Annotated in this window: 45 protein-coding genes and 1 tRNA gene; 30 read left to right on the forward strand and 16 right to left on the reverse strand. The window is 36.9% G+C overall.

From position 1 onward, the window contains the following. Both IQ247_RS11620 and IQ247_RS11625 read left to right on the forward strand, forming a co-directional pair. Positions 1 to 579 (forward strand): hypothetical protein (locus IQ247_RS11620; protein ID WP_322745490.1); only part of this gene is annotated, 579 nt, incomplete at its 5' end. An 81-nt stretch (positions 580 to 660) separates the two neighbouring features. Beyond that, entirely contained in the window at positions 661 to 1,563 is a 903-nt protein-coding gene (locus IQ247_RS11625) for an ROK family protein (protein WP_228059665.1), read from the forward strand. A gap of 154 nt (positions 1,564 to 1,717) precedes the next feature. Here IQ247_RS11625 and IQ247_RS11630 read toward each other — a convergent pair whose 3' ends face one another. Together IQ247_RS11630 and pyrG are read right to left on the reverse strand one after the other, a co-directional pair. Further along, positions 1,718 to 2,146 (reverse strand): hypothetical protein, encoded by a 429-nt coding sequence (locus IQ247_RS11630; protein ID WP_193920078.1) that lies wholly within the window; start codon positions 2,144 to 2,146, stop codon positions 1,718 to 1,720. A gap of 114 nt (positions 2,147 to 2,260) precedes the next feature. Then, complete coding sequence (gene pyrG, locus IQ247_RS11635) at positions 2,261 to 3,898, reverse strand: CTP synthase (protein WP_193920080.1); 1,638 nt, start codon at positions 3,896 to 3,898, stop codon at positions 2,261 to 2,263. Positions 3,899 to 3,957: 59 nt separating this feature from the next. Between pyrG and IQ247_RS11640 the strand changes: the two genes are divergently transcribed. The 10 genes from IQ247_RS11640 to IQ247_RS11685 all read left to right on the forward strand — a co-directional run bounded on the left by IQ247_RS11640 (position 3,958) and on the right by IQ247_RS11685 (position 16,118). Beyond that, positions 3,958 to 5,760, forward strand: a complete 1,803-nt coding sequence (locus IQ247_RS11640) for an N-acetylmuramoyl-L-alanine amidase family protein (protein WP_375341223.1) — start codon at positions 3,958 to 3,960, stop codon at positions 5,758 to 5,760. Between the two features lie 800 nt (positions 5,761 to 6,560). After that, positions 6,561 to 7,376, forward strand: coding sequence for a WecB/TagA/CpsF family glycosyltransferase (locus IQ247_RS11645; protein ID WP_193920084.1), 816 nt, complete (start codon positions 6,561 to 6,563; stop codon positions 7,374 to 7,376). Positions 7,377 to 7,476: 100 nt separating this feature from the next. Further along, positions 7,477 to 9,666, forward strand: a complete 2,190-nt coding sequence (locus tag IQ247_RS11650; RefSeq protein WP_193920086.1) for a GumC family protein — start codon at positions 7,477 to 7,479, stop codon at positions 9,664 to 9,666. Between the two features lie 72 nt (positions 9,667 to 9,738). Then, positions 9,739 to 10,098, forward strand: a complete 360-nt coding sequence (locus IQ247_RS11655) for a hypothetical protein (protein WP_228059666.1) — start codon at positions 9,739 to 9,741, stop codon at positions 10,096 to 10,098. Between the two features lie 17 nt (positions 10,099 to 10,115). After that, positions 10,116 to 10,346 (forward strand): glycosyltransferase, encoded by a 231-nt coding sequence (locus tag IQ247_RS11660; protein WP_228059667.1) that lies wholly within the window; start codon positions 10,116 to 10,118, stop codon positions 10,344 to 10,346. Positions 10,347 to 10,383: 37 nt separating this feature from the next. Then, positions 10,384 to 11,601, forward strand: coding sequence for a glycosyltransferase family 2 protein (locus IQ247_RS11665; protein ID WP_193920090.1), 1,218 nt, complete (start codon positions 10,384 to 10,386; stop codon positions 11,599 to 11,601). Between the two features lie 32 nt (positions 11,602 to 11,633). Beyond that, on the forward strand, positions 11,634 to 12,947 hold the full coding sequence (locus tag IQ247_RS11670) for an O-antigen ligase family protein (RefSeq protein ID WP_193920092.1): 1,314 nt from the start codon (positions 11,634 to 11,636) through the stop codon (positions 12,945 to 12,947). Between the two features lie 60 nt (positions 12,948 to 13,007). Continuing rightward, complete coding sequence (locus IQ247_RS11675) at positions 13,008 to 13,658, forward strand: methyltransferase domain-containing protein (RefSeq protein WP_193920094.1); 651 nt, start codon at positions 13,008 to 13,010, stop codon at positions 13,656 to 13,658. A gap of 126 nt (positions 13,659 to 13,784) precedes the next feature. After that, on the forward strand, positions 13,785 to 14,783 hold the full coding sequence (locus IQ247_RS11680) for a glycosyltransferase family 2 protein (RefSeq protein WP_193920096.1): 999 nt from the start codon (positions 13,785 to 13,787) through the stop codon (positions 14,781 to 14,783). 90 nt (positions 14,784 to 14,873) lie between these two features. Further along, complete coding sequence (locus tag IQ247_RS11685) at positions 14,874 to 16,118, forward strand: Gfo/Idh/MocA family protein (protein ID WP_193920098.1); 1,245 nt, start codon at positions 14,874 to 14,876, stop codon at positions 16,116 to 16,118. A 49-nt stretch (positions 16,119 to 16,167) separates the two neighbouring features. Here IQ247_RS11685 and IQ247_RS11690 read toward each other — a convergent pair whose 3' ends face one another. From IQ247_RS11690 to IQ247_RS11700, 3 genes are all read right to left on the reverse strand, one after another. After that, positions 16,168 to 17,373, reverse strand: a complete 1,206-nt coding sequence (locus tag IQ247_RS11690; RefSeq protein ID WP_193920100.1) for a glycosyltransferase family 4 protein — start codon at positions 17,371 to 17,373, stop codon at positions 16,168 to 16,170. Positions 17,374 to 17,515: 142 nt separating this feature from the next. After that, positions 17,516 to 18,631, reverse strand: coding sequence for an acyltransferase family protein (locus tag IQ247_RS11695; RefSeq protein ID WP_193920102.1), 1,116 nt, complete (start codon positions 18,629 to 18,631; stop codon positions 17,516 to 17,518). 133 nt (positions 18,632 to 18,764) lie between these two features. Next, positions 18,765 to 19,802, reverse strand: coding sequence for an NAD-dependent epimerase/dehydratase family protein (locus IQ247_RS11700; protein ID WP_193920104.1), 1,038 nt, complete (start codon positions 19,800 to 19,802; stop codon positions 18,765 to 18,767). A gap of 1,060 nt (positions 19,803 to 20,862) precedes the next feature. On the opposite strand from IQ247_RS11700, the gene IQ247_RS11705 reads away from it, so the two are divergent. From IQ247_RS11705 to IQ247_RS11715, 3 genes are all read left to right on the forward strand, one after another. Continuing rightward, a complete protein-coding gene (locus IQ247_RS11705) occupies positions 20,863 to 22,203 on the forward strand; it encodes an oligosaccharide flippase family protein (RefSeq protein ID WP_193920106.1) in 1,341 nt (446 codons plus the stop codon). 344 nt (positions 22,204 to 22,547) lie between these two features. After that, entirely contained in the window at positions 22,548 to 23,888 is a 1,341-nt protein-coding gene (locus IQ247_RS11710) for a glycosyltransferase family 4 protein (RefSeq protein ID WP_228059668.1), read from the forward strand. 263 nt (positions 23,889 to 24,151) lie between these two features. Continuing rightward, entirely contained in the window at positions 24,152 to 25,204 is a 1,053-nt protein-coding gene (locus IQ247_RS11715; protein ID WP_193920108.1) for a glycosyltransferase, read from the forward strand. Between the two features lie 209 nt (positions 25,205 to 25,413). On the opposite strand, the gene IQ247_RS11720 is transcribed toward IQ247_RS11715, so the two are convergent. The 3 genes from IQ247_RS11720 to argZ form a co-directional block, all read right to left on the reverse strand. Beyond that, positions 25,414 to 26,748 carry a hemolysin family protein gene (locus IQ247_RS11720; RefSeq protein ID WP_193920110.1) on the reverse strand — a complete coding sequence of 445 codons (1,335 nt, stop codon included), beginning with the start codon at positions 26,746 to 26,748 and terminating at the stop codon, positions 25,414 to 25,416. Between the two features lie 303 nt (positions 26,749 to 27,051). Further along, positions 27,052 to 27,561, reverse strand: a complete 510-nt coding sequence (locus tag IQ247_RS11725; RefSeq protein WP_193920112.1) for a DUF2085 domain-containing protein — start codon at positions 27,559 to 27,561, stop codon at positions 27,052 to 27,054. A 199-nt stretch (positions 27,562 to 27,760) separates the two neighbouring features. Continuing rightward, entirely contained in the window at positions 27,761 to 29,872 is a 2,112-nt protein-coding gene (gene argZ / locus IQ247_RS11730; protein WP_193920153.1) for a bifunctional arginine dihydrolase/ornithine cyclodeaminase, read from the reverse strand. A 283-nt stretch (positions 29,873 to 30,155) separates the two neighbouring features. Here argZ and IQ247_RS11735 point away from each other — a divergent pair, with 283 nt between their 5' ends. From IQ247_RS11735 to IQ247_RS11770, 8 genes are all read left to right on the forward strand, one after another. Continuing rightward, the gene (locus IQ247_RS11735) at positions 30,156 to 30,671 is read left to right on the forward strand and encodes a GAF domain-containing protein (RefSeq protein ID WP_322745491.1); all 516 of its coding nucleotides are present in this window, start codon (positions 30,156 to 30,158) and stop codon (positions 30,669 to 30,671) included. A 310-nt stretch (positions 30,672 to 30,981) separates the two neighbouring features. After that, the gene (locus IQ247_RS11740) at positions 30,982 to 31,893 is read left to right on the forward strand and encodes a ribonuclease D (protein ID WP_193920114.1); all 912 of its coding nucleotides are present in this window, start codon (positions 30,982 to 30,984) and stop codon (positions 31,891 to 31,893) included. Between the two features lie 243 nt (positions 31,894 to 32,136). Continuing rightward, complete coding sequence (locus IQ247_RS11745; protein ID WP_193920116.1) at positions 32,137 to 32,973, forward strand: tetratricopeptide repeat protein; 837 nt, start codon at positions 32,137 to 32,139, stop codon at positions 32,971 to 32,973. A 317-nt stretch (positions 32,974 to 33,290) separates the two neighbouring features. Continuing rightward, complete coding sequence (locus tag IQ247_RS11750) at positions 33,291 to 33,482, forward strand: hypothetical protein (RefSeq protein WP_193920118.1); 192 nt, start codon at positions 33,291 to 33,293, stop codon at positions 33,480 to 33,482. A gap of 489 nt (positions 33,483 to 33,971) precedes the next feature. Further along, a complete protein-coding gene (locus tag IQ247_RS11755) occupies positions 33,972 to 34,451 on the forward strand; it encodes a YbjN domain-containing protein (RefSeq protein WP_193920120.1) in 480 nt (159 codons plus the stop codon). Positions 34,452 to 34,791: 340 nt separating this feature from the next. Next, positions 34,792 to 35,532 carry a lipoate--protein ligase family protein gene (locus IQ247_RS11760; RefSeq protein ID WP_445974524.1) on the forward strand — a complete coding sequence of 247 codons (741 nt, stop codon included), beginning with the start codon at positions 34,792 to 34,794 and terminating at the stop codon, positions 35,530 to 35,532. A 2-nt stretch (positions 35,533 to 35,534) separates the two neighbouring features. Further along, positions 35,535 to 36,746 (forward strand): alpha/beta hydrolase, encoded by a 1,212-nt coding sequence (locus IQ247_RS11765; RefSeq protein ID WP_193920122.1) that lies wholly within the window; start codon positions 35,535 to 35,537, stop codon positions 36,744 to 36,746. A 99-nt stretch (positions 36,747 to 36,845) separates the two neighbouring features. Further along, complete coding sequence (locus IQ247_RS11770; protein WP_193920124.1) at positions 36,846 to 37,568, forward strand: Type 1 glutamine amidotransferase-like domain-containing protein; 723 nt, start codon at positions 36,846 to 36,848, stop codon at positions 37,566 to 37,568. A 185-nt stretch (positions 37,569 to 37,753) separates the two neighbouring features. On the opposite strand, the gene IQ247_RS11775 is transcribed toward IQ247_RS11770, so the two are convergent. Together IQ247_RS11775 and IQ247_RS11780 are read right to left on the reverse strand one after the other, a co-directional pair. After that, entirely contained in the window at positions 37,754 to 38,344 is a 591-nt protein-coding gene (locus IQ247_RS11775; RefSeq protein WP_193920126.1) for an HD domain-containing protein, read from the reverse strand. A gap of 190 nt (positions 38,345 to 38,534) precedes the next feature. Then, a complete protein-coding gene (locus tag IQ247_RS11780; protein WP_193920128.1) occupies positions 38,535 to 39,452 on the reverse strand; it encodes a histone deacetylase family protein in 918 nt (305 codons plus the stop codon). Positions 39,453 to 39,567: 115 nt separating this feature from the next. Here IQ247_RS11780 and IQ247_RS11785 point away from each other — a divergent pair, with 115 nt between their 5' ends. Both IQ247_RS11785 and IQ247_RS11790 read left to right on the forward strand, forming a co-directional pair. Beyond that, positions 39,568 to 40,620 carry a mechanosensitive ion channel family protein gene (locus tag IQ247_RS11785; protein ID WP_228059670.1) on the forward strand — a complete coding sequence of 351 codons (1,053 nt, stop codon included), beginning with the start codon at positions 39,568 to 39,570 and terminating at the stop codon, positions 40,618 to 40,620. 210 nt (positions 40,621 to 40,830) lie between these two features. Then, a complete protein-coding gene (locus IQ247_RS11790; protein ID WP_193920130.1) occupies positions 40,831 to 44,067 on the forward strand; it encodes an SBBP repeat-containing protein in 3,237 nt (1,078 codons plus the stop codon). Between the two features lie 56 nt (positions 44,068 to 44,123). Here IQ247_RS11790 and IQ247_RS11795 read toward each other — a convergent pair whose 3' ends face one another. Continuing rightward, a complete protein-coding gene (locus IQ247_RS11795; RefSeq protein ID WP_193920132.1) occupies positions 44,124 to 44,768 on the reverse strand; it encodes a Uma2 family endonuclease in 645 nt (214 codons plus the stop codon). Positions 44,769 to 44,876: 108 nt separating this feature from the next. Between IQ247_RS11795 and IQ247_RS11800 the strand changes: the two genes are divergently transcribed. Further along, the gene (locus tag IQ247_RS11800; protein ID WP_193920134.1) at positions 44,877 to 45,761 is read left to right on the forward strand and encodes an alpha/beta fold hydrolase; all 885 of its coding nucleotides are present in this window, start codon (positions 44,877 to 44,879) and stop codon (positions 45,759 to 45,761) included. 335 nt (positions 45,762 to 46,096) lie between these two features. Continuing rightward, on the forward strand, positions 46,097 to 47,422 hold the full coding sequence (locus IQ247_RS11805) for a hypothetical protein (protein WP_228059671.1): 1,326 nt from the start codon (positions 46,097 to 46,099) through the stop codon (positions 47,420 to 47,422). Positions 47,423 to 47,484: 62 nt separating this feature from the next. On the opposite strand, the gene IQ247_RS11810 is transcribed toward IQ247_RS11805, so the two are convergent. After that, positions 47,485 to 47,706 carry a hypothetical protein gene (locus tag IQ247_RS11810; protein WP_193920138.1) on the reverse strand — a complete coding sequence of 74 codons (222 nt, stop codon included), beginning with the start codon at positions 47,704 to 47,706 and terminating at the stop codon, positions 47,485 to 47,487. A gap of 351 nt (positions 47,707 to 48,057) precedes the next feature. Beyond that, positions 48,058 to 50,217 carry a Tex family protein gene (locus tag IQ247_RS11815; RefSeq protein ID WP_193920140.1) on the reverse strand — a complete coding sequence of 720 codons (2,160 nt, stop codon included), beginning with the start codon at positions 50,215 to 50,217 and terminating at the stop codon, positions 48,058 to 48,060. 265 nt (positions 50,218 to 50,482) lie between these two features. Here IQ247_RS11815 and IQ247_RS11820 point away from each other — a divergent pair, with 265 nt between their 5' ends. Continuing rightward, positions 50,483 to 50,920, forward strand: a complete 438-nt coding sequence (locus IQ247_RS11820) for a DUF4278 domain-containing protein (RefSeq protein ID WP_193920142.1) — start codon at positions 50,483 to 50,485, stop codon at positions 50,918 to 50,920. A 151-nt stretch (positions 50,921 to 51,071) separates the two neighbouring features. On the opposite strand, the gene IQ247_RS11825 is transcribed toward IQ247_RS11820, so the two are convergent. From IQ247_RS11825 to IQ247_RS11835, 3 genes are all read right to left on the reverse strand, one after another. Beyond that, complete coding sequence (locus IQ247_RS11825; RefSeq protein WP_193920144.1) at positions 51,072 to 52,070, reverse strand: aspartate carbamoyltransferase catalytic subunit; 999 nt, start codon at positions 52,068 to 52,070, stop codon at positions 51,072 to 51,074. Between the two features lie 121 nt (positions 52,071 to 52,191). Further along, positions 52,192 to 52,512, reverse strand: a complete 321-nt coding sequence (gene trxA / locus IQ247_RS11830) for a thioredoxin (RefSeq protein WP_193920146.1) — start codon at positions 52,510 to 52,512, stop codon at positions 52,192 to 52,194. 231 nt (positions 52,513 to 52,743) lie between these two features. After that, a tRNA-Thr gene (locus tag IQ247_RS11835) sits at positions 52,744 to 52,815 on the reverse strand. A 590-nt stretch (positions 52,816 to 53,405) separates the two neighbouring features. Between IQ247_RS11835 and argF the strand changes: the two genes are divergently transcribed. Together argF and lexA are read left to right on the forward strand one after the other, a co-directional pair. Then, entirely contained in the window at positions 53,406 to 54,332 is a 927-nt protein-coding gene (argF, locus tag IQ247_RS11840) for an ornithine carbamoyltransferase (RefSeq protein ID WP_193920148.1), read from the forward strand. A 187-nt stretch (positions 54,333 to 54,519) separates the two neighbouring features. Next, complete coding sequence (gene lexA / locus IQ247_RS11845; RefSeq protein ID WP_193920150.1) at positions 54,520 to 55,128, forward strand: transcriptional repressor LexA; 609 nt, start codon at positions 54,520 to 54,522, stop codon at positions 55,126 to 55,128. The last annotated feature ends 159 nt before the right edge of the window (positions 55,129 to 55,287 follow it).

Here is a 55,287-nt window from a genome sequence, read left to right on the forward strand (position 1 = left end):
CCCCTTGTCTCCCCATCCTATATTGAGATTATGGTAAAAGATAAAATTTCGTTGATTGCTGCTGCTGCTGGTGGTTTTATGTTGTTTGTTGCGATATCTGGAATTTTACAGGGTACACCTGTAACAGCTTTACGGGCGCAACATAGTTTTGATTCGACTAAAATGGCTGATTTACCTTTACAAAAGATTCATTCCGATGAACCAATTAACGATACTTTACAGCAAAGGTTTTCTTTTGAGAATTCACTCGCACGAGTAAGCCAGATTGACAAAGCGCTAAATAGTTTCCGTGTTTTAACTGAGAAAAGTAAACCCGTTTTGGAGAGTAAAATTTTATCTGAAGTCGCAAATACTGATTGGGATACTCAAAATTTAGGATTTACCAATTGGGTTGGTTCTGTGGAAGGAACTTTGAGAAAGCAGGATTATCAAATTAAAAAACTGGAATATCAGTTAGCTCAAAAGCAATATGAAGATAAAGCTATTTCTCAAAATATATTGAATCAGAAACAAGCTGCACATAACAAAGCTAAAAAAGATTTTCAAGCTTTTATCAAATCTTTTTCAGTTGCTGATTGAATATGCATAACAGGTGTTGAATCTGTTTGCAAATTATTTTGATATTTATTGAATTATTTATCCCTAGCTGATAATTGATAATTGAAAAAAGTGGTAACTCAAGTAATTGGTATTGATTTGGGAGGAACGGCAATAAAATTAGGACGATTTACGTCCGAGGGTACTTGTTTAAAATCACTAACTGTGGATACTCCTCAGCCTGCAACTCCGGAAGCGGTGATAGAGGCTATTGTTGATGCAGTAGCCAAAATTGACCCAGAAGGACAGGCTGTGGCGATTGGTGTGGGAACTCCTGGTCCTGCGGATGCAACTGGACGTATTGCCAAAATTGCCATCAACCTTCCTCAATGGCGGAATGTTTTTTTAGCGGATATTTTGGAAGCGAAAATTGGTAAACCCACAATTATTGATAATGATGCAAATTGTGCGGGGTTAGGAGAAGCTTGGTTGGGTGGGGGTCGGTTTTATGAAAATTTTATTTTATTAACTTTAGGAACTGGTGTCGGTGGAGCGATTTTCCTTGATGGTAAGTTGTTTACGGGAAGTTTTGGAGCCGCTGGAGAGTTGGGTTTAATTGGTTTAATTCCCGATGGCCCGCAGTGTAAAAGCGGCAATCAAGGTTCTTTGGAACAGCATACCTCGATCATTGCCATTCGTCGCCGCACTGGTAAAGAACCAGCGGAATTAGGTGCTTTAGCTGAAAAGGGAGATGCTCAAGCATTGACATTTTGGCAAGAATATGGTAAGCATTTAGGAATTGGAGTTACAAGTTTGATCTATGTGCTAACCCCTGAAGCAGTGGTAATTGGAGGTGGAGTTAGTGCGAGTTTTGAGTTTTTCTTACCATCAATGAAAGCAGAGATTGAGCGGCGAGTAATGCCCACATCCCGCGTCAACTTGCAGATCATCAGAGCGGAATTGGGTAATGCTGCGGGGATGTTGGGTGCAGCGAAATTAGCTTTTGAGAAAATAGTTAAGGGATAGTTGACAGTTGACAGTTGACAGTGGATAAACAACTAATAACCATCAAGCAACAACTAATAATCATTAAGCAACAACTAATAACCATCAACTATCAACTATCAACTAACAACTGTCAACTATCAACTATCAACTATCAACTAACAACTGTCCACTGTCAACTTTTATTTAAAGAATATCCCGTTGTTTGATGAATGTAGTGTAAGACTTTTTCATAAGATTCGGGATTGCTTGCGGGGTTGATAATTACGGGTATGCTGCTGTCGGGTAGCCAAAAGGTTATCCTACCGTTTGGTTCGTGACAAAAGGATGAAATACATTTGAGGTTGATAACGTATTCGTTTCTTTCGTAAGAGATTTTTACCCAGTACGCACCTTCTGATTCCGATTTGTTGACACGTTCGATGTATTCCAGAATTTTTTGGTAATCTTCTTGGTTGTTGTGGGGGATAATCACGATCGGTATGGCACTATTTGGCAACCAAAATGTCACCCGACCGTTTGGTTCGCAGCAGAAAGCTGTAACGCGCTTAAAATCAACTACATATTCTTTTTTTTCGTAGTAGATTTTTACCCAATACGTCACAACTTCTCCTTAAATTTTCCTTTAATTTGGGCGAAACATGATTAATGCAACAGTTAATATTCAGAGTATAAAGCCTTTACCAGCTTCTCGTTGTGAGTAAATACTCTGGAAATTCTAAGACACTTGAACGGGTGCTGTTAATCCATCGAGTTCGCGAGAACGGTTAATAGCTGCTTGTACTAAACCTTTAAATAAGGGATGTGGTGTGTTAGGACGTGATAAAAATTCTGGATGAAATTGACAAGCAATAAAGAAGGGATGTTCGGGTAGTTCGACTATTTCTACTAATCTTCCATCGGGGGAAGTTCCACCAATTAAATAACCGGACTCCAAAAATAAGTTTCGGTAAGCGTTATTAAATTCGTAACGATGGCGGTGTCTTTCGAGGGTTTTTTCTTCGATGTATAATTTAAAGGCTAGGGTATTGGGGACGATATCACACGGATATACACCCAAGCGCATCGTACCGCCTAAATCAACTACATCCTGCTGTTCTGGTAGCAGGTTAATTACTGGATTCAAGCAATTTTCGTCGAATTCGGCGCTTTGAGCATCTTTAAGTTTTGCGACGTTTCTTGCCCATTCAATTACACAGCACTGCATTCCCAAACATAAACCTAAGAATGGTATTTGCCGTTCTCTAGCATATTTGATGGCGGCTATCTTACCATCAATACCGCGAGAACCAAAACCTCCGGGTACGACTATTGCATCTACTCCCTGCAAATGCATTTCTGGTGGCTCGGTTTCCAATTCTTCCGAATTTATCCAGCGTATATGTAATTCTCCACGAGTTGCGATCGCAGCGTGACGCAGTGCTTCGACTACTGAAATATAAGCATCGCTCAACTTGACGTATTTACCAACTATGGCGACTTCTACGCGATGCTGGGGATTGTACATCCGCTTGACTAAGGTCTGCCATTCCTGTAAATCTGGTGGCTGTTGCTTCATCTGAAGCAAGGAAAGGGTTTGGATTGCCAATCCTTCTTGTTCTAAAATTAATGGTACTTCATAAATACTTTTCGCGTCGATACAAGGAATGACGCATTCAACTGGTACATCACAAAATGCGGATAATTTTTCTTTTATTCCTTCTGGTAGTTGACGGTCGCACCGGCAAACTAGTATATCTGGTTGGATTCCAATAGACCTCAGTTCTTTAACCGAATGCTGAGTTGGTTTGGTTTTCATTTCCCCAGCAGAGGCAATCCACGGTATCAAAGTTACGTGCATATACAGCACATTTTGTCGTCCTACTTCCTTACGAAATTGACGAATTGCTTCTAAAAACGGTAGGGATTCAATATCGCCTACCGTGCCACCAATTTCCGTAATTACCACGTCAGGGTTGGTATTTTGGGCGACGCGAGTAATTCGTTCTTTGATTTCGTTGGTAATGTGGGGAATTACCTGTACGGTACCACCGTTATAGTCACCGCGCCGTTCTCGGTTGATTACAGATTGGTAAATAGAACCAGTGGTAACGCTGTTGAGACGGGACATAGAAGTGTCCGTAAAGCGTTCGTAATGTCCCAAATCCAAATCGGTTTCAGCCCCATCTTGAGTTACGAAAACTTCACCATGTTGAAACGGACTCATGGTTCCTGGATCAACATTAATATATGGGTCAAGTTTGAGTATCGATACTGAATAATCACGGGATTTTAGCAAACGGCCTAAACTTGCTGCTACAATTCCTTTACCGATACTGGAAACTACGCCACCAGTAACAAATACGAACTTCGTCATAGGATTTTTAAGTTTCAAGCAACTTCTAAAAATTACATCCCGTCATTGTGCCACAGTAGATGTTGAGAATTTTGTGTAATATCGACGTGAAACCACTGTTAGGATTAGTACTACTAGCTTCTATCGCGACTCCCGACTTAGCTTCGGCACAACAACAATCCCTGAAAGTGGTTTATCCCCGGACAAACCACAAAACAACTTCGGATAAAATCTTTTTCATTGGTACGGCTTCACCAACCGGACAAGTTTTGATAAATGGTAAACCAATTAATCGTTCTCAATCCGGTCATTTTGCACCTAGTTTCCCTTTACAAATAGGGGAGAACTTGTTTACAATTCGCCATTTATCCCAAGAAATTCAAATTAAAGTAACTAGGCTTAACGACCAACTTGAGTTACCTCAAGGATTAGCGTTTGCTATTGATTCTTTAATTCCACAGGTTGATATTGCTAGACTTCCAGGAGAACTTATATGTTTTAGCGCGATCGCACCTGCAAGCGCCACAGTATCTGTAAGATTGGGCGAAAATAAACAGGTTCCTCTTTTACTTCAACCACCACAGGCACAGTTACCCAGCAATTTAGCGGCTTTAACAGGAACCAATCAACCCCAAAAGGTTATAAAGAGCGAGTATTCTGGCTGCACCACAATCGAATCTGCCGCCTCATTTGCCTCACCAGCATATCAACTAACGTTAAACGGTCAAACAATAACTCAAGAAGCCCCTGGAAAGATAAGTATTCTACAAAAAGCAAATTTGCCGGTTGTAGAAGTAAATGCTGAGTTTGGTGTGGCTCGCACTGGTCCTTCTACTAATCATTCTAGACTAACACCATTACCAAAGGGTACCCGTTCGGCTGTAACTGGTAAAACTGGTGAATGGCTGCGTTTGGAGTATGGTGGTTGGATTAAGAGCGGGGAAACTGTTACTTTACCGAATGCGATTATCCCCAATACAATTATTCGCAGCGTTGCTTCTAGTCAATCTAAAACCGAAACTTTGGTAAGTTTTCCCTTGCAAACTCCTGTTCCTGTAAGTGTCAAGCAGGATTCGGACAAATTTACCTTAACGCTACATAATACTATTGCTCAAACCGACACCATTCCATTTAATGACAATCCATTTATATCACGTATAGATTGGCAGCAAATTCCTCCCTCTCCAGGAATAAATTCCGGTGCAGTGCAATATATTTTTAATCTCAAGAAAAATCAACAGTGGGGATACAAATTGGGATATGAAGGTACTACTTTAAAGTTAAAGTTACGTCATCCTCCCGAATTAGCTCGCAGTAGACGCAAACCTTTATCTGGAATCAAGATTTTATTAGATCCTGGACATGGTGGTGAAGAATCGGGAGCCGTTGGACCAACAGGCTTACCAGAAAAAGATGTAAACTTAACTGTATCTAACTTGTTGCGTGAAGAGTTGCTCAAACGAGGTGCAACGGTAGTAATGACGCGGGAAGATGATAAATTTGTATCATTAGATCAACGACAACTGATAATTGCCAAAGAAGAACCCACTTTGGCATTATCAGTTCATTACAATGCTCTCCCCGATTATGGTGATGCCGAAAAGACCAAGGGTGTAGGAATGTTTTGGTATCATCCCCAAGCTCATAGTTTGGCGATATATCTACATAATTATTTAGTTGATAAGTTAGACAGACCTTCTTATGGTGTATTTTGGAACAACTTAGCGTTAACTCGTCCGGAAGCAGCACCATCACTACTTTTGGAATTAGGCTTTATGAGTAATCCAGAAGAATTTGAATGGGTGACAAATTCCAAACAACAGAAAAAGTTAGCGCAAACTCTTGCTGATGGTATTACAAAGTGGTTCAGAAATAATCCTTAAAAGGTTGGTGTGAGAAGTCGGGTTTTTCAGATAAATAATATTTATCACAGAAGACAAGTTTTATAAAAACCCGACTTCTGTACTTGTCGTGAAATTCATCTTTTTTATCAGCATACAGTTGGTTATTCAAAAGTAAAACTCAGCAGCCAAACCAAAAGTATTTATTAAACAATCAATCAAACAAAAATATTAGTAGAAAGCATATATATTTTTTGCAAAGATTTTCTATATTTGATGCTTATTTAATTTAGCTATTAGCATACTGATGTGGATTTTACTTAAGCAAAAACTCAAATATGATAAAAAACTAGAAAAACAAGCTTTTTAAATTCATAAACATCGCCGTTATTTCCGGGTTTTTACGGTAACTTTACAATTTCTTTACTAAAAACAATTGCTTCTACACATTAACTTTACAGTAATTTGTTTAAATAATTCCAATTGAAGTTATATTAAAGTTTGTCCACAAAAAAATGAAGAATTCAATATAAACCATCGCAATTTGTATAAACTTTAACTGTTTAAATTACTTTCCGTCCATCAATTTTTTTGCTTAAAGCTAACTATTTAGAATATTTTAGCCTCTGCTGCGCTAGAGAAGAGTATCTATATCTAAGCTGTTCGTTGATTAATATTATACAAACAGTATTGTAAATACTCTGATTCCAACCTCGTGAGAGCCGCATTTGATTTGCGCTTCTTTCATAATGTTATTTGTGTTTCCCTGATTATTAGTAGACCTGGCTAGTCGTTAATAGGTATTTGATTTTAAACGTAGTATCATTATTTGGATACAGGTGATGGCACAGGTGCAGTTACTCAACGTAAACATTCATAACGTCGCGATGAGCGACCTATTAAATAATCTGCGAGATGGTGGTCTGGTAGTGACTCCTAACGTAGACCATCTGATGAAATTGCAAAGAGACCGCGATTTTTATGGAGTTTATCAAGAAGCAGAATACAGAGTTTGTGATAGTAGAATATTGATGTATGTATCTCATTTTTTGGGAACACCGATAAAAGAAAAAATTTCAGGTTCCGATTTGTTTCCAGCTTTTTATAGTTATTACAAAAATGATGAAAGTATAAAAATTTTTATACTTGGAGCCGAAGCCGGAATTGCTGAAATTGCTCGAAAAAATATTAATTCCAAAGTCGGTAGAGAAATTATCGTTGATACTTACTCACCTCCTTTCGGGTTTGAGAAAGATGAGAAAGAATGTCAAAACATTTTAGACATAATCAATTCTTCAAATGCAACAGTTTTAGCAATTGGAGTGGGCGCTCCTAAACAAGAAATGTGGATTGCAAAACATAGAAAGTATTTACATAAAATCAAGATATTTTTGGCAATTGGTGCAACGATTAACTTTGAAGCTGGAAATATCAAACGCTGTCCGAGATGGATGAGTGAAGTTGGTTTAGAGTGGCTGTATAGACTTTGCAGCGAACCTAAAAGGCTTTGGAAGAGGTATATTTTAGATGCAGTTCCATTCCTTTACTTGGTTTTCAAGCAACGCTTTCAACTGTATAAAAATCCGTGGTCGCCAATGAAGTCCAATCGAGTTAATAATAGTGTTACATCTATAGTTAGAAGTTTTAAGAGAATGTAGAAGTTGTTTGTACTTCTCTTAAAATTGAAATTAGTAAAAACTTGATATTTGCACTGTTTAGTGCGTTCATTGAATTAAACATCAGCTAATATTGCGAACTATGGAAAATCCCAACTATCCAGAAGAGATAGATGTACAGAAGTATTTGTTGGTCTTAAAACGTCGTTGGCTGATACTAACGGGGGTATTTGCAACATTTACAGGCTTAGCATTATTTACTGTATCAGTTCAAAAACCAGCTTACGAAGCTAGTGGCAGTCTGCTTTTTCAGTCTAACCGGACATCATCTCTAACGGGTGCTGGCGAAAAAATAGGCGATTTAGAAGCTTTGAAGCGCGAATTTAATCCTCTGGATACTCAAGCTTTACTTATACAATCCACTCCATTAAAACAGGAAGTGATTGATGCTCTCGAACTCAAACACGATGATGGCACTCCTTGGAAGCCAAATTCAGTTCGCGTGAGAGCAGAAGCTGTGTTAGGTACAGATGTACTGAAAGTGTCTTATGCTTCTGAAAATCCAGAGCAAGCGAAAGAAATCGTCAATCAGGTGATGAAATCTTTTATTAAAAACAATATAAGCGTTAACCGTTCCGAAGCAAACGCAGCGGGTACGTTTATTCAGAGCCAAATTCCCCAAGCGCGGAAAAACTTAGAAGAAGCGGCAGAAAATTTACGTAAATTTAAAGCAACGAATCAAGTTATTGATTTGACAAGGGAAACGGAAGGTACTGTATTAACGATTAATAATTTAAACAACCAATTAAGCCAAGCTCGCTCTGAATTTGCCGATTTACAGGCAAAAGAATCAGAACTACGCACTCAATTAAATTTACCTGGAAGCTTAGCTATAGATATTACTTCTTCTCAAGTACCGGGAGTGCAAGAGGTTTTAGAACAATTACAAACAGTTCAATCAGAGCTAGCAACATTAAAAACTCGTTTAACCGAATCCCATCCGAATATAGTCGAGCTGCAAGAAAAAGAAGTTGCCCTGAAAGCTTTATTAAATCAAAGGACTACAGACGTATTGGGATATCAACCGGGAATTGCACCGGGTAGGTTGCAGATGGGGAAAATTAAACAAGATTTAACTGCCGAATTGATAGAAATACAAGCTCAACGCTTGGGCTTATCCGAAAAAATAGAATCACTAGAAAAACAGAGAATTTTGTTTAGAGATCGAGCTAGTATTTTACCGAATTTGGAAAAACAGTTACAAGAGCGAGAACGTCAGTTAAATGTAGCACGTGCGAGCTTAGAAAATTTGCTGACTAGATTGCAGGAAATAACAGTTGCAGAAAATCAAACTGTAGGTAACGCTCGGATTATTGAATATGCCAACTCTTACCCCAGTCCCCAAGCGGCAAAAAAGAAAATGGGGATTACCGCAGGCGGTATATTTAGTGGTTTATTACTCGGTGTAGCATCTGCATTCTTTGTTGATTTAATCGATAGAAGACTGAAGACGGTTAAGGAAGCAGAAGCGCTGTTTGGATACACTGTTCTGGGTTTGATTCCCAAGTTTGAAGCTAACGATAGTACTGTAACTTCTGTCGAGTATACTGGTTCAGATGTTTCACAACGTGTAATAGTTGCAACATCTCCGCGCACAGTCATCCACGAAGCTTACCAGATGCTTCAGGCTAATTTGAAGTTTATTAGTTTGGATAAAAAAGTCCGCTCAATTGCGGTGACGAGTTCTGTTGCCCAAGAAGGAAAAACAGAAGTTGCTGCTAATTTGGCAGCCGTAATGGCTCAAGTTGGACGACGGGTATTACTAGTTGATGCAGATATGTACAACCCATCGCAGCATCACCTCTGGGGCTTGATTAACTCTATTGGCTTGAGTAACGTGATGGTTGGCGAAAACGATTTTGAGAATGCTGTACAGAAAATTACTAGAAATTTGTCAGTATTAACAGCTGGGGTCATGCCTCCCAATCCCTTAGCATTGATTGATTCAGAGCGGATGACTAAGTTGATTGAAATGCTCTCTGAAACCTACGACTGTATAATATTTGATGCTCCTAGCCTAGTAGGAACCGCAGAAGCTGCGGTATTGTCACAGATGGTGGACGGAGCATTGATTGTAGTTAGACCGGGTAAAGTCAATTCAGCGAGTGCTAGCGCTGCGAAGTCTTTACTAGAAAGGTCTGAAACAAACGTTTTGGGAATTGTTGCAAATGGCGTAAATGTCAAGCACGAGCCAAATAATTATTTTTACTATACCAGTCCCCACACTGAATCCAGCGTGGAAAAAGTTAGTCAAGAGACAGTACATTCCTAAACTCAAAAGTAGACAATTAGAAGTAATTCCCTTGCTTTTATTGTCTACTCCTTATCAAGTTGAAATTTAACTATGAGCGTCCAACTAAACAAAGAAATTAATTATAACCAAGTGCCAGTGGAAGATTTGAGCTTGTGGGAGCAGTCAATTATTCGTCAAGGTGTAACCTTGGAAAATCGATATTTAGACCGTCCTTATGATGCTCCGAAATTGGCTAAAAGAGTCAATGTCGCAGCGAGTGCCTTTTTGGCAATGTCTCGATCAAAGACGGAGCGAATATTGGTGCGAATGCTGTTGTTTTACAAGATGTCCCCCCAGGAGCAACCGCAGTGGCTATACCTGCCCAAATTATTAATTCTCCTCACATTAGTACCATACCTTAAGATTTGGATTCTGATGGAAAAAGACTCGGTTCATCAGCAGATTATTTAAACGAGAATTATGCCATTTTGATAGAACCAACTTCAGCAGAAGCTTTGGTAAATGGATTGATTAATGCAATGCACAAATTTGCTCAAGACGAGAAATTGCGATCGCAATTAGGTAATGCTGGTAGGGAACGGGTGCAAGAAAATTTTGACTGGGAACGCAAAATTGACCGCATTTTAGAAATTTATGATTTAGCAACTGCAATGGATATACCTGCAAAGATAGTCAATTCTGTCAAGCCTGATGAATAATAATTTCTAATTTGTAAAACAATTGAGGGTATGAATCATGATTATTGGATGTCTTAATGGTATTTTATTAGTTATTGCTAGTGGATTATTAATTATATGTAGCGTACTTTTTATTGAATCTATTGCTGCATTTTTACCAATTGACAAAGGTATCAATAAACAGCCCAAACAAGATAAAAATCAAGATAAAGATATAAAATTCAATGTTTTAATTCCCGCTCATAACGAAGAAGTTGTGATTCGTTCGACCCTAGAAAATTTAATCGCGAAGTTAGATAATTTGCAGAATATAGTAGTGGTTGCTGATAATTGTACCGATGCAACCGCAGAAATTGCCCGTTCCACTGAAGTTCAAGTTATCGAGCGTCACGAACCCAATCTTAGAGGAAAAGGATATGCTCTAGATTATGGGTTAAATTACCTCAAATCTCAACCACCGTCCGTAGTGGTTTTTGTCGATGCAGACTGTCAGGTATCTCAAGGTACGATAGAGCGAATCACCTATAAAGCAGCATTTAACGGAAGACCCGTACAAGCGACTTATTTAATGTCAAAATCCGATAATTCCAACCCTAAAGCATCGGTATCAGCATTTGCTTTCAAGGTAAAAAATTTGGTTCGTCCTTACGGATTAAGTAGACTAGGACAACCTTGTTTATTAACTGGTACGGGAATGGCTTTTCCTTGGAAGGTAATAAATTCTGTTGATATTGCTAGCAGTAATATTGTCGAAGATATGAAACTGGGTTTCGATTTGAGTTTAGCCGGTTATCCACCAATGTTTTGCCCACAGTCAAAAGTTATTGGATATTTACCGCTAGAAGTACAAACAGCTAAACAACAAAGAACCAGATGGGAACACGGACATTTACAAACTTTATTAACTTATGTTCCTCTGTTATTAAAAGCAGCAGTCAAGCAAAAAAGATTTGATTTATTTGTGAGTGCTATAGATTTGTGCATACCTCCATTGTCTTTACTTGTAATTGCTTGGTTGGGAATAACAAGTTTTACATTTGTCACGGGATTATTATTAGCAATCTGGACTCCAGCGATTATTTTAAGTTTTGCTGGAATATTACTTTTAGTGGCAATATTATCAGCTTGGGCTAAGTTTGGACGTTCCGATTTACCTATACAACAACTTCTAATGATACCTATTTATATTCTGTGGAAAATTCCACTTTACTTGCAATTTTTAGTAAAACGTCAAAAAACATGGATTCGTACAACTCGAGATTCTGTAAATCTATAAAAATATTTTCACTTTTAATCTAATCAATAAAGATGAATAAAAAATATTTAGAAATTGCTGAAAAATGCTTTGCGGTTTTAGCTTTAACTTTCTTTTCTGGAGGATTAATGGTAGGAGCGAATCTCAGTTCTTCTCCAATAACCCCAGGAATAATTCCGCCATATATTATTAGTTTAATTAGATATTTTATTTGGATCGGTTCAATTATTTTAATTGGATTACGTTGGAAACAATCTCTGATTGTTGCTAGTAGAGACTTGGTTCTTTGGATATTAGTAGTATGGATTCTGTTATCATACATTTGGTCGGATTTGCCAACATATACTTCTACAGTTGGGCGTGAAGTTTGGCAAATGAATACTTTCGCATTGTATTTTGCTTCCCGTTTTAATTTAAAAGAACAAGTAAGACTTGTTGCTTGGACTTTTGGTATAGGGTCTTTATTAACATTATTTTTCGCTTTGGGATTCCCTTCGATTGGTAAACACGGAGCAGATCATCCCGGTTCTTGGAAAGGAATTTACGATTACAAAAATACTCTTGGTAGCATGATGCTGATTGGTTCGCTATCATTTTTTCTTTTACCTGTAGACAATGCTAAACAAGCTGTTTATAAATGGTTGGGTATTTGTTTACCATTATCAGTAATCGTACTTTCTAATTCTAAAACAGCAATTGTTGTTTGTTTTTTGCTCGCAATCATGTTAGTTTTTTATCGTACTTTTCGCTGGCAAGGGAAAATATCGGTCATTTATTTAGACTTAACAGTATTAGTTGTAGGAATTGTTGGAACTTTTATTTTAACTAACTGGACAGAACTTTTAGGAAGTATTGGCAAAGACCCAACTTTGACGGGAAGAACGCCGATGTGGGGTATGATGATTAAATTCATTATGGAAAGACCTTGGTTGGGTTACGGTCGTGGAGCTTTCTGGGCCCCTGGTACTAAATATCCTGCAATTGTTGGTGGCACTCTTTCAAGTCAATTTATTGCACCTCACGGTCATAATGGCTACCTAGATTTTGCTTTAGATGTAGGGTTGATCGGTTTAGCATTGTTTTTATTTTGCTTTATCTTGGGTTTTTTCAGAGCCATGAAAAGAGCTTATGCGGCAAAAAGTAGTGAAGACATATGGCCACTCGCTTTCCTTTTATTTCTGGGAATGAATAATATTATGGAAAGTTATATTCTACGTTTAGCGAATGTCTATTGGGTTTTATTTGTGGCTGCTATTCTTTCTGCTCCACAGAGAAAACCTGCAAGTTTAGCTAATAAATCTAATATTAAAAATCTCGAACCTGCGACTTTAAAACGTAAATATCATCGTTACAGGTATTATCAATAATTACATAATATTATAGTCTTTAAATTAGTCTTTAAATTAATCACAAACGAGGTTGATAAAATGCACGTAGCTTATGCAAAAGCGTCAGAATGGGCAAAACACAATTCCTTTGGTAAAGCTTGGCGATTAGAGCGAATGAAGCAATTTCTGGCTTTAGTAAAACCACCTTCTCAGGCAAAAATTATTGACCTGGGAGGACATATACCTATGTGGCAATGGTTTGACCATGATTTTGAAGTGACATTAGTTAATCTACCTGGGTCTTATAAAAGTACTGGTAAGTTTGGCAAATATACTTTAGTTGAAGGAGATGCAACTAATTTATCTGATAGTTTCGCTGATAAATCCTTCGATATTGTATTTAGTAATTCGGTAATTGAACACGTAGGTGATGAATCAAAGCAAGCTGATTTTGCATCAGAAGTAAAGCGTCTAGCTAAAGGTTATTGGATACAAACACCAAGTAATTATTGGCCAATTGAACCCCATACTGGTGTTATTGGTTATTGGTTGCTACCAGAATTTGTCCGCCAAAATTTACAAAATTCTTGGGAGAAAAAATTACCAGTTTGGACGGAGATGGTCAGAGGTACTAGAGTACTTTCTCAACATCGGATGCGCCAACTATTTCCTGATAGCAAATTTTATGTAGAACGTAAGTTTTTATTAGAAAAATCTTATGCTGCTTACAAGCCTTTTGAAGTTGATTAAGTTAAGTGATGGACAATAAAAAACCACACAGGCTCCTACAAAGAGCAAAGAAATCAATGTCTAAAAGTTGAAATAGGCTTTTGATTTTCTATTTTGATTAGAGAAATAGATTGCGGGAGAGAATGAGTGAATTCAATTGGGGTAGTTGTAATTGGACGCAATGAAGGAAATCGACTCAAACAATGTTTGGTATCGATTATAGGCAAAGTGAAAACAGTTGTTTACGTTGATTCTGGTTCTACTGATGGGAGTGTTGAATTAGCTCGTAGTTTAGCTGTTAATGTTGTTGAATTAGATTTATCGATTCCGTTTACTGCTGCACGTGCGAGAAATGCCGGGTTTGAGTATCTGTTACAAATAGAACCCGCTATTGAGTTTGTCCAATTTGTGGATGGAGACTGTTTGATAGTAGATGGATGGTTGGAAAAAGCAATTAATGTATTGAATGAGAAACCTGAAATTGCCGTAGTTTGCGGTAGAGTAAGGGAGGAATTTCCCACAAATTCTGTTTATAATCGCTTGTGTGATATTGAATGGAATACTCCTGTGGGCGAAACTAAAGCCTGCGGTGGAATTGCGATGATGCGGGTATCCGCTTTTAAACAGGTTGGTGGGTTTAACCCGACTTTGATTGCTGGAGAAGAACCAGAATTATGCGTGCGGTTGCGTCAAGCTGGGGGCAAAATTTTGCGTATAGATGCCGAAATGACTTTACACGACGCTCGAATTATGCATTTTAGTCAATGGTGGAAGCGCTCGATTCGCAACGGACACGCTTATGCTGAAGGTGCTTGGTTACACGGAAAACCACCGGAAAAACATTGGGTAAAAGAAAGTCGCAGAATTTGCTTTTGGGGATTTATATTGCCATTTCTAGCAGTTGCTAGCGCATGGTTAACCAAAGGAATAAGTATAATTTTACTTTTGTTAGCTTATGGCATATTATTTTTTCGCGTTTATCGATATGCCAAAACAAAACAAACTCCTTCATCAGATGCATTGTTTTATGGACTGTTTTGTGTATTAGATAAATTCCCTGGATTTATAGGTCAAATTCAGTTTCATTTATCCCGTTTATTAAAAAGAAAACCCACTATTGTTGAATATAAGGGTGTGGTTAGTTGACAGTTGACAGTTGACAGTTATTATTTAACCTCTAACCTTAAACCTTTAACCTTTAACCTCTAACCTTTAACCTTTAACCTTGTTAAAAGTATGCTACTAAAAAATGTATTTCAGGTTTCTAATTTAGTTAAAAAGACGAATTTTTCTGTTTTTAAAGACTCCATATCTTCGGCTAATCAAAATAGTCAGAAAAATAATTTATCCTATAAATCTATTGCGATTATTGGTTGCGGTTATGTTGCTGATTATTATCTGAAAACTACGGGAATGCATCCCCAATTAAAGCTTGTGGGAGTAATGGATAAAATTGGCGATCGCGCTACTAAATTTGCTAATTACCATAATGTCGATCGCGTTTATGATTCTCTTGCCGATGTACTTGAGGATAATACGGTTGATATTGTCTTAAATTTAACAAATCCTCGGAGTCACTACAAAATTTCTCAAGCTTGTTTAGAAGCTGGAAAACACGTTTATTCAGAAAAGCCCTTAGCAATGGAAATGGCACAAGCTGAGGAATTGGTAAAAATAGCCGAAATAAAGGGTTTATATCTTTCCTCTGCACCATGTAGCTTGTTGAGCGAAACCGCACAAACACTGTGGAAAGCATTACGAGAAAATCAAGTGGGGAAGGTTCGCTTAGTCTATGCTGAAATGGATGATGGACTAGTTCATCAAATGCCTTATCAAAAATGGTTGAGCGAGTCTGGTACACCTTGGCCTTATAAAGATGAATTTGAAGTTGGTTGTACGTTAGAACACGCAGGCTATTATGTAAATTGGCTGACAGCTTTCTTTGGACCTGCGGAGACTGTTTCGGCATTTTCATCTTGTGTAATTCCAGATAAACAGACTGATATACCGTTAGATATCGATGCTCCAGATTTTTCTGTAGCTTGTATCAAATTTGCTTCTGGGGTAGTTGCTAGATTGACTTGTAGTATTGTCGCACCTCATGACCATTCTTTAAAAATTATTGGCGATGACGGTATACTTGGCATTGATGATTGCTGGTATTATGGAACACCTGTCTATATTCGGCGCAGTCTTACCATAGGACGAAAACGACTTGAAGGTGTATGGAAGAAGAATTATCCTTTAGTCAAAAAAGCGCCTAAATTTGCATATAGGGGCGCACAACAGATGGATTTTTGTCGGGGTGTTGCCGAAATGGCTGATGCAATCATCGAAAATCGTCCTTGTAGACTTTCATCTAGATTTTCCCTGCACAATAATGAAATAGTTTTGGCAATTCAAAACTCTTTAGAAACTGGTTCTCCTTACAAAATGACCACTTCTTTTGAGCCTGTAGAGCCGATGGATTGGGCAAGGTAGAGGATGGGGAGGTGGGGGGATGGGGTGAATAATTTTTAACTCCTAACTCCTAACTATCAACTGCTTTACTCATAATTTCATATAATTTTTCAGCTTCGAGATTTATATTAAATTCTGTTTCTACTTTATTTCTGCCTGCGGTGCCAAATTTTGCTCTTAATTCACCATCCTTAAGTAATTTATCTATGCAATTAGCAAGAGAAATTTTATCTCCAGCAGGTACAATATAGCCGCTAACGCCATTTTCTACTAATTCGCTGACTCCGGCGATTTGGGTGGCAACTACGGGTACTCCTGCTGCCATTGCTTCCATCAATACTACGGGTACTCCTTCGGCAAAACTAGATAAAACAAATACATCTGTTTCTTCAAAGTATTTACGTACTTCTGCTTGGGATTTGTACCCGACAAAATTTACATTGCTCCTCAAACCTAAATTAGTTGTTATTTGTTCTAAAGAAGTGCGATCGCTACCGTCACCAACTACGGTTAATATCACATCTGGATGCTGTTGTTTTAGAGAGACTAAACTTTGCAAAAGAATCGGTAAACCTTTAACAGCAGCAAGTCTACCGACATACAATAAGCGTTTTCCTTTTTTCTGATGAGATACTAATTTAAATAATGCGGGGTCGATACCGCAGTGAACGATATGCATTTGATTCCATTTGTCAATCGGTGCAAATATCATTCCCTGACTGCGACAATAGTTACTAATACAACTGACAAACAAGGCTCTGTTTATTTTCTCGTCGAGTCTCCAATAATACGGTTGAAAGAAAATATACGGACCGTGTAACGTAAAACTGTAACTAAAGCCTGCTAATTCTGCTGCTAACATGGCAACAGTACAGCTAGAATCCCCAAAATGGTTGTGTAGGTGAGGAATTTGTCTTTGTTTGATTTCTTGAGCGAGAATACCTGCTTCTAAAAAGTAGAACAATTGATAGAGATTGCCGCGCCATCCATGTAGTCTTGTTGACCAAGCTAATTTAAGTGCTGCTAAATATCTGTTTGGTGAACTTAGTAATAGATTTAAATGCGATCGCGCTAATTTAAAAGGGCGTGGAGGAAGAATATAAAAAGTTTGATTTCGTTCTTGTTTTTGTTCTTCTCCTACCATATGTTCTTCACCAGTAGGTCGAACAGAAAATGTATGTACTTCCACACCCTGGTGACGAAGAGCAGCAACTTCCCGTTGAATAAAAGTATCTGTAGCTCTGGGATATTCTCCGGTTAAATAAGCGATACGCATATAGTTGAAAATTTCAAAAACTAATTAAAATTAAAAGCTATAAGATTCAATATTGAAAATCAAAAAAATCAGTACACTTAACTGTTGATTGTTCCCTTTACATGGCTGCAAAAACCCTGACGAACAGAAAAAATCAAATTTTTCAAGCTTTTAAACTTTCTATTGCTTTTAATTTTTTACTCCAATTAATAGAAGGTTTTTCTACAAAATACCACATCAAAGTAGCAATGCTAATACAAGTCACGATTCCGACTATTAAACAAAGAAACTCACTCCAAACATAACGGTCAAATAATTTGTATCCTACATAATATATAGCACCAATAATAGAAATATGAGTTAAATATAAACTGTAAGAAATCTTACCTAAGAATTGTAACCATTGCCAATTTAAGAAATCTTGCATACGGTTAGCGCGTCCAACTTCTAATAAAAGAATAGCTGTAATTGAACTAGTAATAGTAAAACCTGAAGAATAAAAGATTGCCACAGATATTAATAATCCAGCGTAAAAGTAAAAAAACCAAAGCTTTAAATAATTACGCCATGTCCAATAAGCAAAAACACCAAGAATAAAACTGTACCATAAAGGTAAAAATATTGTTGGTCTGCCATAATCCTTAAATACTCCCATGGGAAACAAAGCCGCAAAAATAGCACTTGGAATAAACACTGTGAATTTACCCCAATTATTTTTCCAATAAGAATCAAGGGATTGCGTTAAACTTAAAAGAATACAAAATACTAAAGAAAACTGAACTTCCAAACATAATGTCCAGTAAACATCATCGATATGTTGTAGTTTGAGAATATCTTGTAAGTAAAATAAATGGGCTACAAATCTTGGCAAAGATAAAGGTTGTCCCATTGGTGCAAATCTTTCACCTTTAAAATAGGAAGCGATAAAAGCAATTGCTAAAGTCATCAAAATTGATAGGTAATAAGCAGGACTCAACCTAACAAAACGACGGAGAACAAAATTTTTGAAATAAGCAAAGTCAATTTTGATATTTTGTAGAGAATAAGCAATTACAAAACCGCTTAGTACAAAAAAGATTGCTACACCCAAACGCCCCCATCGAAACACTATATCCACTAACCATTGAGGTAATGTGTTGGTAAATTGAGAAATACGTCCATCTGGATCTGAATGACGTAAAACAACCCATAAAGCCCCGAAACCACGCAGTCCCTCAATAAATTGAAAATGAATTTTAGGCTTTTCAATAATAGTTTTTAATGCTATTTCGGATTTCATTGGTATATTACCATTCAAAAAATTTTAAGTTATAGATCAAAGGTTATTTAGAATAGGAAATGAAGATTTTTAATGATCTAATCTTTCTGTGTGACCTCTCTGACTTTTTTCTCCCTAATTTTCTTCTCATATCTTAAAAAGATAAAGAAGTTGCTTCTGTTAGCTCACCAAGTAAATCTACATCGCTACAACTACGTTTTAAAGCTTGATCTAAAGAATATTTAGGTTGCCAATTTAAAACCTGCTCAGCATTTTTATTGCTATAGCGAAACGGTTTAAAACGTGCTTCTAATCTTGCGGGAATCAATATACCGGGTAGCTTGATTTTTTCCAAAAATAGCACTTTGTTAAAAAACCAAGCACTATGAGACAATAAACGTATTAACCTCCAATCAATCCCAACAGTAGAAGGTTTATGAGATAGCAATTTGAGAATTTTATCCCTATAAACTTTTTGGGTTGGTAAATCATTATCGATAATATTTAAAGTCTTACCGATAGCTTCTTGATTTCCACAGACATTAACTATTGCTTGAGCGCAGTTTTCTACATAAGTAAGGGGTAATTGAGCGTTTCCACCAATATTAATCCACAAACGGTTTTTTAAATTTATCCCTAAATGGGCATTCCATAAATTGTTTCTTCCGTAAACTATCCCTGGACGCAGAATCGTCACTTCTCCCTGATTTTTCTGTTCAAAATCTCGAAACAGGCTTTCTTGAATTAGCTTGGTTTGAGCGTAAATGTCTCGACGAGTCGGCTGACTTTCAATCGCTGAATCTTCGTTGATGATTTCGTAAGCGGGAATATGTAAGTAATCGAAGACACTAAATGTACTGATGGCAACCAATCGCTTGATATTCATCCTTAACATTGCTTGGAGTAAATTTTCGGTAGCAATAACTGTATTTGCATATTGCGTATCGTAATTTCCCTGTTTTGCTGCGGCTAAATGTACTACAGTGTCTATACCTTTTAAAGCATCTTCAAGTTTTTCTAATTTAGTTAAATCGATAGGTATTAATTCGAGATTTGCACAATTACGCCAAGGTAAACGTTTTTCATCAGAAGTATGTCTAATTACCGCACGAACTTGAAATCCTTGTCCTAATGCTTCGGCAACGGTATACTTTCCTAAAAAACCAGATGCTCCAGTAACTAATAATTTCATGTTTGAATAGCTTCCCCACTTTAACAAGTTTGACTTTTTTGATGGATGGCTTTTGTGCTAATTCATAAACAATTGCAGCAAAGCCAACAATTACTCAGGAATAGCCGCGATCAACCGCACCAAGAAGGATGAATATCACAATACCCGGATGGTGCCGTACTCTCACTTTCATATGATTGGGTTAAGAATCACTCAGTGTACAAGCACCCTACAATCAGCCAGGGTTGCTAAGTCCTATTACTATTGTTACTACAACTAAACAGATTCACTTTTCATAATTTGAATCCCAACAATCAAACATTAATAAATACAGTATTCTAAGTTAGATATAAACCCTCGAAAATATCACCTAAAAACCAGCAAGACTGACAAGGGTAAGAAAAATACACTCGTTTAAGATTTAAGCACTTCTAAAGACAATTAGCTACTTTCCCAAGTTTTGTTGAGAGTAAATGCCCAAACATCCCAATATAGCTAGTTTTTAAGGGATAACTACCCCATTATGGTACTAATTGGAAAATAATCTTTACGATAACTTTAAAAATAATATTTTTTCTACATCGAAAATTTATATTTTCAAGAGAATGAGTGATTTTACTTTGAACAAATATTATGATATTGTTTCAATTGTTCAAAAGTTTTGTAAATGTCATTAAATAACTATATTTAATATTTGCATAACACCTGAAATCAGTTCTAATCAGAGTTTTTTACAACTTATTGCTATTCAAAACTAAACACGACTTACGTAAAACGAGTATGAAAGTAGCAGTAATTCATGAATTACCCTGGTAGTTTGGCGGGACAGAAACTGACACCACCATCTGGACTCACCGCTACGCAATAATCAATTTTTGACTAACATATTGCCTAAGTCCTACTAAACTAAAAGTTTAGTAACTGCCAATACAAGTAGTTGTGCAAAATTAATTAGACATTGCGAAACGTTGAGACAACCTTAACTGAATGGTTTTTATCTGTAAAATAAGAGTCTGAGACAGTCTCAGTTGGATAATTCAACCCCAAAGTGAACTTCCATAGATATAGATTTCTAACAGTTATGACATCTTTGAAAAAGCTTGCTTACCGGGGTGCAATCTGGACAATTCTGGGTTATGGAATGAGTCAAGTAGTTCGCTTCGGTGGTAATTTGGTTCTGACTCGCTTATTGGTTCCAGAATTTTTTGGCTTAATGGCTATTGTAAATACTTTAAGGATGGGTATAGAGTTATTCTCTGATATTGGTATTTCTCAAAGTATTGTTAGTAGCAAACGCGGAGATGAACCTGATTTTTTAGATACTGCTTGGACGTTACAGATAATTCGCGGTTGGATAATCTGGTTATTTTGTCTAGTTTTGGCATTCCCGGTTGCTTCATTTTATGAGGAAGACCGTTTACTTTGGTTAATACCAATTGTAGGTTTATCTTCAGTATTCGATGGGTTTAGTTCAAGCAGTATTTTAACCTTAATGCGTCGCATAGATTTGAAAAAATCTACTTTGTTTGAGTTGAGTGTCCAAGTCTTTACTTTAGTTTGTTTGATAGGATGGGCTTCGTTTAATCCGAGTATTTGGGCATTAACATTTGGGTTGCTGCTAGGTGCTATATATAAAATGGTCGGTAGCCATTTTTTAATCTCTGGATATCGAAATCGCTTTGTTTGGGATAAGGATGCAGTAAAGGAGATTCTGTCTTTTGGTAAATGGATGTTTATGTCATCAGCCTTAATGTTTGCATCCGAGCAAAGTGACCGTTTAATTTTAGGTAAACTGCTTTCTTTTGAGTTGCTCGGAGTTTATACAATTGCTTATACTTTAGCGAGTTTACCTCGTCAGGTAATCAAGCAACTCAGCTATAAAGTCATTTTTCCGGCGATTTCTAACCAAACACAATTACCTCGTTCAATCCTGCGAGAAAAAATTATCAGTCAGCGTAGAGTTTTACTGCTCGGTTGTGCTGTTTTATTAGCAGCTTTAGTCGCTGTAGGTGATTTACTTATCGCTACACTTTATGACGATAGATACGCACAAGCAATATGGATGATGCCGATTTTATGCGGTGGTATTTGGTTTTCGCTGTTATTTTATACAATTAGTCCTGCTTTGTTAGCGATTGGCAAACCTTTATATTTGGCTCAAAGTAACTTAGCTCGATTTATGATGATTGGATTAGGTTTGCCGTTAGTATATTATAGCTTTGGTTTAATCGGCGCAATGATTGTAATTGCCCTTGGTGATTTACCTTTATACTTTGTGAATTTATATGGACTTTGGCGGGAAAGACTTTCTTGTATTGCCCAGGATATTCAAATAACTATATTCTATATTGCAGTCTTGGCATTGTTTTTATATATAAGATATTTTTTAGGTTTCGGAATTCCGATTCAAACAATTCCTTAACTATTATTAATTAGTTATCAATTTTTAAGATAAGTTCAGTTTTATTGAGAATTTATGATGAAAATGTAAGATAAAGATAAATAATTTTTAATAACACGTAATATGAAGCTACTCTCAAATCTAAAACTAAGGTTTAATCTACCTTAACCACATTTCTCACAAACAAGAAGGAAGTTGGAAGTAGTAGTGAGTAGTGGGAAAATCAATCCGTCATTCAACGCTTACCACTTACTTGTGAGAAATCCAGGTTTAGTGTCTAAAAAATAAATTAGTTCATCTTCATAAATCATCAGTCTGAGAACAAAAAATTTCGAGTTTGTCAAGTTTTTTCGGAGTAATATATCATGATAATGGCAAAAATTGGCAGCCACAAAAAACCATTGCAAGTAGTATTAGTAGCAGAAAATGTATCTCGTAGGATGGGTGGTGAATCTGGCAAAAATTTGTATTATTTCCATCTATTTCAGGAACGTGGAATTGATTTACAGGTAGTTTGTCACGCAAGAGTTAGAGAGGAACTTCGTCAGGAATTTCCTCAAGATGAAGATTTTGATAAATTTCATTTTATTGAAGATAATTGGTTGCAAAAAACTATTTGGCGAATTGGTAAATTATTTTCCTATAGAATCGAAGATTTAATATTTTTACAAATGGTGCATTGGATTACTCAAATCCGCGCTCGAAAAGTGGTGAAAGAACTGATTAAAGAACAAGATATTGATATCGTATTTCAGCCTTCGCCAATTACGCCTAAAGGATTAAACTTCATGTACGATATGGGCGTACCAGTAGTACTCGGTCCTTTAGCTGGTGGTGTTGATTTTCCTCCGGCTTTTAGTTATTTGGATTCTAAATTTACTGTGGTGTCGGTAATTTTAGGAAGACTATTTTCTAATATTTTACATCAATTTGTACCGGGTAAATTAAAAGCAGAAACCTTAATTGTTGCCAATCCTCTCACTAAAGAATCATTACCAACTGGATGTAAAGGAAAGATTTATCAAGTGATTGAGTGTGGAGTTGATTTAGATATTTGGCAACCAAGAGAACAGCCAGAGATTAATCCTGAAAAACCAGTTCATTTTGTTTATTTAGGTCGTTTTGTTGATTGGAAAGGAATTACATTTTTGATTGATGCTTTTAAACAAGTCGCTGAAAAAACCAACGCCGTTTTAGAATTAGTTGGAGACGGAGAATTACGCCAAGAATTAGAAAAGCAAGTTGTCGAATTAGGTTTAGAAAATAACGTTAAATTTCGCGGTTGGATGAAACGGGAACAAGCATCAAAATTGCTTTGTGAATGTGATGTTTTTGTCATGCCTTCTTTACGAGAAGCCGGTGGTAATGCGGTTTTAGAAGCGATGGCATTAGGATTACCTGTAATTGCCACAAAATGGGCAGGTCCTGCAAATACGTTACATCCTGATTGTGGTATTTGGGTAGAACCGACTTCCATTGAAACTTTTGTTGATGGCTTTGCACAAGCGATGATTAAACTTGCTAATTCACCTCAATTACGTCGTCAAATGGGTGAAGCTGGTCCCAAACGAGTACGTACTAACTATTTTGATTGGGATTCAAAAGTAGATAGAATAATTGAAATTTTCTACGAAACTCTTTCGCAAAAACCTGAATCTCAAAAACCTTGGCAAACTCGCAAATTAACTACTGAAACTTATAGTTAAATATTCTCAGAAGTCGGGTTTTTATCAAATTTATTCGCCTGTTACAGATACTTATTCTAAAAACCCGACTTATATACCCAACCAGAATCGCTATATAAGCCAGGATTTTTGACAATAAAGTCCAACAATTCGTTAGTTATAAATGCTAGTAAGTATTCTTTTGATAGAGGAATTTATATTTTATTAAATTAAGCAACCAAAGAGCAAAAATGTTATTCAATTAAAAAACTATCTTATTCCAATAAATGAGTTGGAAATACAGAATGACATATCATTTAGCTCTCAGCAGTTGTTTTGATCTGGAAAATATCAAACAAGATGCTCAGACTGGTAAACGTCCCGCTCATGTAATATTCGATATTATTAGACTTTTAAATGCAAAAATTCATCAACCAACTCAAGATTTTTTATTACCAATAGATTTAGTATATGAAAAGATTATCGGGTCTAAACATCATTGGTCTTTAGCGCGTAAATTATCATCGAAATTAGCTAAAAGTGATATAATATTTTGCACTGACGAGTCCGTAGGATTACCGATTGCTACACTCTGCGGAGAAAGAGAATGCGGACCAAAAGTAGTTGTGTTTGTCCATAACCTCAACAGACTGCGAGGACGTTTTGCTTTGAACTTATTGGGGATAAAAAAACGCATTCATTTATTGATGACAGCCAGTCAAGAGCAAGCCGATTTTCTACGGGATTATTTAAAACCTGAAAATCGTGTTTGCTTGTTTCCCTGTCAATCTACAGATGCATCATTCTTTACTCCAAAACTTGCTACACCAAATAAATCTCGTCCGTTGATTGTTAGTGGAGGTTTGGAGCAACGGGATTATCGAACTTTAGCACGAGCAACGAAATCTCTTAATGTTGACGTGAAAATTAGCGCTACATCTTCAATTCATACTGTGAATGCGCGGACTTTTCCCAAAGTTATTCCTGCAAATATGTCCTATCGCGACTATGACTGGAATTCCTTAGTACAGCTTTACTGTGATGCCGACATTGTAGCAATTATACTTTACCCAAACAATTTTCAAGCTGGTTTATCCACTTTATTTGAAGCACTTGCTTGTCGGAAGCCAGTTATAATTACCCGTGCGTCAGGAATTATCCAAGAACTCATTGATGCAAAAGTGGTTTTAGGTGTTAATCCCGGTGATTATGAAGGCTTACATCAAGCAATTAACAGTCTATTATCAAATCATAAACAGGGTGAAGCAATGGCTCAAAGGGGTTATCTGCTAGTACATGAGCAACACAATCATCATGTTTATGTCAAAGCTTTGGTTGAGCAATTGAGGAATATTTAACACTCCCAGAAGCGCGATCGCAGAAGTCGGGTTTTGATTAAATTTGTTAGGGTGCTACAGATACTTCATTCAAGCAGAATCCCTATGCCGGGATTTTTACAATAAAATCCAACAATTTGTTAGTTAAAAATGCTGCCAAATATTTTTTTGATAGAGGAAATTATATTTTATTAAATGAAAGAACAAAAAGGCAAAAATGATCGTAATATTCAATAAATGGCTTCACTATTTTGGGATGCATTCTCCATTTGTATGGGGGTAATGAGAACTTTATCCACCCGTTTACCGTCCATATCCATTACTTCAAACCGAAATCCACCCCATTCAAAATATTCGCCTGCTTTTGGTATGCGTTTGAGAAAAGTAATTATAAATCCACCAAGAGTATAATAAATACCTGTTTCTTCTTGAGCTAGTGATTTTTTATCGAGCAAATCTTTGAGTTCGTCGGTTGAAAGCAAACCATCAACTAATAAAGAACCATCTTCACGGCGAACTATCATTGGTTCTTCTAAATCTTCTTTGGCAGTAATATCGCCAATTACTGCTTCGAGTATGTCATTAAGCGTTAACAAACCTTCGATATTTCCATATTCATCTGTAATCAGGGCCATATGTATGCCCGTTCGTTTAAATTCTTCTAAAATCTTCAAAGCTGACATATTTTCGGGAACAAATAGGGGTGGTTGAATCATCGTTTCGAGGTTGATTTCTTCTTTTGTAAGACGCTTCGAGAGAAAACGACTACCACGCAAGATTCCCAAACAGTTGTCTAAACTTTCTTTAGCCACAGGAAAACGGGAATGGTTACTTTCCCTAACCAAAATTTCTAATTCTTCTAATGGTGCATCAATATTAAGCCAGGTAATATCTAATTTCGGAGTCATTAGGGTTTTGATGCGGCGATCGCCTAAACGAAATACTCGTTCAACCATTTCCTGTTCGGATTCCTCAAAGGTTCCCGACTCTGTAGCTTGTTGAATTAGTACTTTGATTTCTTCTTCGCTCATTGCCTGTTCTTCAGAAGCATAAATGCCCAAAATATTCAACAATGTATCTGTGGAAAAAGTGAGAATACGTACCAATGGAGCTACGATCGCCGAGAGCAATCGCATGGGTTTTGCGATCGTGCAGACTATTTGTTCGGGACTATTTAATGCCACCCGTTTGGGCATCAGTTCCCCAATCACTAAAGAAAGATAAGTAATAATAGTCACTACAATAACGACACTAACACCTTCGCTATAAGGCTTGAGTGCAGGGATTGTATCGAATACAGACTTTAAGCGTTGAGCTAGGGTTGCTCCACCTACAGCGCCACTAAGAATACCAATTAATGTAATACCAATTTGCACTGTAGAAAAAAAATCATTAGGGGAGTTAGCTAGTCTCAATGCAGCTTTTGCTTTGGAGTTTCCTCGGTTTGCCATCTGTTCAAGTCGGACTTTCCGAGCAGAGATGACAGCAATTTCAGAACCTGAAAATATACCGTTAGCAATAATAAGTATAAATATAAGAAAAACTTCCGTGGCGATGGCTGACATTTTATAATACCTAATGTTCTTGCATAGCAGTTCTTAATTCAATTTGCAATTGATTTGCTAAGGTGAAGCTTAGCATGGTTCTGGAAGTATTTCGAGGGACGATAGCTACACTCCATAACTTTACGGAGGGACAAACCCCTTTGCGGTTTCTTCGGAGAGCAGATTGAAAAATACCTTCAATATTAAGCTTGAAGAATTATTTTTCTACTTTTTGAGTATATTTTTTCTTCAAGTATAATAGACACATTCTTTTTTAATGGATAAATCACGTTGATTAAATGTTAACATTCGCTTCAGGTATTTTTAAGAGGATGTTTTAAAATCACCATGTAAAATCGGCATAGTAAACAACCCCCAAGCTAAACCTGTAATCAATCCAAAGGGTACGACTACCAAATTGTCAAAACTCCACCAACCTAAAATTTGCGCCGCCATTTCCAGAGGATATGCCATCATCAATACAGTTGAAAACGCAGCACCATTCCAACCATATTGATGCAGCCAATAGGAAGCTTTTCCATTATCCGTAAGATATAATAATCGAGTAATAAATAAACCCATTACAGTTCCGTAACAGCGCATACATACAGCCATGATCAAGGGTGATGCTAATTCAATTCCCATCTGGGGTTGGGGACAGACATGATGACCCATAAAATAAATTATCTGGGCGATTTGAGGTAAAATTGGCAACCCAGACGCGGCAAGAAAAGGAGCTGCGATCGGTCCGATTACCATTCCTGTAAGTAGGAAGTCGGCGATAAAACTTACGGGGTTGATTTGGAGTTGTTTGTTGGAAATTGTTAGCTGCATTTGATATGAGTACCCGTGCAAAATTAATTTAACATTTCGTTTGGATAGGGAATAGGGAAAAGGGAACAGGGAACATTTATATAACTGAGCAGTAAAGATACAATTAATGAAAGCTTACCTACTTATAAATTAATTGGTTATAAAATTGCAAATTTTTTAGATTTTAGAGACGCTCATAGTATCGCGTCTCTACATTTCCTTAAACTATTTCAGCGGTATAGGGACTTGTCAATTTATCCAATTGCTGGACTAATAAACTCAGGAATAATCCCACATCTGTCACCACACCAACTGATTCTACTGAACCGCGATCGCTTAATTTTGTCACTACTGCTGGGTTGATATCGACACAAACCATTTTGACTCCCGCAGGTGTCATATTACCTACTCCGATGGAATGCAGCATTGTAGACAACATTAATACCATATCCGCACCTTTAAGTAATTTCGCGTACTCTTCTTGTGCTTTAATTAAATCCATTTGAGTATCGGGTAAAGGTCCGTCATCTCGAATCGAACCGGCAAGGGCGAAGGGTACGCTATTTCTCACACATTCGTACATCACACCTCTTTGAATCATTCCTGCTTGTACGGCTTTGGCAATGCTACCGTGACGGCGGACGCTGTTGATAGCTTTGAGGTGGTGCCGGTGTCCTCCCCGTACTGAAACACCCCGTTTCATGTCTACACCCAAGGATGTCCCCATCATTGATTGCTCGATGTCGTGAACTGCGATCGCGTTGCCACCCAATAACGCCTGTACATAACCTTCCCGTATTAATCGCGACAGATGTTCGGCACCACCAGTATGGATAACTACGGGACCTGCGGTGACAACAACTTTACCTCCAGAATCGCGGATTTTACGTAACTCCCAGGCGACTTGTTCTACAATTAATTCTACCCGGCGTTCGCTGGAAACACCAGCAGACATAAAGCTGAATTCCTCAGTATTGCGTTTTTCTCGCGATTCGGGGTTACGGATAGTACGGATACCTTGTACATCCACTATTACTTTTTCACCTATTTCTAAATCTCGCAATATTTTACATTGCGCTACCCTTCCTTGGTTCGTTTGAGTAATTGCGATCGCACCATCCATACGTTGATTCTGTACTTTCACCCATTCACCGTTAATCCGTACTTCGGTAGGATAAATAGTACTAACGTAGAAATCATCAGGTGCAACTCCGTTTTGAATTACAGGTTGAAGTTTGGCATCTTCCTCGTTTTCCGGTAAATTCATCGCCCCCAAGTCAATCAGATGGGATACAATGCTTTCCATAACTTCATGGGAAGGAGCGGAAACTTTCACCTCAGCTGCCGAAGTACTTTGACGCTGTTCCCCTAAGAGGAAATTCATCACCTTGAAGCTACCACCATTGTCTATAATTAAATCCAAGGCACGGTTAATTAAACCGGAATCGAGTAAATGTCCTTCCATGCGGACAACTTGACTTTCGACGTAAGTATTAGCGTGTAATTCTTCTCTTACAGGTTCATTAACCCGTAAAGTTAAACATTTAGCCGCACCCCCAGCTTTGAGAAATTCTGTAAGCGGTGTTTCAATGACTTCAAAACCAACTCTTTTTAAACGTTTTTTCAGTGCATCGGAAGCTTTGTTCATCACCACAATGCTTTCCACATTTACCGCATTACAAGCGAAATTCACCGCATCCGTTTCTTCTATAGCGATGCGCTTTTCGGCTGCCACTCGCATTTCAATCAAGCGGTTAGAATAGGAGTCAAAAGCACCGGGATAGTAAAGTAAATAGCCATTTGCCAAAGGACAAAAGCAAGTATCGAGGTGATAAAAGCGATCGTCAGTCAATCGTAAGGATAATACCTCAATATCCAACCATTTCGCCAGGAAGGGATGGGAATCCAATTCCGAACGAAAACCATAACCAGCCCATAACCAGCGCCCTTCGCGATCTAAAAGTGCATCACCTGCACCTTCAAAAGGTAAATCTTTAGGTAGTTCATAAACGGTAAAGCCATTCTCTTCAAACCATGCTTTGAAATAAGGCTCTTCCTTTTGACGCTCTTTATGGAGAAAGCGACTTAATACCACATTTTCACCTAATACCAAGCCAGCATTAGCGGTAAAAACCATATCAGGAACACCTTGATGAGGTTTTACCAAATCGACGATTGCGTGTTCCTTAAGTACGTGATGTAGCTTTTGCCATTGTTGCACCGCTCGCTCTTGGGATGACTTGTGAATATTTCCTTCCATCCAAGGATTAATCACATAGTCTACATCATAATATTCCGGAGCGCACATCAAAAAGCGAATTTGAGAAGTCATCATAGTAAGTATCTTCAGGAGTATAGATGCAATTAATTTGTCTATTCTATTACTCTAACTGAGTTAGGAGTGAGGAGTGAGGAGTGAGGAGGAAGGGAGTGAGGAGTGAGGAGTGAGGAGTGAGGAGTTAGAAGTTAATAAAACAACTGTCCACTGTCCACTGTCAACTGTCAACTGTTGACCTCTAACCTTTAAAAAAATATTACTTAAAAACGAATTCAATAAAGTACTTGGTAATATATCATCAGCGGATAAACTATTACTCAAGTGTGATATTAGAACGGTGACAGAAGATTATAACGCAAGTTTTGACCGTGGTCTACGCATAGTACTTAATCGCTTAACAACCACAATAGAACGAGATAATTTAATTGTCGAAACCACAAGTCGTCTACGAGATACTATGCGTGTAGATAGGGTTGTATTGTATTATTTCTATTCTCAGTGGAATGGACAAGTCACCTTTGAGTCTTTGAGTTCGGATAAATGGTCTATTCTTGGTTCTACTGGTCCAGAAGAATGTTTTAATAATGAGTATGCTGCTTTATATTTAAACGGAAGAGTACGGGCAATTCCAGATATTGAATCAGAATCTATTGCTGATTGTCACCGTGATTTTTTACGTAATTTAGAGGTTCGCGCTAATTTAGTAGTACCCATCTTAACTGAGAAAGGTTTATGGGGTTTGCTAGTAGCTCATCATTGCCAAGCACCGCGTTTATGGACTCCATCAGATATTAAAATCATGCAGGTTGAAGCAGAAAATTTATCGCAGGCTGATTCTATTCGTAATTCATAAGGGAATGGGGAATTGGTAATGGGTAATTGGTAATGGGTAATTGGTAATTGGTAATTGTTAACTCCTAACCTTTAACCTTAGAATTGGTAATTGTTAACTCCTAACCTTTGACCTTTAACCTTTAACCTTTAACCTTAGAATTGGTAATAGTAATTAAATCCGTGTAATCAGTGAAATCCCTTTGAATCCGTGGTCACAATTACTAGTAGCAAACAGATACAGCACTACAAATAAATTACAGACAAAATGTTACCTTGGGAAATTGGAACTTGGTTACTTTAATCCAATTTTTCTTAGGGAATATTACTCAATGCCTTATCTAAAATCGGCTTCGGAAATTCGTTCTCTTGTTGCTAAGTATACTAAAGTAAAAACTCTTTGGCTAGATACAGAAGTTGCTGATTATGATACTCGTAATCCCAAACTATCGCTGATTCAAGTTTTGCATGACTGTACGGATTTAACTGGAGAAAGTGTTTATATTTTGGATGTACTCGAACAGCCTTTTATTGTTGAAGAATTTATCGAAAAAATTATGATGAATTCTTCAATAGAAAAAGTATTTCATAATGCTAAGTATGATTTAAGATTTTTAGGTAAAAAGCAAGCCAAAAATGTCACTTGCACTTTGGAAATGGCAAAACAAATCCCATATTATATTTTACCTTTACCTAATTATCAATTGAAGACCTTAGCAATAGAAATTTGTCATTTTCAAGATATTGATAAACAGCAACAAAGCAGCGATTGGGGAATTAGACCTTTGAGTGAAGAACAAATTGAATATGCTTACTTCGACTGCATTATTCTAGCTCAAGTTCATTTGCGCTTGTTAGAATTAACTCAAAAGTTAAACTTTGATGCAGTATCAGAAGATTTAAGTTTACTTGGTGCAAAATATATTGAACTAGAACACCAATGGCAGCTTGTAAAATCGGAATTTGAACATCTGCAAGAACGAGTTAAACAAGCAATGGTAGCTCAACAATTATCTGAGACCCCAAATTTTAAACTTAATAGTTCCGAACGCACAACAATTAAAGTGCCATTTTCTGAACTGGTACGGTTAGTAGAAACTCAAAATGTAAATTTAGATTTTGATATTACCCTTACTAAAGATATTCAAAAAAACCTAGGGGATAATATCGAGCAACTTGCTGTAGACATATCAAAAACCACTAGTTTAAGATTAATTTCCAAGCAAGCCGAAAATGAAGAATAAACAATAAGTACATTAAAGTTAGATTATAACAGGCTGCTGGCTTGTTTTTTAATCTCAAATCCATTAAGCTTTCCTGCGGACATAATCTAAAATCGGTTTAGTAAAATGTAAACAAATTCGCCACAAAATCCATGCAAAAATAGTCAATATAGCTAATTAGAGTGATGATTATTCAATATTAAGAAAAATGTATTTTTTTCATATAAATGCCAAAATTCTGGGTGTCTTGATAAAAAGTGACTTATGAAACAGTGGTTGTTAGAGCAAAATTTGACAAGAGTTTCCAAAAGATTTGGTGTAGTCTTGTTGAGTGGATTTATCGCAACTGTAACTGTTTCTTGCAGCAACGATAAAGATGTATTAGTTACGGAAATAGGAGTTAGTCCCGCAACAAGTCCAGTGCCTAACCCATCAACTGCTAAGGAATTTTACGCACAGGGACAGTATAAGCATATTCAGGGTGATACTCAAGGCGCGATCGCGGCTTATACAAAAGCTATTAGTCTTGATTCCGACTATGTGGAAGCTTACAACGGTAGGGGTTTAGTACAGTTTGACACCGGAGATAGACAAGGTGCGATCGCCGATTATAATGAAGCGCTGCGCGTCAGCCCTGACAACGCTCAAGCTTATAATAATCGAGGGAATGCCCGTGCTGCTCAAGGTGATATCAACGGTGCAATTACCGATTACGACCAAGCTATTAATTTAGATGCCAATTATGCCCAAGCGTATAATAATCGGGGAAATGCTCGTGCTGCTCAAGGAAATAGAAACGAAGCTATAGCAGATTATACTGAGGCGATTCGTGTTAATCCTAACTATGCCGTTGCTTATAATAATCGAGGAAATGCTCGCGCTGCTCAAGGAGACAACGAAGGTGCAATTTCCGATTATGACGAAGCCATTCGTCTCAATCCCAACTTTGGTGCTGCTTATAATAACCGGGGAAATGCTCGCGCCGAAAAAGATAAAGATGCTGCTTTAGCCGACTTACAGCGAGCCGCAGAGATTTTTCAAGAACAAAATAACCAGCAGCTATACAAACAAGTTATGGAAAATGTCAAGGAAATTCAATAATCAGTTATCAGTTATCAGTTATCAATGAACAATTGATAGAAAACTCAATTCTCATAAGTCGGGTTTTTGTCAAATTTATAAATCTGTTACAGATATTGTTTTTCAAAACCTGACTTATATACTTCACCGAGCAATTCTCAGAAGTCGGGTTTTTGTCAGGTTTATAAGAACCAGTTTTTTTACTATTTAAAATTCATTTTATAAATCAAATTTCATTGATAATTGTTGATTGTTACTTGATACAAAGTATAGAATAAACTTGATAATTATTGAGTATGAAGTATATAACAGGTTTGTAATTGTGTAAATGCAATACCATGACTCAAACAACCGTTCATTTAGTTGTTGGCATTGAAAATCTAACATTACTGGTTTTTTACACTGAAGTAATGGAATGGCAATTTAGAATAATAAGTTCTGGTGGGGAAGTGTTTGGTGAGAGAAAATTATACTATACCCCTGAAGCTGCGGAAAAAGCAGCGCGTGAGTGGCTTTCCTGGGGAGATTAACTACCTATAGTTCTTAATTACAAAATTTAATTATAAAATTTAATTATTAATTTATTGGTAACAGCAGTTCTGCTTTCAAGGAAAAAAATAAAATATTTTTTCTGCTTTAACAATTCTCTTTATTCATGAAGAAATAATTCTCATAAAACTGACGTAATATGTGAGTAAAAAAGTAATTATTACGTAGTGGTAATTCATGAATTACCCCGAAGCAGGAATCGGTTTTTCAGCCACATCTTGCGTAAATCCTAAGATACTCATATTAAAACCTCGACTTATGTAGTTTACGGCTACGAAATACTACACCTAGGGAAGGAATATCAAGACTTTCAGCAGCTTGCAAAATAGATCACATCTACCCCCAACCTCTTAATCCTACTTACAAGCTCAAAGATAGATAATTCTTAACTCCTTAATTCTCACTCCTAACTTCATTTGATTAGGTATAAAGTAGGTGTGGAATATTTATCATCTTGAGGGACAATTTGTATGACATCTTACCAAACCGATTCTGACAGTAACGAATTAATGGATGATTTGATGGGAGAAGCAACTACCATCAACCATGTAGAGGTAATTGAAAACGTTATTGATACACTGGAAGAGAACGATAGCGCAATGGTGAGTCATCCTTCTGAAGGTGCTTACTTATGGAAGTTTAAGTACGGTAGCGTGGAAGTGTTTGTCCGATTAACGGGTACAAGTGATGAAGATACAATCACAGTTTGGTCTTCGGTTTTGAAGTTACCAGCTAAAGATGAAGCTACAATGATGCGTTCTCTTTTGCAAATGAACTGTTCCGCTACCCTAGAAGCACGTTTTGGTATTATAGAGAACCAAGTTGTAGTCATCTCGATGCGTACTTTAGAAGATTTGTCTGCTGCGGAAGTTTCTCGTTTAATTACTATCGTCGCGACGATCGCAGATGATAATGACGAAGATTTACAGTCTAAATTTGGTGCAGCGTAACAAATCGGTACACTTTAGTTAGGAGTGAGGAGAGGAGTTATGAGTCAGGAGTGAGGAGTTAAGAGTTAGGAGTGAGGAGTGAGGAGTTATGAGTTATGAAAAAATTTCAATTCGAGATATTAACTCCTAACTTCCAATTTCTAAATTCCAACTCCCAAATTCCAACTTGTAAATTCCAACTTGTAAATTCCAACTCCCAACCCCCAAATTCCAACTCTTAACTCTTAACTCTTAACTCCTAACTCTTAACTCCTAACTCCTAACTCCTAACTCCTAACTCTTAACTCCTAACTCCTAACTCCTAACTCCTAACTCCCAACTCCTAACTCCTAACTCCCAACTGACTTTGATTTCTCAAACTTGGCGATTAATTCCGTTTTTACAAGCCAATGGTAAATTACAGATGGCGATCGATCAATGGTTGTTACAACAGCATCAATCGGGACATCCGCCTAGCTTACGTTTTTATACTTGGTCGCCCTCTGCAATTTCCCTTGGTTATCATCAGCGCAACTACTCGGAGCATTGGCAGAATTTGACTTGGAAAGGCGAGCAAATCGACTTGATACGCCGTCCTACGGGTGGGCGTGCGGTGTTACACAAGGGTGATTTAACTTATGCTGTGGTAACTTCTGGGCTTTCTGGAAGTCGAATTGAAATGTATAAAAAAATATGCGAATTTTTGATTGAAGGATGGCAAAATTTAGGTATTGAGTTAGATTACGGTGTTGCTGGACGGGGTTATATTAAGAATCCTAACTGTTTCGGTACCGCAACAGTTGCCGATTTAGTAACGGTTGATGGTAGTAAGTTAATTGGTAGCGCTCAGCTAAGACGTGGTAACGTTGTTTTACAGCATGGTTCGATGAATTTCAAACCGGATGTAGAGTTGTTTAAAAAAGTTTTTGGTGAAGATTTAGATCGGGTGGTAGTTGGAGAAAATTTGGCAATTGAAAGAATAATTGCGGCTTTAGTTGATGCTGGGGAAAAGTGTTTTGAAGTGAAATTTGAGGAGAAAGCTTTGAGTAATCATGAGTGGGAAGAAATTTTTGGTATTGTTGAATCGCAATCTGAAAATTAGTTATGTTATACAAAAATAAAATTAATAAAATTAATAAAATTGGATTTGTTCTCACATTAATACTCAGTTTTGCAACTTTTTTCTTTAGTTCTTGGATTTTACTTCCTGCACCAACTTTATTTTTACTAAAATTTGGAGTAGTAGCACCAGAAATTTGTCCTTGGCTATTCGCGCTAAATATTATTACTTTGGTATTGTCTTTATTATTTATCGCTCAACCTCAATTAAAACGAATAATCTATCTTTTTAGCTTCATAGGATTGCTGATTTGTAGTTGGGAGCTAGTAAGTATCATACCCACTCAAATACAAATGACTGCGGCTATTAATCAAGCATTAGGTGCAGAATATCAGCAAAAAATTCCAGTTACAGTAAAAGAAAATATGCGGAAGCAACCGTTTATTTTAACTGATGTTTTTCGGGGAATTAACTTAAACAAAACCCGTCATTTAACTGGGATTAATTTTGCAAATCCTGCTGGAGTATCTTTAAGTATGGAAGTTTATCAACCGTTAAAAGTTGGTAAATATCCAGCAATTATAGTTATTTATGGTGGAGCTTGGCAAAATGGTAATCCATCTGTAAATCCAGAATTTAATCGATACATGGCGGCTCGTGGATATACTGTATTTGCCATCGATTACCGTCACGCACCAGAATACAAATTTCCTGCTCAATTAGATGATGTTAATTTTGCGTTAAATTTTATTCGCGATCGCGCTGCTGAGTATGAAGCAGATGTCAATAAAATAGTATTATTAGGACGCTCTGCTGGCGCTCATTTAGCAATGCTCGCTGCTTACCAACCGGATGCTCCACCAATCCGTGCTGTGGTAAATTATTATGGTCCGGTAAATCTAACTCAAGGATACAACGAACCACCAAATCCCGATCCAATTAATTCCCGTGCTGTTTTAACAGCATTTCTAGGGGGTTCTCCTCAACAGTTTCCCACACTTTATGAAACTGCTTCACCGATTAATTACGTAAAGCCTAATTTACCACCAACTTTGTTAATTTACGGAAGTCGCGATCATGTGGTAGAAGCCCGATTTGGCAGAAAAATGTATAATAAATTGCGAGATAAAAACACGGCGATTTTGTTAGAAATTCCTTGGGCAGAACACGCTTTTGATGCTATTTTTAACGGTGTTAGCAATCAATTAGCGTTGTACTATATTGAGAGATTTATTGCTTGGTCTTTGGTTAAGTAAAATGATATTGTTTGTAGTAAGGATTTTAGATATGCCTGGGAATAAAATTCCCAGTCTTATAGCAAAAGTCCATTAAAATGGACTAAATATGAATTGAAAATGACTATAAAACCAGTTGTCAAACAAATTATTGCAATGGGAGGTGGAGGTTTTTCAATGGAACCCGAAAACCTTCTGTTGGATAAATATATTCTTGAATTATCAAATAAAACAAATCCTAAAATTTGTTTTCTTCCCACAGCGAGTGGTGATTCCGATCGATACATTGTTAGATTCTATTCATCATTTATAAACTTACCCTGCATACCATCTCACTTGTCACTTTTTAATCCTCCCACGGCTGATTTAAAGTCTTTTATTTTTGAAAAAGATATTATTTACGTCGGAGGTGGAAATGAAAAAAGCTTAATGGCTTTGTGGAAAGAATGGGGACTTGATAATATTTTGAGAGAAGCTTGGGAAAATGGTGTTATTTTATCTGGTTTAAGTGCAGGTTCTATTTGTTGGTTTGAGCAAGGAGTAACTGACTCTATTCCCGGAGAATTGACTGTATTAGAGTGCTTAGGCTTTCTCAAAGGTAGTAACTGTCCTCATTACGATGGAGAACCACAAAGAAAACCTTCCTACCATCAACTTTTATCAAAAGGTTTAATTAATCCAGGATATGCTGCTGATGATGGAGTAGGTTTACATTTTATCGGAGATAAATTAGATAAAATTATTAGTTCTCGTCCTCAAGCAAAAGCTTATCAGTTAGAAATCATAGGTAATAATGTTAAAGAAACGATATTAGAACCTATATATTTAGGAAATAACTTATAAGTTGCTTACTCCCTTCCCGCTTTAAATTTACCTATCTCCCCTTATTTCTTTCCTCTGCGCTCTCTGTGTCTAGTAAGGTTTTTTTCTCTTGTTTCTTGTCGAGGGATGGGAATACAGTAATTAAAATCAACACTAGAACCAGAGCCTCACACAATACTTTCCCAGCCAGAGTCTGGAAGGGCGAACTAAGATTTCAAATATCCCTTATTGATACAATTTTGAATTTCTGCTAATATAAAATCCCAAAGTTTCGGCGTACCTTCTTCTACAGGAGCCATTCTTTTCATAACTTGATTGCGATTAATATTATGAATACACCAAGTACCACCTCCAGTTTGTTGATTGTGAATAAAAGGCTGTATTCTATCTAAAGCTACCGCAAATTTAGCTGTAGGTGTAACTCTGGCTTCAAATTCATCCCAAAGTAAACGCAATTCTTTCCCCTGTTCTTCCGGTAATAATCCAAAGATTCGAGTTGCAGCTTGTAATTCTCTTGCTACTTTACTTTGATTTCCCTCCACGTCATAACAAAAAGTATCCCCAGCATCAATTTCTACTAAATCGTGAATTAATGACATTTTCATCGCACGAAATAGATCGGTTCCTTCGGGTGCGTATTCTGCTAAAATCATTGTCATCATTGCTAAATGCCAAGAATGCTCACCGCTATTTTCTCTACGTTCGGCATTTATTAATAATGTTTGACGCAAGACATTTTTTAACTTGTCAATTTCGATAATGAATTGTAATTGTTGATTGAATCGATCTAATTGCATTTTAAATAAAATAAACCACTGAAACTAGATTACCAAATTTTATATTTGAAAAAAGATATTTGAAAAAAGTCTCATGCTCCGGAATTTATTAATTTATTTATGGAATAAATCCAAAATCTAGCTTGAAAAGTTTTGGGGTTCGAGAATCTACACCCCAAACTTTCCACAAAATCCAAAATCCAAAATTGATTTATAGTCCAAATTGTCGATAAACCTCACTCGCAGCCCGATGTAACAAAGAATGCCGCCACACCAAAGATTTCATATCATCCGCATAACCACCACCAATAACGCAAGCCACCGGATAACCACCCGCTATACAAGTAGTTAAAACCTGCATTTCCCGACGATAAATACCCGTATCAGTTAAAGCAAGTTTGCCTAATTTATCGCCGATATGGGTATCAACACCAGCATCGTATAATACCAAGTCTGGGTTCACATCTGCGAGTAAATCCGGTAAGTATTTCGCTAAAGTTTGTAAATATGCATCATCTTCCATTCCTAGGGGTAAAGGTAGATCCAAATCGCTTTTTTGTTTGGTACCGGGAAAATTAACTTCACAGTGCATCGAGAAAGTGAAAACGCTATCATCATCTTGAAATATAAAAGCAGTACCATCACCTTGATGCACGTCTAAATCAACAATCAGGATTTTTTGCGCTAAGTTGAGTTTTTGAATGACACGAGTTGCGATCGCAATATCATTAAAAATACAAAAACCTGAACCGTAGCTGGGGAAAGCGTGATGAGTTCCTCCTGCGGTATTACAAGCTAATCCATAATTTAACGCCATTTGTGCCGCTAAAATTGTACCACCTACCGCCGTACAGGTACGATTTACTAATTGAGGACTCCAAGGTAAACCGATACGTCGTTGTGCTTTTGCGTCGAGGGTTCCTTGTAAATAAGCTTGTACGAAATCGGGTGTATGAACTAACTCGATAGTTTCCTGATTTGGAACTTCAGGTGCGTGAAATTGCTGTAAATCAGCGACTCCATCGGATAAAAGTAACTCGTAAAGTAAGCGAAACTTCGGCATCGGGAAACGGTGCGCGTCGGGTAATGGGGTAACATAATCTGGGTGGTAAATGATTGGCAAATTCATGTAATCAATTGTCTATCATTGAGACGTAAATTACGCTCACAAATTTAGATAAATAAAAAATAAGCAGAAATACTCATGTAAATAACACTGTTTTATTTAGAATTTTGTGTATAAAATGCAAAATACCATCCCTAAAATTATGATAATGCAATGGATTAGACCGCTTTTATTTATTTTAGTTGGGTTATTAGCTGGAATAATTGCTGAAAAAATTATTTTCAATAAACTCGGTAATATTATTACTAAAAAGGGTATACCGGGAAGCGAAATAATTTTTAGTTCTTTGCGACGTATCCCTTTGATTTGGTTTATGCTTGCTGGTTTTTTTGGGGCGATTTTGAGTTATTCCCTCAAGGAAGATGTTACCGCAGCCCTGCAAAAAATTATTATCGCAATTTTTCTATTTACCGTAACATTAGTTCTTGCACGTCTTGCCGCCGGGTTTGTTAATTTGTTTATTCAGCGAACAGAAGGAGTTTCTGCATCGCTAATTTCTAATTTGATTAAAACTACTATTTTCGTTTTAGGTGCGTTAATAATATTTCAAACCATAGGAATTGAAGTTACACCGATTATTACAACATTAGGTATTGGTGGTTTAGCAGTTGGTTTAGCACTGCAAGATACTTTAGCAAATTTATTTTCGGGATTTTATTTAATTCTTTCCAAACAAGCAAAAACGGGAGATTATATAAAATTAGAAGGTGGTGAAGAAGGTTATATTACAGATATTACTTGGCGGAATATAACTATAGAAGAAATTTCTAAAAATACGATTATTGTTCCCAATTCTAAATTAGCTTCGGCAAACTTTACCAACTATCATTTACCAGCTAAGCAACTCACATTAACTATGAAAATAGGTGTTAGCTACGATAGCAATTTGGAAGAAGTTGAAAAAATTACTGTAGAAGTTGCTAAAGAAGTTATGCAAGAAATTGCACCTGATTTATTAGAAAACGAACCTTTTATTAGATTTCATACATTTAATGATTTCAGCATCGATTTTACGCTTTATATGCGGGTTGCTGAATATTTTGACCAAAGGATTGGTAAACATCTACTTGTGAAGAAATTGCACAAGCGTTACAACCAAGAAGGAATATTAATTCCATTCCCAATTCGAGATATTTATATGAAAGAAAACACAAATACAAATATAAGTTAGGAGTTAGGAGTTAGGAGTTAGGAGTTAGGGGTAATCTAATTACATAAATAACAACAGTATTATTACAGTTAAACAATTATATTCAGCCGTCAATTTACGTGTAAATACGTAATTGTTTTTCTCTGGAGCATCTTTTTTTGACATTTGAAAGTAGCTTAAGTTACAACCAATAGGAACCCTTTTTATTGATAAAACATAAGGCTACTTTATATGGAAGAGAATATTTTACCGGCAGAAGTGACTCTTAGTGTTGATTCTATGAGTGTGCTAGAAGATAGCGGTAAAGCACTCAAATATACTTTTAATCGTACTGGTGATACTACCGATTCTCTAACTATTAATTTTACCCTTGGTGGTACTGCGACTTTAGATACAGACTACAAGCAAATGGGTGCCAAGTTTGAAAATCTTACTCAAGGTAAGGTTATGATTGCTGGGGGAAAAAGTGAAGCTACCGTTACCATTACACCGATTAAAGACGTTGAGATTGAATCAGATGAAACTATTATGTTTACTCTGACTGAGGGAGATTACATCTTTGATAATCCCCAGATGGTGATGAATGAATCAAGATTAGTATCTTCGGATGAAGATGTGATGGTGATGAGCGTTATTAGCAATGACGATCCTAAGTTAAGTTTAGATTGGGGAGAGCAGTTTGGTAGCAATGCTCCCGGTTACGAATTCCTTGCTGTGGATAATCAAGGAAATACTTATGTTACTGGAGATTTTTTAGGTACAGTTACTGTTGATGATGAATCTCTAACATCTCAAGGTGACTCAGATGTTTTTGTCGCTAAATTAGACAAAGATGGAAAGTTTAATTGGGTAAAAAGTTTTGGTACTACTAATAAAGAAGAAGTTGAAGATATTGCTGTAGATACTAGTGGTAATGTCTACTTTACCGGAACATTTCAAAATTCAATTACTTCTAACGATACTTCTTCAGGTGGTCAATCCAGTGATATTTTTGTTACTAAGCTGGCTGCAAATGGTGATAAATTATGGTCAAAAAACTTCGGTGGTACAAACGATGATGCAGTTTCTGGTATTGATGTAGATAGTCAAAGTAATGTTTATCTTACCGGAAAATCTAGAGGAGAAATCAAGTTTGGTACACCCTTTGTTACAAGTTTATTCGATTATGCTTTCGCTGCGAAGCTTGATAATAATGGTAATGGATTGTGGGTGAACAAGTTAGGTGAGGAAAATAGCAATCACTTTGCTCAAGATATTGTTGTAGATAAAGATAGTAATTCCTATCAGTTGATGACTAGAGTTGATAACAAAAGTATCACAGTCACTCAATTTAATAAAGAAGGTACGAAAGGGTGGGAAAAGAAATTCGCAAATAATAATTATGTTGTAGCATCCGATATTGTTATAGATAATCAAAGCAATACTTTTATTACCGGAGAATTTAGAGAAAGACTCCAGTTTGGTAATACAAGTCTTGAAGGTGGTGAAAATGGTGATGTATTTGTTGCTAAATTAGATAATAAAGGTGATGTATTATGGGCGAAAGACTTTGACAGTAAAAATGAAAATAACGATGTCGAAGTTGAAAGCATTGCTGTAGATGAAATGGGTGATACTTATGTCACCGGATATTATTACAATAAAAGCATAACTATTGATAACTTCATGCTTGAGCGTGAAGGTGGTGAAGGTGGTGAAGGTGAAAATGCTTTTATCACTAAAATTGACAGTAAAGGTGAAGTAAAATGGGCGCAGAATATCGCTGGAACTAACGCAGATGCTATCTCCGATATTGCTGTCAAAAATGGGAAAATCTACATTGCCGGTACTTTTTACCAAGAAGCTACTTTTGAAGATAAAACTCTGACTGCTCAAAATCAATCTGATAGTTTCCTTGTCGCATTAGCAGAAGATAAACCAGAAATTTCCTTTACAGTTAGTTCCAACAATATTATTAAAGGTAGTGAAAATTCAGTTATTTATACCTTCACTCGCACGGGTAAAATTACTGCGGCTTTAACTATTGATTTTACTATTTCTGGTAGTGCAACTTTTAATGAAGATTACACTTTAACAGGTGCTGAAAAATTTGATGGTAGCAAAGGGCAAATAACCTTTGAAGCTGAAGAAAATACTGCTGAAGTTACTTTAAATATTACCAGTGGTACAAGTACAGTAGATGAAACTATTGCTTTAAGCTTGGAAACAACACGTGATTATAAAGTTGTCACCACAGATGTTGAGATGAGTACTGTCACTATCACTAAAAATAGTAATAGTAATATTAATGACGACGACGATGATGATGATGATAATTCAGGTGGAATAACTGGGAATGACGATGACGACGACGATGACGATGACGATGACGATGATGATGATGATGACGACGACGATGACGATGATGATGATGATGAAAATTCAGGTGGAATGACTGATAATGAAAATGACGACGATGATGATGACGACGACGATGATGGAGATGACGAAGGAAAATTTACTTTAACATCTAAAAGTAATAAAAGCTTCGCTTTCAAAGGTGGTAAATCTTCGATCAAGTTTTCTTTCAAAAGTAAAACTGTCCAAGAAATCAAAGAAATTGGTTTCTTTACCGTTGATGATGAACAAGGAACTATCGATGGAATTTCTACCGACAATGAAAAGTATACAGAAGTCGCTTTAAAACGCGCTCAAAGCATCTTTTCTGTATTAGGAAATGCACCTCAAGGTTTCGATACTAATATTGAAAAAATTCTGGAATTTAGTATTGATACCAACTTCCGTTTCTTCTCAGTCAAAAACGGTACTATAGATGGTGTAAAAAAAGGTCAAATCAACTTATCCCAACTAACTTTTTCTTCTGCTAACTTCTTACAAATATCCGAAGTTGAAACAAATGGCTTTGATTTGGACTTTGAAGGTGTCAAAATCAATATGAAATTGGATGGTAAAGCCAAAAAAGCCATTGGTAGCAGATTACAAGAAAGAATCGAAGTGCTTGACTTCAGAAGTACCGAAATAACCATCAAACAAAAAGCAACCTTTACCATTCACCGCGAAGCTACATTTAATAATGTGGTAGGTTTCTTCCAAGTAGCTGATGAAAATGGCGGTATAGATACCAACGGTGACGGTGTAGCTGATATACTTGTTGGACAAGAAGGTTACGCAAAAGCCGCAGTAGAAAACCGTATTACTAACATTGAACTGAGCGTAAATAATCAAACTACAGCAACATTTACAGGCGATTTTGAACCCGGTGCAATATTTGTACCTTTTTTAATAGTTGATGGTACTTTCGATTCATTCACTGATATTTACTTCCCATTCCTCGGTGCTAATTCAGACAGTGGAGACCACGTAATGATGCTCGGTGATAACATCTTTGGTTTTGAAGACTTAAAAGGAGGTGGCGATCGCGATTTTAACGATATTATCGTCAAAATTGATTTTAATCTAAATACCTAACATTAATATACTAATGTAAAGACGTAGCAATGCTACGTCTTTTTCTTTTTTAAAAATCAGTGATAATATTCATCTCTAATAAACGCTTCAAATTCTTCTAAAGTCTGACTTACACCAACTTGTAACGAACGCTGCATGAATCGGGGAATAATTTCTATTAATTTTAAAGTTGGAAAAATAGAACTAATTTGAGATTCAATATATTTATCTTCTTGGAATAAATTAATTTTCAATTTACCATCAGAGTAAATCCATAATTCCGGTACTGCTAAAGCTTCATAAGCATCGATTTCAGTTTTGGAAGTAACATCAGTTTCTAATGCTAAATCGGGTGGTGGATCTATATTCAAATCAATTCTTTGCTTACCAATTACAGCTTGATAATTTTGAATATAAAAGCAATCATCAGGTTCAATACCTGCTACCATTCCCTGACGCTTAAGAGTAGTTGAACCAAGAGGTTCCCATGCTTTTTTCTGTAATTTTAGCAGTATTTTAACTAAATCCGCGAGCAATACTTTTGACCTTTCATGCTCTGGTAATGGAGCCATAATTTCTAATATGTGATTAGCATATGCAATTCGAGATGCACGATATTCTCCTAACTGTGCCAAAATCTCTTCAAAACCTTCCCAGGAAACAGGCTGTAACGTCACCTTTTGACCTGGTTCTAACTGTAAATTAATCGAAGTTGTCAGCATAAATATTTTTCCCTCGGCTAACATACCATTTTTAGACTATTGAATAACTAATCAAGCCCATAAACCGTTACCATAATAAGAAAGACTTTACTAAACTTCACAAAAACTGTGACTACTACATCAAAATCAACAACCACCTTTGAAAAACTGTTCTGGAATTGGAAAGGTTACAAAATTCAATATACCGTCATGGGTACGGGAAAACCTTTAGTATTAATTCACGGTTTCGGTGCATCTATCGGACATTGGCGGAAAAATATTCCCGTATTAGCCGATGCTGGTTATCAGGTATTTGCCCTAGATTTATTAGGGTTTGGTGGTTCGGATAAAGCTCCGATCAATTACAGCGTTGATTTATGGGTAGAATTACTCAAAGACTTTCATCAACAATATATCCAAAACAAAGCCGTATTTATCGGTAACTCCGTTGGTGCATTGATCAGTTTAACCGTCGCAGTACAGCATCCCGAAATCACCAGCGGAGCCGTTTTAATCAACGCAGCGGGAGGTTTGAGCCATCGTCCCCACGAATTAAACCCAGCATTACGCTTTGTCATGGGTTCTTTTAACAAATTGGTGAGTCATCCCATCACGGGTAAATTCGTATTTAACAATATCCGCAGAAAATCCCAAATTCGCCGTACCCTTTATCAAGTTTATCGCGATCGCAATGCTGTCACTGATGAATTAGTAGATATGCTTTACCAACCTTCATGTGACGAAGGCGCACAGCAAGTATTTGCATCAATTTTAACAGCACCTCCTGGTGATTCTCCGGAAGAATTATTACCCAAAGTCGAATGTCCATTATTAGTAATTTGGGGTGCAGACGACCCGTGGACACCAATTAGCGGCGCGAAAGTGTACGAAGAAGCCCTCAAAAACGGTAAAGACATCAAAATAGTACCAATTCGCGGTGCAGGTCACTGTCCCCATGATGAAGTGCCGGATTTAGTTAATCCCCAGATTGTGGAGTGGTTGAAAGAGAGTTAGGAGTTAGTTGACAGTGGACAGTTGACAGTGGACTTTCGGGAAATAAAGAAGAACTATAACAATGGTCATATTGGTTAGGACATCATATTTTGTTCTTAAGGGAACAGGGAAATGTCCTAACTCGCTATATCAACTATCAACTGTCAACGAATAGCAAACAGGGAATGGGGAACAGAAAAACCGATTAACAATTCTAGCTATGCTATATCGGTCGAATTTTATTTACAGGGAGTATTTAAATCGAGAGTAAGTGGGTCAAATTAAATATAAAACCTCACCTTTGACCTATTGTTCGAGTTCTGGTATATCAAAAAGTAAATAATAAATTGTGTCTTATGTTTATCCCAAAAATGCGTTTTGTGATAGGTAGTATTGGTTTTTTATTGGCTGGCAATCTAAGTAGTTATGCTTACGGTCAATCGCAAAGTCAGCAGTTGATACAAAAAAATTCTCCTTTACATCCCCAGCAGCAAAATTTACTCAATTCAAGTATTAAATTAACTTCTAATTTTTCCTTTTTACCTGCATCGTGTAATTTAAATAATTCTGCACCTTGTCAAAATCAACCTTCAACCAATACAAATACTTTTACAAATACTTTATATCAACCGCAGCTACTATCCCAAGCTTACAAAGTTATTGATGAATTACAAAAATATCAATTTAGTATTAATGGCAATAAGCTGTTTAGTTCTGCTCAATTATCTGGGAATAAAATTAATTTTAATCAAGGAGACTTATTAGCGACTTTAATAAATACAAGAAAATATTATCAAGACCATGCCAATAATGACCCAAATATTTTACGTCCGGGGGTATTGGAAACTCAAGGAGTATCTGTAGAAGATATTACGAAAACTCTTGATTTTATGATTAGTATATTACAAGAAGATATTGCCAATAATCGCACAACTCGTTTACAAGACCCCAATTTTATCAATTCTAATTTCCGCGTGATAAAATGGTCTGCTTATAATCCTAAAGAACCCCAACGTAAAAATTTACGAATTACCAAATACGCTGTTTTTGTTCATCCCGGTTCTCGCAAGAAAACTGCTAAATTTAATATTCCTCTTTATAGCCTTAAAGATACCGCAAATACAGATGAGTTTTACACTAAATATAGTAAACAAGATGTATTGTCTGGTATTTATGAACCTGGTGGCAAGGAATTTGGTAAAGTTGAACCCATTGTTTATATGACTAGAGAAGGTTTAGAAGAAGCCTTAATGCAAGGGACTATACTTGTTGATTTGGGTGGCGGTTCTTCGGCTTATTTTAACGTTGATAGAAGTAACAAAATTCCCTATGTCAAAGGTTTAAATAGACGTTCGCAAAAGCGTTACTGGTATTTTCGAGAAGTTAAAGATATTAAAGGTTACGGCTATAAAATTGATCAAAAGATATCCATTAAACCGGGAGTAACTTTTGCTGGTGATGTACTCAATATTGGTTTAGGTAGAATGATTGTCATGGAGTATATGCAAAATGGACGTAAACAACTGAGAATGGGAGTTATTGCCGATACAGGTGGTGCATTTTTACCCAACTTTTATCAACTCGATTTTCTTGCGGGTATTTTCCAAAATCAAAATAGTTTCAATCAACATATTAAGCAATTACCAGAGTATGCTACAGCTTATATTTTGATTAAAAAATAATTCCAAAATAATTCCAAAATAATTCAAAAAAACTATTTGCATCTTGAATATGAACAGCCTATTTATGTTTGTGTTTGCGGAAATAAGCGCATCAAAGTTTGAGGTAAGTTAGTAATTTCTCGGATTAAATCTTCTGGAGTAATCCCGAACATACTCAAAATAACCACAATCACCAAAAGCGCGATCGCGGTACTAAAAGTTGTTTTTACTACGTTTAGTAAAGCCTTGAAAACTATAAAGGCAACAACCAATGCAGCAATTAAAACAATTAACTCAAGTGGCATGATTTTAAGTTGATTAATTTAGGTTTAACTTAAACTAAGTAGAGATATGATACCCGATTAAAAGCAGAAATAATTATCTTGATTTTGACAATTGTTACAAAGTCCAAACTCGGTAACAAGTAAATTAAAATACATTTCTTTCTTAATTCCCAATTACTAGCTACAACTTCAATAAGGGCAATTCAGGATATCTTCTAATTTAACGAAAAAAATCCTAAAACTCCGCGTACCTCAGCGTTTACCTTTGTGTTCCTCTGCGTTAAAAAAATAAATATATTATTCGAGAATTCTCAATACAATCGCAAAAATCGGGAGACGTAGCACTGCTACGTCTCTACATTATTAATTTGTTTATTGCCTAACAGCTTTCATCGATAAACCAATCCGCTTTAATTTCTGATTAACTTCTAAAACTTTAACTTTCACAACTTCCCCAACTTTTACCACTTCTTTGGGATCTTTAACAAATCGATCTACAAGCTGAGATATATGTACCAAACCGTCTTGATGCACCCCCACATCTACAAAAGCGCCAAAATTCGCAACATTTGTGACAATTCCTTCTAATTCCATCCCTACTTCTAAATCAGTAATCTCATTGATTCCTTCTTTAAAAGTGGCATACTTAAACTCAGCACGAGGATCTCTTCCAGGTTTTTCAAGTTCTCCGATGATATCTCGTAATGTCGGTTCACCTACAGTATCGGTGACGTATTTCTTTAAATCAGCTTTTTTGAGATTTTCTGCAATTTGGGTAACTTGCTGTAATTCCAAATTCAAATCTGAAGCAATATTTTTCACCACCGCATAACTTTCGGGATGCACTGCGGTATTATCTAAAGGATTTTCACCACCACGAATTCTCAAAAAACCTGCTGCTTGTTCAAAAGCTTTTGGTCCTAATTTGGGAACTTTCAACAACTGACGACGATTTTTAAAGGCACCATTTTCGTTGCGGTATTGAACTATATTATTTGCAATGCTAGAGGTAATCCCGGAAACAGAAGTTAAAAGTTCTTTAGAAGCTGTATTCAAGTCAACACCAACGTAATTAACACAGCTTTCTACCGTTTCATCTAATTTCTTTTTGAGCAATTTTTGGTCTACATCGTGTTGATATTGTCCCACACCGATAGATTTGGGGTCAATTTTGACTAATTCCGCAAGTGGATCTTGTAAACGACGACCGATACTAATGGCTCCGCGCACCGTAATATCTAAATCGGGGAATTCTGCGATCGCGACTTTACTCGCTGAATATATCGATGCACCCGACTCGTTAACCATAACTTTAATTGGTTTACGCTGCATATTTTCCATGACTTCGGCGACAAATTCGTCAGTTTCACGAGAAGCTGTACCGTTACCAATCGCGATTAATTCAACGTTGTATTTTTTCATCAAATTTTGCAGCGTTTTTACAGCTTCGCGGCGTTTTTCGGCTCCTGTATGGGGAAAAACCGCTTGATACTCCAGAAATTTTCCTGTTTCATCCAAAATCGCCACCTTACACCCGGTTCTAAATCCTGGATCAATGGCGATCGCCGGTTTCATCCCTGCTGGTGCGGACAATAATAAGTTACGTAAGTTGGTTTCAAATGTTTTGATAGACTCAATATCTGCATATTCTTTCTTCTCAGATATTACTTCATTAATCAAAGAAGTTTTCATCAAACGGTTAAATGCATCTTTGAGCATTTGTTGATAAAATTTGCGAATCTCTGGCTGTTTATTCCGAATTTCTTGGGATTCCAAATAAGCAAGCACATCATCTTCATCAAAAGCAATTTCGTAACTTAATATTTTCTCCTTATCTCCGCGACACAAAGCCAGCATATTATGAGGTGCAATATTACTCACTTTCATGCGATAATCGCGGTACATTTCATACTTTGTCGTACCTTCGGGATATTCGTCTTTAATGCGAGAAACAAATACCCCCGACTCTAACAACAACTCCCGTAAAAATGCCCTCAAATGAGCCTTCTCTGCCACTTCTTCCGCTAAAATATCACTCGCACCTTTGAGCGCTTCTGCTGCGGTTTCAACTTGTTTATCTGTATTTATATACTTCGCTGCTTCTACATTCAAATCCCCTGACACACCACCTTTCACATTCAACGACTTAATCAAATCCGCTAATTGATCGAGTCCCTTTTCTTTGGCAATAGTAGCGCGAGTCCGACGCTTCGGACGATAAGGTAAATATAAATCCTCCAATTCGGTTTTTTGTAAACACAATTCGATTTGCTGTTTCAACTCATCACTAAGTTTACCTTGTTCGGCGATCGCATTTAAAATTACTGATTTCCTTGCTTCTAATTCAGTTAAGTAAGTATACCTATCGGATAAATCGCGCAACTGGGTTTCATTCATTTCACCAGTACGCTCCTTACGGTAACGTGCAACAAACGGAATAGTTGCACCTTCTGCAAATAACGAGAGCGCATTTTCCACCTGAAAAGGCTTGAGATTCAGTTCAGTGGCTAACAGTTGGGGAATATTCAACATTGTTCTGCGATTATTAAAGGAACACCGTATTAAAGGTAATTCTACGCCTATAATATTATTCAAGTTCGAGCGCTAGTATATAGTAATAAGCTAATATACTAAACAATAAATAAAATTCGGAATATCAGTCCGAGATGCTGTTTATATATGTAGGAAGTTGTAGCAAAAAAACCGAAAGGGTGTAATATCGGTTACATCTGCTTACAATAGCAGTTCAATGATTTTTGTATCAAAGCAAATGCTTAGAATTCGGAGTTGAGAAAAGATGCCTTTATTTTTTCTGATTCCACTTTTTATCTGTGTAATTACTGGCTATATTTTTAAAAAATGTAGCGATGAAGTGGGATATCTCGCAGGTTTATTCGCAATTATTAGTCTTGTGTTCAGTTTGATTTTAGCACCTTGGGAAATCCAGGTTTTGTTGTTAGTTGTAGTGTTGGTTACTACTAAGAAATTATTGCAGCAAAATGAATATCAACTCAAATTTGAACAACGGGGAAATAATCATCATCAAAATCAAACTGTTTCTCCATCTGAGACTGTAAAAAAACCAGTTACTCGTCAATATCGCGGTAGTAATTATCAAGTAGATATTGTAAATACAGAATTTATTCAAGAAGAAGTTAACGGCAAATATCGTGGAACCCCTTGGATAATTCGTCGTGTAAAGACAATTGTAGACAAATCGAAAAAGTCTGATTAATTTTTAAACTTAGAAAATATTTTCTCACAGACTAACTCTCACAGAAGTTGGGTTTTGATGGCAATTATCTGTTACTACAGACATTTATCATAAAAACCTGACTTCTAACCCCACGGACTTCTGTTAACATGAGAAAAATCCCAAATTCTGACTATTCTGAAGCTTTGCCGCTACCAATTAAATACAGTAAAGCCATTCGCACCGCAACACCACTCGTCACTTGATTTTGTATCAAACTAAACTCAGGGTCATCCATTAAATCCGAGCTAATTTCCACACCTCTATTTACAGGACCCGGATGTAATATTTTTACATTATCTTGACAATTTCGCAACTTATCCCGCGTAATTCCGAACAACTGATGATATTCCCGCAATGAAGGTAGTAAATGAGTAGTCATACGTTCCTTTTGTAATCGTAGCGTCATCACAAAATCGGCATCTTGCAAAGCTGGCTCCAATTCCCAATGTACGAATAACTTACCAGGTCTATCTTTACCATAATCGGCAAATAATTTTGGTAATAGCGTCGGTGGTGCTGCTAAATGTAACTCCGCACCGCTAGCTGCGGTAAGACTCCAAATATTTGACCTAGCCACGCGAGAATGCAGAATATCGCCGACAATAGCAATTTTTTTTCCTTGCAAAAGTTCGATTCGGGGATTATCTTGGTCAAACAGACTACAAATTGTAAATAAATCTAACAGCCCTTGAGAAGGATGTTCGTGTTGTCCATCACCAGCATTTAAAACGCTGACTTTTACACCCAAACGGTCCATTTCTGTTGCGATCGCGTTTGGTACTCCTGCATCTTGATGACGTACCACCATGATGTCAGTACCCATCGCTAAATAAGTTTTAGCTGTATCTAGAATTGTTTCTCCCTTAGTCATCGAAGAATTAGCTGCGGAGAAGTTCAGGGTATCTGCACTCAGACGTTTTGCAGCAAGTTCAAAACTACTGCGAGTCCGAGTAGATGGTTCAAAAAACAAATTAGCCACCACCTGTCCCTGTAAAGTAGGTACTTTTTTCATTCGCCGCGTTAGCACTTCCTGAAAACTCGCAGCAGTCTGTAAAACTGCATTGTATTCAGTAGCGGTGAAATCAGCCAGGGAAAGGATGTGATGACGAGTCCAGGTGGTAGTAGGCATGAATTTTTATCGACTGTACCGTGCTTATGGCACGAGCGATGATGTCTCTACAGTTACTTAGTTTAAGTGTGCAGAGGAGATTATACCACCTGCGTTGTAGTTTGGAACTATTTTGAAACTATTAAAGATTCTTTTTAACCGCGTCGCTAAATTCTTCATAGGGTTTAGCGCCGACAAGATTTTCAACTAATTCGCCATTTTTGAAAATTAGCACCGCAGGAATACTGCGAACTTCGTATTTTTTCGCCAGTGGTTTATCTTGGTCTACATCTATTTTCACCACTTTAATATCTTCTGGATACTCTTGGGCTAGTTGTTGTATTAAAGGTGCAACCACACGACATGGACCGCACCAAGTAGCGGTAAAATCAACTACGAGGATATTTTCAGATTTTAAAAGTGTCTCGAATTCGGTTTCTTTGACTTGGGTTACTGTAGTCATATTATTTGCAATTACCAACTTTAATTACCAACTTTCAAAATCAAAGCAATTTTGTTGTTTTTAATCGATGGTATTTTATTTTTTACTCAATAATTTTAAACGATAACGGTAACACAAAATTTTGATTATTGATTCGTGGTAACCGCTGTCTCACCGATTAACCGGAAAAACTCCTTTGAACACGGATTAGAAGGATTAAAGGATGACACAGATAAAACTTTACTATCAAAAAGCCAGCAGTCGGATTTGAACCGACGACCTACGCATTACAAGTGCGTTGCTCTACCACTGAGCCATGCTGGCTTATACTAATTTGTAATTGTACCAGAAAAAATAATATTGTAAAGACCTTGATTTAATTTCCAAAATTTCAAGCCACAAACAGCTTTGAGCAAAAATAAATAATTGATTGATTTGCAGAAAAATTATTAGAGAGCATCCCTTGACTTTTCATGCAAATCAAGCAAGCAGATTATTTGACATACTCACCGCCCTTAAAGTGCGGTGATTCTTGACGCTTCACTGGATGATGCTACCTTTATTAGTCTTACTCTTCCTCGATGTCCGTTTAAAGTCTCCCAATGCCCTATGGCGACTATTCAAATTGTACCCTAAATTGTCGAAAAGCCGATGCTTTAGCACGGGGCTTGTATCTCAATTTTTTGGTCAATAATTTTCTCTGCCTAGAGAGTGATTTACCCAAGTCTGAAAGCACAGTTATTGTAATAGAGAAATAATTCCAAATATCAAAAAAATCAAAATTTACAGTTATTCTAATCTTGTATTATCGCGAGCATTTCACAGAACAACGGAATATTTCAGGCTTCTTGAAAGATGTTCGTATAAATTGAAAAAACGTAACACTTAATTGTTCCTAAACATAATTAAAAAGCATGACAGCGTTAAGTCAACGAGATTTATTAGGCATAGCAGATTTGAGCGCAATAGAAATTGAAGAACTTTTGCAGATGGCAACTCAATTAAAATCACAAAAATTGAAATTGCGCTGCAATAAAGTATTGGGGCTATTATTTTCTAAAGCCTCCACTAGAACACGGGTAAGTTTTACCGTAGCAATGTACCAATTAGGTGGACAAGTTATTGACCTTAATCCTAATGTTACTCAAGTTAGTCGTGGGGAACCAATTCAAGATACTGCCAGAGTATTGGATAAATATCTCGATTGTTTGGCAATTCGTACCTTTAAACAGCAAGAATTAGAAACCTTTGCAAATTATGCCCAAATTCCAGTAATTAACGCCCTGACAGATTTGGAGCATCCCTGTCAAGTTTTGGCGGATTTATTGACAATTCAAGAAGAATTCCAAACTTTAAAGGGTTTAACTTTAACTTATGTTGGTGACGGTAATAATGTTGCAAATTCCTTGATGTTAGGTTGTGCTTTAGTAGGAATGAATGTGAAAATTGCCACCCCCAGCGGTTACGAACCTTCAGCCGATGTCGTCAAACAAGCCTCTGCGATCGCAAATGGAAAAAGTGAAGTTATGATTACCGAAAGCCCCGAAAACGCAGCAAAGAATGCTAATATACTTTATACTGATGTATGGGCAAGTATGGGACAAGAAAAAGAAGCAGAGGATCGAATGCCAATTTTCAAACCCTATCAAATTAATCAGGAATTGTTGAGTTTTGCTCACCCAAAAGCGATTGTTTTACACTGTTTACCAGCACATCGCGATGAAGAAATAACAAATGCTGTTATTGAAGGCGAACATTCGCGAGTTTGGCAACAAGCAGAAAATCGACTTCACGCACAAAAAGCTTTACTTGCCAGTATTTTGCCCTCAGAACCACTTTAAATGTCGGTTTTAGATGTTTTAGATTTTGGATTTACTCTCAATTTCAATCCAAAATCTCCCCGGTTCCCACTCTTGATTCAAAAAATATTTAAAAATTGCAATATAAAAGGCAAAAAACTTTGCCGTTATCAGCTTTTTTGTAGTACTAATGTTCTAAGGACATTTGTATTTTACTTCCCTACAGATTATGGAAAAACTGACAGAAGCACAAAGAGAACTTTACGATTGGTTGACGGAATATATCCGAATGCGTCAGCATTCACCTTCAATTCGTCAGATGATGCAAGCGATGAATTTGAGGTCACCAGCGCCGATTCAAAGTCGTTTAGAGCATTTACGCAACAAGGGGTATATTGAGTGGAGTGAAGGTAAAGCGCGGACTATAAGAGTTTTGCATCCGGAAAATCCTGGTGTACCCATTTTAGGTACCATAGCAGCGGGTGGTTTAATAGAACCCTTTACCGATGCTGTGGAACATTTGGATTTTCAAGAGATCAAATTACCCTTTCAAACATATGCTTTGCGGGTAACTGGTGACAGCATGATTGAAGATTCCATCGTTGATGGAGACATGGTATTTTTGCATCCCGTACAGGAACCAGATATGCTCAAAGACGGTACAATTGTTGCTGCCATGGTTGAAGGACACGGTACGACATTAAAGCGGTTTTATCGGACAAGTAGCGATCGCATTACCCTCGAACCCGCAAACTCAAAATATCAGCCAATAGAAGTTGACGCACGACAGGTACAGGTACAAGGTTCCTTAGTTGCCGTTTGGCGCAATTATAGTTGAATTAAGCATGGGGAATTGGGAATTGGTAATTGGGAATTGGTAATTGGGAATCGGTAATTGGGAATTGGGAATTGGGAATTGGGAATTGGTAATTGGTAATTGGGAATTGGTAATGGTATGTTATCAACTATTCCCCCCATCTCCCCTGTCTCTTATACA

This window comes from Plectonema cf. radiosum LEGE 06105 (assembly GCF_015207665.1).
GTDB classification, from domain to species: domain Bacteria; phylum Cyanobacteriota; class Cyanobacteriia; order Cyanobacteriales; family Nostocaceae; genus Rivularia; species Rivularia radiosa_A.

Bases quoted from the DNA above. Each gene is read 5' to 3' on its own strand.
- IQ247_RS11665 (WP_193920090.1), top strand. From the start codon at position 10,384: ATGATTATTGGATGTCTTAATGGTATTTTATTAGTTATTGCTAGTGGA.
- IQ247_RS11745 (WP_193920116.1), top strand. From the start codon at position 32,137: ATGAAACAGTGGTTGTTAGAGCAAAATTTGACAAGAGTTTCCAAAAGA.
- IQ247_RS11750 (WP_193920118.1), top strand. From the start codon at position 33,291: ATGACTCAAACAACCGTTCATTTAGTTGTTGGCATTGAAAATCTAACA.
- IQ247_RS11705 (WP_193920106.1), top strand. From the start codon at position 20,863: ATGACATCTTTGAAAAAGCTTGCTTACCGGGGTGCAATCTGGACAATT.
- IQ247_RS11765 (WP_193920122.1), top strand. From the start codon at position 35,535: ATGTTATACAAAAATAAAATTAATAAAATTAATAAAATTGGATTTGTT.
- IQ247_RS11720 (WP_193920110.1), bottom strand. From the start codon at position 26,748: ATGTCAGCCATCGCCACGGAAGTTTTTCTTATATTTATACTTATTATT.
- IQ247_RS11690 (WP_193920100.1), bottom strand. From the start codon at position 17,373: ATGCGTATCGCTTATTTAACCGGAGAATATCCCAGAGCTACAGATACT.
- IQ247_RS11810 (WP_193920138.1), bottom strand. From the start codon at position 47,706: ATGCCACTTGAGTTAATTGTTTTAATTGCTGCATTGGTTGTTGCCTTT.
- IQ247_RS11675 (WP_193920094.1), top strand. From the start codon at position 13,008: ATGCACGTAGCTTATGCAAAAGCGTCAGAATGGGCAAAACACAATTCC.
- IQ247_RS11700 (WP_193920104.1), bottom strand. From the start codon at position 19,802: ATGAAATTATTAGTTACTGGAGCATCTGGTTTTTTAGGAAAGTATACC.
- IQ247_RS11825 (WP_193920144.1), bottom strand. From the start codon at position 52,070: ATGCCTACTACCACCTGGACTCGTCATCACATCCTTTCCCTGGCTGAT.
- IQ247_RS11780 (WP_193920128.1), bottom strand. From the start codon at position 39,452: ATGAATTTGCCAATCATTTACCACCCAGATTATGTTACCCCATTACCC.
- IQ247_RS11640 (WP_375341223.1), top strand. From the start codon at position 3,958: ATGTTGAGAATTTTGTGTAATATCGACGTGAAACCACTGTTAGGATTA.
- IQ247_RS11815 (WP_193920140.1), bottom strand. From the start codon at position 50,217: ATGTTGAATATTCCCCAACTGTTAGCCACTGAACTGAATCTCAAGCCT.
- IQ247_RS11770 (WP_193920124.1), top strand. From the start codon at position 36,846: ATGACTATAAAACCAGTTGTCAAACAAATTATTGCAATGGGAGGTGGA.
- IQ247_RS11795 (WP_193920132.1), bottom strand. From the start codon at position 44,768: ATGCTGACAACTTCGATTAATTTACAGTTAGAACCAGGTCAAAAGGTG.
- IQ247_RS11790 (WP_193920130.1), top strand. From the start codon at position 40,831: ATGGAAGAGAATATTTTACCGGCAGAAGTGACTCTTAGTGTTGATTCT.
- IQ247_RS11740 (WP_193920114.1), top strand. From the start codon at position 30,982: ATGCCTTATCTAAAATCGGCTTCGGAAATTCGTTCTCTTGTTGCTAAG.
- IQ247_RS11715 (WP_193920108.1), top strand. From the start codon at position 24,152: ATGACATATCATTTAGCTCTCAGCAGTTGTTTTGATCTGGAAAATATC.
- lexA (WP_193920150.1), top strand. From the start codon at position 54,520: ATGGAAAAACTGACAGAAGCACAAAGAGAACTTTACGATTGGTTGACG.
- IQ247_RS11655 (WP_228059666.1), top strand. From the start codon at position 9,739: ATGAGCGTCCAACTAAACAAAGAAATTAATTATAACCAAGTGCCAGTG.
- IQ247_RS11725 (WP_193920112.1), bottom strand. From the start codon at position 27,561: ATGCAGCTAACAATTTCCAACAAACAACTCCAAATCAACCCCGTAAGT.
- argZ (WP_193920153.1), bottom strand. From the start codon at position 29,872: ATGACTTCTCAAATTCGCTTTTTGATGTGCGCTCCGGAATATTATGAT.
- IQ247_RS11755 (WP_193920120.1), top strand. From the start codon at position 33,972: ATGACATCTTACCAAACCGATTCTGACAGTAACGAATTAATGGATGAT.
- IQ247_RS11785 (WP_228059670.1), top strand. From the start codon at position 39,568: ATGCAAAATACCATCCCTAAAATTATGATAATGCAATGGATTAGACCG.
- IQ247_RS11685 (WP_193920098.1), top strand. From the start codon at position 14,874: ATGCTACTAAAAAATGTATTTCAGGTTTCTAATTTAGTTAAAAAGACG.
- argF (WP_193920148.1), top strand. From the start codon at position 53,406: ATGACAGCGTTAAGTCAACGAGATTTATTAGGCATAGCAGATTTGAGC.
- IQ247_RS11670 (WP_193920092.1), top strand. From the start codon at position 11,634: ATGAATAAAAAATATTTAGAAATTGCTGAAAAATGCTTTGCGGTTTTA.
- IQ247_RS11710 (WP_228059668.1), top strand. From the start codon at position 22,548: ATGATAATGGCAAAAATTGGCAGCCACAAAAAACCATTGCAAGTAGTA.
- IQ247_RS11820 (WP_193920142.1), top strand. From the start codon at position 50,483: ATGCCTTTATTTTTTCTGATTCCACTTTTTATCTGTGTAATTACTGGC.
- IQ247_RS11775 (WP_193920126.1), bottom strand. From the start codon at position 38,344: ATGCAATTAGATCGATTCAATCAACAATTACAATTCATTATCGAAATT.
- IQ247_RS11695 (WP_193920102.1), bottom strand. From the start codon at position 18,631: ATGAAATCCGAAATAGCATTAAAAACTATTATTGAAAAGCCTAAAATT.
- IQ247_RS11645 (WP_193920084.1), top strand. From the start codon at position 6,561: ATGGCACAGGTGCAGTTACTCAACGTAAACATTCATAACGTCGCGATG.
- trxA (WP_193920146.1), bottom strand. From the start codon at position 52,512: ATGACTACAGTAACCCAAGTCAAAGAAACCGAATTCGAGACACTTTTA.
- IQ247_RS11650 (WP_193920086.1), top strand. From the start codon at position 7,477: ATGGAAAATCCCAACTATCCAGAAGAGATAGATGTACAGAAGTATTTG.
- pyrG (WP_193920080.1), bottom strand. From the start codon at position 3,898: ATGACGAAGTTCGTATTTGTTACTGGTGGCGTAGTTTCCAGTATCGGT.
- IQ247_RS11805 (WP_228059671.1), top strand. From the start codon at position 46,097: ATGTTTATCCCAAAAATGCGTTTTGTGATAGGTAGTATTGGTTTTTTA.